Genomic DNA, 47,387 nt, shown 5'->3' on the forward strand with positions numbered 1-47,387 from the left:
TTTTGTTTTGTTGGATTAATTTTTTTAACAATGTCGATTTACCGCTGTTCGACGGACCAACAAGTAGGACAATTCCTGCGTATGGCAATGCAATGTTCATTTATTCACCTCTTTTCTTATAAACGTACACATTTGGGTAGGACATCCGTATTGCTCATGTTCCTCACCGATACCTGCAAAGATCAGTTCATACGGATAATGCTGACTTCGATCGTGACACCATGTTTGAAATTGTTCACGATTCCATTCAAACCGATGGTCATTATGACGAAGCGCTTCTTCCATTTCATACACAGCGTTATATTCTTTATTAGGCGTTGTTACAATTAACACAGCTGGCTTATAGTCACTAAAAATGGTATCCATAATTTTTGGAAGACGATCTTCATCAATATGCTCAATCACTTCACATAAAATGATAATATCTTTATTTTTAAACGTTTCATCATAATAAAAAAGCGATCCCCACATTGGTGTTGGCGACAAAAACCCTTCTTGATATTTCGCTTTTTCAAAACGCTTTAAAGCACGAATTGCGGCAATTTCTGAAGGCTCGACTGCTAGTATTTCTTTTACACCACTTATAAATCCTAAACGAGCTGAGAGCTTTCCTTCACCAGAACCAAAGTCCACAACACTTTCTCTAGGCTCTATTTTTTGTATTGTATCGATAATCTTTTCATATCGTAAATCATTTAAACGAACTTTAACGGCTGCTTCTTCATAATCTTGTTCGATTTCGTTCTTACTTTTTGTATCTTTTTGTGTGCTGTTATATACGTCTTTAAACCGAAGAGCCTGGCGCACGATGAATTCTTTTTGTGGATGATCTTCTAACCAGCCTTGTCCATATCGTTCAAGTTTTTCAATTTCTTTTTCATCAATATAATAATGCTTGTAGTTATCTAAAACAGGAATTAACACAAAAAGCTGTCGTAAGCCGGTTTGTAACGTTGTTTCTCCTTTTAAGGAAAGATATCTTGCCGTGCTTTTCGATTTAACAGAAAAACTGTAATCAGCTTCGCCCCGAGAAATCAATACTTCATATCCGAGCGGCTCAAAAAGGTTTTTTATTTGTCCATCAGAAAGCTTTGAAACAATTGGACCAAAACTAAATGTAAATGAAAAAACATGATTTACCCACTTTTCATATTCTTCTTTTGGCTGTCCATTTAATGCCGTGCCTAGAGCTGAACGAATAAGAGAACAAAAAATACTGCTTACTGCAAATTCTCGATCATTAATATAATGCGTAATATCGTATGTATTGGAATTTTTTTTTACCAACTCTAAAGAATCTGGGGTGACAAATATCGTTACTTTGAGCTCTGAATCGGTAAATTTATTATAAAAAAGTCTTATGAGATGGCCTTTATGGCTTCTCTCATAAAGGTTATTTGGATTTTTAGCCAACAAATAAGAAATCGCTTTGACATTGTTGCCAGAAGCACTAATTGTTAACTGCATACTATCCCTTCTTTCTTAGAAGAAATTAACAAAATGATTTAAACTAAATATATCATAAGAAGAAGCGATTGGTGAATTTTAAGAAAAGCTGAAAACTACAAAGAAAATAAAACAACAGCTGCTAGATTAGCTCGGCTAAAATAACAGCTGCTTTTTAATTTCTTAACATGCAAAAATGAGCAGTTCAATTTAAAAGCATTTTCTTAATTTAAGAGCGCTACTTTTCTGTTCTCGCTAAAACTTACTGCTTCAAATGTATCTCCTCCAGCGATCGTTCCAGTTTCAAAGCCTTTATAAAACCATTTCTTTCTCTGTTCCGAAGTGCCGTGTGTGAAGGTTTCCGGCACAACATATCCCTGCGCCTTTTTTTGGATAGTATCATCACCTACAGCGCTTGCGGCATTTAATGCTTCTTCAAGATCGCCTTCTTCAAGTACATTCATATTTTCGGCATGGTGCGCCCACACACCTGCATAATAGTCAGCCTGCAGTTCAAAACGGACAAGATATTTATTAAACTCTTCTTCACTAAGCTGCTGACGAAGCGGCATAGTCTCATCACTCGTGCCTAACAGTGTTTGCACATGATGTCCAACTTCATGGGCAATCACATAGGCCATCGCAAAGTCTCCTGGTGCTTGAAACTGATTCTGCAGTTCATTATAAAAGTTAAGATCAATATACAGCTTTTGATCGCCGGGGCAGTAAAACGGTCCTACAGCTGAACTTGATAATCCGCATGCAGACTGAACGCTATCTGTATACAACACAAGCGTTGGCTCTTTATAATCCAATCCATTTTCATTGAATATGTCTGTCCAAACGTCCTCTGTATCGGCAAGAACGACAGAAACAAATTCCGCAAGCTCACGATCCGCTTCTGTTTCTTCATAAGGAACGGCTGAGTCTGGATTTACATCTGCCGTATTGTTTAAAAGATCAGTTGGATCTCCGCCAAGAAGCATGACGATTACAACAATCACTAACCCGCCAATTCCACCGCCAACAAGCGTTTTTCCTCCTCGGCCTCTCCGATCTTCAACGTTTGTGCTTGCTCTTCTTCCTTTCCATTTCATGAACAAAGCCTCCCATTATAAACCGCTTCCTAAATTAGTTGTATTTCATTAGTGTATACCCTTTATTAGAAAAAATATTTAAAATTAAAGCGCGAATCTTAAACTTAAAAAATAAAAAGCACGCCAAGTTAGAATAAATTTCAACTTGACGTGCTCGATAAAAAAATTGAAAGTAAGTTAGATTTAGCTGCTAATGATTTAAGAACCAGTACTTCTTTTAATAAACGACCGCGTTCTTTAATAAAGAGAGCGCATTATTAATTTCTTCAATCGTTGTATCTCGTCCAAGGCTGAAGCGAACCGCTCCGCAGCCAATTTCTTCTTTTACATTCATCGCCTTTAAAACCGCAGAGAGTGTCACCTGTCCAGCATGACACGCAGATCCAGTTGAAGCAGCGATTTCTGGGATTTCCGTTAAAATATCTTGTCCTGTTTTATGATGAAAGTTAACGCTTAACGTATTTGGAAGGCGCTGTTCGGGATGACCGTTTAAAGAAAGGTTATCATGAAAGTGGTCCTTCAGTTCACCCCAAAAATAGTTTCGCAGCTTTTCTATCTTTTTGTTTTCCGCTAGCTTTTCAGCAGCGAGCTGGCACGCTTTTCCTAATCCGACGGCAAGCAAAACATTTTCTGTTCCTGCTCTTCTCCCGCCTTCATGGCCGGCTCCGTGCATAAATGGTTCGATATCTACTCCATCGCGCATATATAAAGCACCAATTCCCTTTGGCGCATACAATTTATGTCCGGCGATCGTTAGAAAATCAACCTGGAGTTTTTCTACATCAATCGGGACCTTTCCGACTGATTGAGCGGCATCGGTATGAAAATATACTTCGTGCTTTCTCGCAATCTCACCAATTTCAGCAATTGGCTGGATCGTTCCTACTTCATTGTTTGCGTGCATCACCGAAATTAAAATTGTCTCATCTGTAATCACTTCTTCAATATCAAGAGGGTTCACTCTACCAAAGCGATCAACCTCTACGTATGTAACCGCGGCGCCAAGCGTTTCTAAATATTTACATGGATTCATAATAGCAGGATGTTCAATTTTTGTTGTAATAATATGCTTTCCTTTATGCTGATGGCGCTGAAAAATTCCTTTTAACACATGGTTATTTGATTCTGTGCCGCCGCTTGTAAAAATAATTTCATGAGACTTTGCTCCAATTAAATCAGCAGCCTGAGTCCTTGCATCTTCTACCGCTTTTTTGGCAGGCACTCCCGCGAAATGCAGGGCAGAAGGATTGCCAAAATAATGATCTAAAAACGGTCTCATCGTCTCCTTTACTTCCGAAGCAATTGGTGTACTTGCATTATAATCAAGATAAATTTGCGTCAACCTCGTCACTCCATTCTCCTATTTCTTCCTAGTTTATACATTTATTCTTCTAGATTTATGTTAATAATTAAAGAAGGTGTTTAATTTCACTTTCAATTTCCTCAGGTGGAGTTTTTGGAGCAAATCGTTTTACAACTTCTCCTTCCTTACTAACTAAAAATTTCGTGAAGTTCCACTTAATTGCTTTTGAATGAAGCACTCCTCTTGCTTTTTCAGTTAAATAGGTAAAAAGCGGATGAGCATTCTCTCCTTTTACTTCTACTTTCGCAAACATAGGAAATGACACACCATAATTTAACTTACAAAATTGTTTAATGTCATCTTCTGTTCCAGGCTCTTGACTTCCAAATTGGTCACATGGAAATCCTAACACTACAAAGTTATCATGATGATATTTTTCATATAATGTTTGAAGCCCTTTATATTGGGATGTAAAACCGCATTTACTTGCTGTGTTTACAATAAGGATTGTTTTTCCTCTATATTGTTCAAGCGAAACGTTTTCTCCATTGATCGATTTTGCAGAAAATGAATAAATGCTCATCATGCTCTCTCCTTTATATACTTTTTCAATCTTATTGTTTTTCATTGTATCATTATCTGCAAGTTATAAAAGTTTTCCTGCTCGATCTCCTACTTTTTACATACCATTCCCACATAATTTTCTTTGGATAACAAACACTATACGAGAAAATTTGAATAAAAGGAGAATTGATATGGGAAACCAAACAGACGGTCGTCAAATTCGCTCAAAGTCTGAAAAAATGGCGATGGAAAAAGGCGAAGAAATTCGTCAAAAAGAATTCACTAGAGGAAATGGAAGCCAAAACAATCGAATTCCGAATAACAAAAATAATTAAATAAACTGATGAAAACGAAGAGTGGTAAGCACCTTTCTCTTCAAGGAGCTTACCACTCTTTAGTTTTCACAGCTGAAACACGCTCCTGCTTCCAAGCTTTTTCAATGGAGGTTTCCTACAAAGTATATAAAACGAATTCTATTTTTTGGTGTGCTTCAATTTTCAATTAAACTTTTATAACTTCTCTTGTTTGAAAAGCTTTTCAATTTAAGTTATATTGGAAATAGACCAAGCTTCTAATCATCTGCTTGGAGAACTTACATAAGCGTAAAGACTTTATAAAAGAAACTACAAACAAATCTACTAAACTGGGAGAGGATCATATTTTGAAAACGTTACCGATTAATCGTCACGGAGTTATGGCAAATCAACTTATTTTAGGATGCATGGGTCTTGGCGGCGGCTGGAACCGCAACCCAATTGAAGCTGAACATATTAAAGAAGCACACGAAGCGGTGGAAACAGCGCTCGCATCCGGCATTAATATGTTTGATCATGCCGACATTTACGCATTTGGAAAAGCTGAAACTGTTTTTGGCGAAGTCTTAAAGGAAAAACCTAGTCTGCGTGAAGAAATGATTATCCAATCAAAGCTTGGCATTCGTTTCGCAGATGAAAAAGCAGGCCTTCCAACTCGCTATGATTTTTCTGAAAGCTATATATTAGATAGTGTTGACGGTATTCTTTCAAGACTTGGAATTGACTATTTAGATACGCTCCTTCTTCACCGTCCTGACGCGCTTATGGACGCAGAGGAAGTGGGAGAAGCGATTCATAAACTAAAAGCGTCTGGGAAAGTTCGCTATTTTGGTGTTTCAAATATGAGTCACGGTCAAATCCGCCTACTACAGCAGCACTGCAGTGAAAAACTTATTATTAACCAATTAGAAATGAGTTTAAAACATACCGGCTGGCTTAATACAGGTGTTCATGTTAACCAAGCCGCTTCTCGTGAGAATATTTTCCCTGAAGGAACGTTAGAGTTTTGTCAATTAGAAAACGTTCAAATTCAAGCATGGGGTTCTCTAGCACAAGGCTTGTATTCTGGTAAAAACATTGAAAACGAAAGCGAAAGTGTTCAAAAAACAGCTGCACTTGTCGCAGAACTTGCAGAACAAAAGCAAACGTCAAGAGAAGCGATTGTACTCGCATGGCTGATGAAACATCCGGCAGCAATTCAACCGATTATCGGAACAACAAATTCTAAACGCATTAAAGCATGTGCGGAAGCTTCTGAAGTTACACTAAGCCGCGACGAGTGGTATACTTTATATGTGAGTTCTAGAGGTGTATCACTACCTTAATGGATTACTTTTTCATAAGACTGATAAAAAATCTAAAAGAAAATGGTAAGCATATCTTTCTCCAGTGTACTTACCATTTTTCGCTTTTTATAAAAAAACAGTTTTTCTAAATTTGATAATGTCCTTCCGCCTCTCTACTTCACTCTTTTCAAGGCGAATAATTTGAAATCGACTAAAAAGCAAGTTTATACTTTTAGCATGCATAACACTTAGCAAGATACTAAAGAACTTATTACTTACATAGGAGTGTTTGGTCATGAGTACATCACTTTTTTCTCCCTATACTTTAAAAGGTCTGCAGTTAAAAAATCGAGTTGTTATGGCTCCGATGTGTCAGTATTCTGTTACTGAAAAAGATGGCAAACCAAACGATTGGCATTATGTTCATTACCTCAGCCGGGCAATCGGCGGAACTGGACTTATTATTATGGAAATGACCGATGTAGATCCTGATGGTAGAATTAGCGATTTGGATTTAGGATTGTGGTCCGACGATCATATCCCATCCTTCGCTAGAATTATTGATGGCGTTCATTCTCACGGAGCAAAAATTGGCATTCAAATCGCTCATGCTGGAAGAAAAGCAGAAGACGCCCTAGAGCCTGTGGCCCCATCAGCGGTCAAGTACCCTGAGGACCGCTATAAAGTGCCACGCGCGCTTACAACGGAAGAGGTAAAAGAAATGATCCAACTCTTTGCCGATGCCGTTCGCCGCGCCGTACAGGCAGGAGTGGATATGATTGAGCTTCACGGCGCTCATGGCTATTTAATTCACCAGTTTCATTCTCCTCTTACAAATAAACGAGAAGATGAATATGGAAAAGACCTTTCAAAGTTTGGCGTTGACATCATTCAAGCTGTAAAAAAAGAAATGCCTGAAGATATGCCGCTTTTTTTCCGTATTTCAGCTGTTGAATATGTGGATGGTGGTTATGATATTGATCATACAATTGACTTATGTAAAGCCTATCAAGCAGCCGGTGTCGACCTCTTTCATGTAAGTTCTGGTGGGGAAGGACCAGCGGGCGAAAGAAAACCTGGCAATTATCCTGGCTACCAAGTACCGTTCGCACGCAGCATTCGTGAAGCACTGGATGTACCAGTTGCAGCTGTGGGAATTCTTGATGATCCCGCTCTCACTCAAGCTGTTATCGCAAATGAAGATGCAGACTTGGCAGCAATTGGACGAGGCATGCTTCGCGATCCATACTGGGCAGCTCATGCCGCGATAGCATTAAAAGAGAAAGAAACAACGTACGTGCCGAAACAGTACGAACTAGGCTATTCTTAATTCACCTTCCAAGTTCGTATAATACAATTCGTTAAAACAATAAAAAGCTGTCTTGTAATAGGATTCCTCTCCTAACGAGACAGCTTTTTCGCGTGTAAAATTAAAAATTCTCAAAGAATAAACGAATAATATCCGCCCCGCCGATTAACGTCCCAAGCGAACTTCCGATATTGGCAAGTAAAACGACGAGTAAAACGCGTGTTACTTTATTTCTCCAAAATCCTTTTACATTTGTTACATCATCAGCTAATGATTCAAAATCAGCAACACTCGGTCTGCGAAAATATGCTTGAGCAAACCCAGCAAACCAGCCCGCCGCAAGCAGAGGATTTAAAGACGTAATTGGCGCTGCCACAAATGCTGTTAAGATCGCGAGCGGATGAGCCATTGCCACTGCTGCCCCTATCGCAGATAACGAACCATTCCAAAGTACCCAGCTGATCGTCTGCTGTGCCCCCGCTTCCGGATTTGCGATAAACGTATAAGCAATGATTGAGATGATAATGAATGGAATTGTCCAACCAATAATTTTTGGTGTTTTTGATTTAGGCGGACGTTTTGTCAGCTTTTTAAGATCATGATCTTTCTTAATTTGCTCTTTAATCCCAGGAACGTGGGCAGCACCTAATACGGCGACGACTTTGTTTCCTGGTGCCTCTTTAATTTTCTGTGCTAAATATTGATCACGCTCATCAATTAGCGGCACTTTTAAACTTGGAAAATTCTCCGTCATATCTTTCAGCATACCGTCAATCATATCTTGTGATTTCAGTTTTTCTAATTCTTGTTCAGAAATACTTTCATTACTAAAGATACTGTACACAATCGACATTAACAGCTTTGCCTTACCGGTAAAACCGATGTTTCCCCAGATGCGCGAAAAGGTTGTTTGAATATTGCGGTCAGCAAGAACAAGCTTCGCGCCGATTTCCTCAGCTGACTGAATTCCTTGAATCATTTCTTGTCCCGCTTGAATGCCAAACTGTTTCGCCATCCGTTTTTGAAAAGAAGAGATCGCAAGGTTCATTAAAAGCAGCGAACCTTTCTTTTCCTTTAATACTTGAATAATATCCATGTCTCGCCATTGATTGCCGTTCTTAATAGATTGATAGCGCTGCTGATCTAATTCTATACAAACCGAATCAGGACGCTCCTCCTCAATAACCTGCTTCACCTGTTCAGCACTTTTTTTCGAGATGTGTGCTGTTCCGATAAGGATCAGTTCTTTTTCACCTAGCTGAATTCGTGTAATATTTGCTTCCTTTGTCAACATAAAAACAGTCCCTTACTAAAGTTACTTTTATTATATAAATCCGCATTCCCCTTGTCCAATTTTAACCTAAATTTCATCATAATAAGAAGTTAGTTAATTCTTTTACATATGATATTATTTTATAATAAAATACGGTACGTGAAAATTAAATTGTTTATTACGAGCTTCTAAACAAAACAAGCAAAAAATATACGAAGAAGTAGAGCTATGCTAAAGTATCAATGAATAAGCCAATAAAAACCCCATTAAAAGGAATGGTGAGAGAAGCTTTGGAAAATAAGTGGGCAAAACAAATAGCAGAATGGAAAAAACAAGGATTATCTCCGGCTGAAATCGAAACATCTCTTGATACATATATTGAGGATCTGCTTAGAAAGGCGCGCTTTTCACTCGCAGTCGATGGTTTCACAATTAAAGAACATCACACCAAACTTGTCAGAAAGAAGCTAAAAGGCGAGATTTCTGAGGCTGAGTTTTTAGAAGAAGCATTAAGACTGGCAAAAGAAAAAAATAATGAACGTTCATAACCTACTCACAATAAAAAAAGGCAGCGCTAAAGAAAGAAGGAAAACACAATGAACAGAGTTGGAATAGTTAGATTAGTAGATACGATGTATTTCCTGCTTCAATCTGAAGAGAATGAGGAAATAAAACAAGAGATCATCGATGTTGGGGACGCATTAGAATCAGGAGTTATTACGATTCATGATGCTCTCTTTTGGGATCATCAAGAAGCTAGGGCAATTATTAGAAAAGCATTCTCAGAAGCTAATTTTCTTCATTTTAGATATAAAATGGGAAATGATGATATATAATCTACAACTACATTGGAGAAGTTAGATATGAAACAACGAAAAAATACTACATACTTTTTAAAAAGCATCTCCTTTTTTGTAAAGTGAGATGCTTTTTAATATGGCGCTGCATCGGTCAGTCATTTAACTGCCCTTCCCTTACTTCCGTTCGTACGTTAAAAAGTAATAATCATATGGATTTCTTTCATCTTTTATTCCTTTTTTCTTAGAAATAAATTCCCACTCGTCTTCATTAAACTCCGGAAAAAACGTATCTCCTGCAAATTCCTCTTCAATAATAGTGATGTATAAACGATCTGCGATTGAAAAGGTTTGTTTAAATATTTCAGCGCCGCCTATTACGATTAATTCATTATCTGTTTGCTTTTCTATCTCTGCAACAGCAGAAATAGAATGAAGAATCGTACAGCCTTCAGCTTGATAATGTTCATCTCTAGTTAGCACAACATTTTCTCTACCAGGTAAAGGCCGGCCAATTGATTCATATGTTTTTCTTCCCATAATAATTGTGTGGCCCATGGTCACTTCTTTAAAAAACTTCAAATCGGCAGGCAAACGCCACGGCAAAGCATTGTCCTTACCAATAACGCGGTTTTGATCCATTGCAACGAGAAACGAAATCATTTGCAGCACCCTTTCATGAAGAATATATCTAAGCCTATTATTGGATATTGAATAAATTTTATCCTCTTTTTATAACCTTCACAAAATCTAAGCACCTCAAACCTTAAACAACTTCTACATATTCTAAAATCACTTGAATAAAGGAAGGATGTACCTGTATTTTTAATATTTATACATATTTTTAAAATACGGTATGTGAAATTTTTTATATTTGGAAAACATCATACAATCAAAAAAATAGGCTGATCACATTTCCATATGTCAGCCCTGTTTATCTTCTACTTCAACAAGTTCTGCAAAAACAACTAAGCGATCCGCTCGTTCAATTGTTTCCTCGTTATATTCAACGGACATAAAAAAGCTATCGAGAAGTTTCTCGATAGCTTTTTTATCTTAAAGATCTAATTTTATCGTCTCGTATATTGCTTTTGATTGTTACCTTCTTCCTCTAATACTTCTAAAATCGCACCAGTTAAACTATGAGGCCCTAAACTATCATGCCCGGCTTCCCACAGCATCATGCCGCCAAAGCCATGCTCAAGGGCAAGCTTTGTTTTCTTTTGAATTGTTGTCATTCCGTTATAATGATAAGTTGTTCCATTCATGTTAACCGTATCCCGCTCTGCATTTTCCGGGCTGCTGTTCACAATGGCCGCATAAGAAACCTGCTTGATTGACACATCTTCAGGCTGTGCATAAAAAGGAACGCCGAGTACAAGCTTTTCTTTAGAAAGACCGTGTGTCTCAAATAAGTTACTCCAGTAGTTCACAACATTTTCACTGAACGAATAAGGAGATAAATTTGCGGCATTATACTCCCCATCCCACTGACCATCATAGGCCATAATGTTAACATAATCCAAATGCTGAAACATGTTTGGTTCATATACAACTGCTGTAATCTCTGTTCCTGTCACACTATGAACTTTTGCATAAACAGCCGCAGATAGCTCTTTATCTTTAGCGTGAAGCTTTTCACTTAACGTTTTTGTGAAAGCCGCTAAATTTTCTGCATCTTCTTTTGAGCGCGGGTGTTCAAAATCAATATCGATTCCATCCAAACCTTCACGTTCAGTGATGTCGACGAGCTCATTAATAAGCGTTGTTCGAGAAGTTGGATTAGAAATCGCTGCTTTGAAATACTCATACGATTCCCCGCCCTGTATATGATACCAGCCGCCTACTGCCAGTATTGCTTTTTTGTTTTGTTGATGGGCTTTTTCTATCATGCCACGCAGATTCGTCATAGCGGTTTCACCATGAAACAGCAGACGACCGTCTTTTGTCGGATGCGCAAACGAAAAAATGACATGGGTAAGTTTCGAATAATCAACTGAATCAGGATCACGAAAATCCTGGACATAACCGATCAGCACGTTTTGCTGTGCTTGTTCGATCTTTGGTTTTTGTTTTGGCAGAGGTGCTCTCTCTAACTTTGGAGCAAATTTCGCTGTTTTAGAACGCTCCTCGTGTATATTAGAAAAGTATACTCTCGAAAAAAAGCCGCCTATAAAAATTAAAAATCCTACAGCAGCAAGGAGAAGGGTATGCTTTTTCATCTTTTGCCTCCCTTTAAACTTTTAGTCTTCTAAAATAGTAACAAAAAATGAAAGGGAGAGTAATGGTAATATAATCCTAACCACCAATAAAGAAGGTTATATGATCTTTTAAACGGGATTTCAAAAAACTTACAATAAAGGTAACTTGATCGTAAAGGTTGTTAACTTATCGTTTGACACGCAGCTGATTTCTCCATGTTGGTTTTCAATAATTTTTTTACAAACGTATAAACCGATTCCTGTCCCTAATTCCTTCGTTGTAAAGAATGGCTCGAAAATAACCTCTATAATCTCTTTTGGAATCATTGGACCATTATTTGAGATCATTATTTCAACATTTCCAGCTGCCATGCTGCAATCAATGTTTATTTTTCGCTTATAGTTTACCTGCTGTAAAGCATCAATTGAGTTTAAAAAAAGGTTTAGGAACACTTGTCTTAATTCCTCTTTATTAGCTAAAACTTGTATATCAGTATCAATATTCGTTTCAATTGTTACATCCCCATCGACGATGCTCGGGTAGAGAAATTCAAGCAGTTCATCAAACAATTCATATAAAGAAAGACTTATTTTTTCATCATTGATAAGCTCTTTCTTCGAGACATGAAGAAATTGAGTAATTCGAGCTTTTAATTGATGCAGTTCATGCTCCATAATATCTAAATATTTCAAATCAGGATATTCACTTTTCAAGAGTTTTGCAAAACCAAGAACAGTGGTCAACGGATTCCTAAATTCATGAACGAAACTAGATGACATTTGTCCTAAAATCGTCAGCCGCTCTTTATGAGTTTGATTAATAAATAAGGTTTTCTCTTGTAATTTCTCTTCCTTTATTTCGGTATACTTTCTTACCGCATAATAAGTAAATTGATCAAACACTGTATTAATTTCTTCGATAAGCGGCTGCAGGTCTTGAGTAGACAATTCCGAATTCATCATCCATTTAATAATTTCACTTCGTCCTAAATTCACATTATAAACAAACTCCCCAATATTAATATTGGCTTCCACTCTTTCAAAAGCAACGTGATAAGCTAATTTCCGGATATCGTCCTCATCCAATGAATTTTCAAGCGTGCGTTTCACTAATTCATACATTTTCAGCCCATTATTATTTACTTTCTCTTTATAGAGATCATTTTCAGAAATCAAAAGCTTTTCTCTCCAAGACGTTAAAAAAGAAGAAGCATTATTTTCTAAAAATAAAATTAGTTGCTTACGAATCGACGTCATTTAAATACCTCGTTTCACTCTCATTATCAAGGAAGGAGCCATTATATATATTTTTCTAAACATTGTTATAGCAATATTTTATCAGAAATATAGTGTAAATGAAATGAATGCTGCTGTTAAAGAGTCTTTTCGTACGGCCGCGTATTTAAATAGATGTTTACAACTCTTTTAGCATTTGATAAAATTTGTTGCGTAAAGGAAACATTTTCGATCATAAAGCATATGATTCATTAGTAAAAATACCTAGATAAATTTTTTTAACGAAAAAGTTTCCCTGAGGCAAAATAAATTACTTAAGGAAAATAAACAAAGGAGGAATTTTAAATGAAAATCATCAAAAATGGAAGGTTGTTTGCTGTGCTTATTGTTTTAATACGTTTTCTGTTTGGATTAGGTTGGTTATTAGCAGGTGTAACTAAAATTACTGAAAAGTTATGGTTTAAGGAACCAGGTGTGTTTTTAAACAATTATCTCCTACATTCACTACAAAGCTCCAATGTTCCAGCCTTCTATAAAACTTTCATAGAAACTATCGTTTTAGAGCATGTGCTTGTTTTAAACTACATGATTCCAATTGCCCAAATAATCCTTGGCCTATTTCTAATCACAGGTTTATTTATCCTTCCTTCTATTCTGATTTGTCTTTTTATGCATATCAACTTTATTCTTTCTGGAAACATGAATCTTATAAGTCTTATTCTTTATACAAATGCCTTTTCATTACTCATGTTTCGATCAAATATGTATTCCTTTAGTCTTGATAAATATTTTCATTTAGATACACTGTTCATTAACAAAAAGAGAAAAATAAAAACGTTCTCCATTTCAGCTAAAAAAGAAAAGCTATCTGTTCATTCTTAACTAATACTTTTAATTTGAAAATATCATGGTACTAATCCAGTACAGCAGCCCTAAAATATTTAACAATAAAAATGCGTATAACAATAGTTTGCTACTCTTTAATATGCCCTCTCCTTACTGCTCTGTTTTTATTCATTTCATGATCCATGCCTAAGCATGGATCCATTCATCAATACCGTCTTTATTCTTTAAAATAATATACTTAATTTCTTGATTCCACTTATATCCTTCAGTCGTTTTTATGATAATTTCCTCACCGTCACGATTAACTGCCGGCGCAAGTCTCAGGCGTAACCTTCTCATCATTTGGTATAAGAGAGCTTTTGAATCCTGGGCATTTTGTAAAAATAAAAAGCGTTTCACAATCTCATCAACATTCACAAATCTCCCGCTGATCATTAAAAATTGTAATAAATATGCATACTTTTTATTTAAATGAACCTCACCATAGATCGTATAAAAGGTAACATCATTTTCATGAACGAAATTTAAAATGGCGGTGTCTTTTTCAGGGATAGCTAAGTTTTCATATTCACGCAGCGTGATGTATCGTTTACTTTTATTAGAATCAATGAGTTGAAAAGGCTTCTCTTCTTCTTGATAGGAGGGAAACACCTGCTTCTTAAGCTCTTCAATCATAAGAATTGTTTCACCTTTCACCGCTTCATCTTTCTCTTCATTAAATAATTTCTGTGCTTCTAAAAGAGACTGCTGCGATTTAAAATGCAGGGCTTTTGCAATATAGGCGTTTGCTTTAATTTTTTGATCACTCGCTAAATGAAAACTGTGATGTTCTGAGGTAATCAACAGCGCTTTTTGCCAAAAGGAAATCGCCTTGTCCCAATTTTCTCCATAAAAATATAAAAAACCGAGACGATAACAAACACCAGGATGATCAGGTTTAAGTTTTAATACTTGCTGAAAGATTCGCTTTGCTTCTTTATATCGCTTCTTTTTTTCATCTTGTTGTACGGGAAGATCGTTAAGCTTTAACTCATTTTCTTCACATAAAAGAAGTTGAACAAGCTGGAGCTTATAACGTTCCTCATTTGGATTGCACTTACTTAATGCTTGATACAATGCCATTCCTTCATTTTGATGTTCTTCTTCTAACATCCCTGCAGGCGCTTCTTGAGATTCCCATGTTCGTTCTAATTCAAGCAGCTGCTCTTCACTGAGATTTTGGAATCGCCGCATCTCTCTCCCCCCTCAACGCTATGAATCTTATTTATATGTACGGCACGAAAAACAACTTTTCAAATTAATCTAGTTATTGTTAAGAAAACCACTTTTTGCTATTATATCGTATATATTTAGCGAAATGTTGAACATTATTGAAAAATCGAAGCTTGTGATAATAGATATTCATAGGAAAATAAACGATTTAATAAAGAAGAGACTGACTCTAACTGAGTCAGCCTCTTTTACGATCTCATTTATTTCGATGCTGGCGCTATCGTGGATTCAGGTGATGTTACCTTTTCATAAAAATCTACGAAATTGTCGCGCTCGTCGCTGGCACGGTAAGCCATCGCCACACGAGGATGTTCATTAAGAACGCCAGAGATCATGTAAGGAATAATATAGCCCCACTCCCACTTCTCACGCATTTCTAACATATGCTTCTCAATGACACCAAGAACCGGCTTCATTTCATAACTTGCTTTTTGGATATAGCTAACAAGAAGCTCAGTGTTGCAGTTTCCAGCTGCACGACCCATCCCGTAAACAGATGAATCAAGGAACGTCACGCCATTTCGCATCGCTGTTAATGTATTGGCAAACGCTAACTGCATGTTGTTATGTGTATGAATGCCAAGCTGTTTGTTTGGAAGCATGTCTTTGAACTTGTTTACTTGATGCTCAATATCCTTAGGATCTAAGCTGCCAAAGGAGTCAACGATATAAACCACATCAACAGGACTTTTCTTCACCATGTCAAATGCTTCAATAAGCTGATGTTCCGGTACACTTGATAACGCCATAATGTTAAGTGACGTCTCATAGCCCAAATCATGAAACATTTGTACAAGCTCTAAGCCCTTGTCCACTTCGCGAATATAGCACGCCACCCGAATCATGTCTAATACACTTTCTTCACGCGGTAACACGTCGTTTGGATCAACACGACCAATATCGACTAAAGCAGACAGCTTTGTAAACTTTTTCTCAGGAATAATTTCTTTTAAAAAATGGTCATCAAGAAATCTCCATGGATTCGGTTCTGTCGCATTCAAAAGTCTCGCTGAATTTTTGTAACCAATTTCCATATATTCTACACCAGCGGCACTTAAACCTTCATACAAATCCTGCACAAACTCAACGCTGAAATCCCAATTGTTTACTAATCCTCCATCACGAATCGTACAGTCTATAATGTTAGTGCTTTTTTCCATAATAGTAACTTCCCCCTATGTATCGTACTTTTAGTAACGTTATTTTTAATTTTTACATTTTTACGCTTTTCTATTATAAATGCAGTGAAAAGATATGCAATTTAAACCTGAATGGCCGTCCACAAATTAAATGGAAGATATACCATTTCGCACTTTTACGCTTTTATGCTTTTATGTATTAAAATAACTTATTATGTTTATATCATGATTTATTCAAAGCCGTCAATCTTTTTTCAAAGCTTCTTTTAAAACCCACGCCTTCAAACTATTATTATGTTGCATTATAATATAATTTTATAAATATTCCTATTTATTTTACAACAATGTTTCTAAAAAGATGATGATGACAATGAAAAAACACTTAAAACCGATTAGCGCAACATATGAAAGTTCTAGTGATGGTGATTTAGTTTATGTATACATACAAGAAAGTAATAATTATAAAGAACACCATCTTTAACAAAATCTTGAACAATAGATAAATATACTGAACAGATTTCCTCAAGAAGACAAGAGATGATAAGATTAAACATGTTAACAAAAATAGGTTTTTAACCCTATTTTTCCTTTTATCAATCATTCCTTTTTCCTGAGCCAATATCAATGATTCAAACCTATATATTTCACTAAGTTTTCGTTAAGCACTTAGTCACCTTGGTACAGTTAATGAATATCAACATGAAAGAGGCTCCATTCTTTAAAAGAGACTATATTACTTCATATTTTTTGTTTAACTAGGAGATTTAAAACTTTGAAAAAATTTTTATTCAATAGAAAATTAAAACTTACTACCCTATTAATCAGTCTTGTCTCAGCTTCTGTTATTTTCACAACCTTGATTTTATTATTCTCATCTTATCAGTCTGAGAAAGAATCTTTAACAAACACTTACCTTTCCCTAAATTATTCTAAGGCAGATAAGCTAAGCTGCTCAGTCGATTCCGTGTTTAGATCGATGAAAATGAGCTTAGAGGAAACTGCAAATTTTATTGCAGAGCAGGATGACATGACCGATGAAGATATCCAAGAACAGTTAGAACTTTTAAGAAATAACAGCAGGTACTTTAACTCCTTATCTTGGATTGATGAAACGGGCTTAGTGCGCAATATAGCGCCTCTTAGTGTTGGATTAAAAGGCGAAACGATTAAAAGTGGAGTGACAAAAGAAGTTCTTGATTTAAAAAGTCCAGCTTTAACAGCGCCGTATACTGCACCGACAGGCCGTCTAATTGTATTAATGAGTCAACCGCTTTATGACGGAGAAAATAATTATAAAGGAATAATCGGCGGAGCTGTCTATCTTCAAGAACGAAACATTCTTAACGAAATTCTTGGCAATGATATTGTTGATAACAGCGGCTCCTATTATTATGTGGTTGGACCAGGAGGAAAATTACTGTTTCACCCTGAGAGCACTCGAATCGGTGAAACTGTAACAGCTAATCCTGTTATTCGTAAGCTTATGCAGGGTGAAAGCGGAATGGAACGAGTGACAAATACAAAAGGAATACCGATGCTTGCAGCTTATAGTATGATTCCGGAAACAGGATGGGGAGTCGTCCAGCAAACCCCTGTTTCATACGTGGAAAAACTGCTTTCGAATCATATTCAACAACTTACTTTGTACATTCTCCCACCCTTTTTTATCTTATTAGTGATATCCATATACCTTGCTCGAAAGCTTGCTGAACCGTTCATTAATTTAGCAGAACATGTAAATCAGCTTGCCTCTGGACAAGTAGTCTCAGTGCCAATTATTCAATCTCATTGGAATCGAGAAGCGGATATTTTATCTAAAAGTGCTGCCATTGCCATTGAAGCGGTTCAGAAAAATAATTATAAATTAATTCATGCGGCTACAACTGATCCTCTTACTGAATTACCGAATCGCAGAAAGCTTAATGAAACAATGGAAAGTTGGCGAAGTGAAGGAATTGTATTTTCCATCATTGCATTTGATATTGATCGTTTTAAGTTAGTCAACGATACATACGGACATCAAGAGGGCGATAAAGTGTTAAAATATTTAGCTGACACCATCCAATCAATGGTTAGGAAAACAGATCTTTGTTTTCGCTATGGTGGAGAAGAATTTGTTCTATTACTTCCTCACACTACATCGCTAGAAGCCTACAATATCGCTGAAAAAATTCGCATAACACTAGAGATCACCAGCAGTCCTGTTGGAAAACCAATTACAATTTCTTTAGGAATTTCAGAATATCCGCTCCACTCAAGCTCGTTAGATGAATTGTTCAGACTCGCAGATAAAGCGTTGTATCAATCAAAATTAGAAGGAAGAAACCGGACAACAATCTGGTCTTAATAAGATGGCTATTAATGATATCTCAAAACAAGAAAAAATCTCGTCTAAAACATGGACGGGATTTTTTGCGATAAAATAAAAGCTTTCATTCCATTTCATAGCCAACTGCTTTTAATGCGGCAAGACAAATTGCTTCAGGAGCTGTTTTGCTTTTTATTTCTAACGATTCATTATTTGCTGAAGATACATACACAACATAATTTTCCGGCTGACAAACGATATCCATCTTAATTTGGTCTTCTCTTAATTTTTCAACAACCTTCCAAGCGTCCTCAATGCTTGCTGAAGGGATAAAGCTTCCTGCCCATGATTTTTCACCCATTTTCCATCCGTTCAACTCAAACTTTTCATTATAAACGAGTTCATATCCCATCACTTTCTCAGCAATCAAACGATTGATTTCCTGATTGTCCATCTTAAATCTCCTCACAAAAAAATTTATTTACCTTTATAAACCTTCTCTCTTTCATCCATATATTGAAGTATGTACCATTCCATTCAATTTCATTATTTATTTTATCCCCCTAAAATTTCCTTTTTGCTGCTTGATAGCAGCCATCATCACTGTCTTAAGATAGTTTGCTGTCCATTTTTGTTGTAAACCCACTTCCAAGCATCAAGAACGTTTTCTTTCGTTACTTTTAGAGCGGGTACTGCTACATAAGGCGGAGCTTGTTTGCCAAGTAAAGCACAGCCTGCAATAATCGCTTCAGCGACACCCTGCTGATAAGGAAGCTGAGCACCCACTCCTTTAATGAGACCATCTTGGGCAATTTCGAGCGCCGTATCCCTCCCTAAATCGATCGTTGTGATCACCAATTTTGTTCGTCCCGCTTTATGTGCGGCTTTCAAAGCTCCTTCAGCCGGTACATCCCAGACGACAAAGAGGCCGTTTAAGTCTCGATGTTTAGAGAACATAACAGCCGCCACTTTTTCTCCCTCATCTGGACCAGTAATCCCAATGCGATCAACAATTTGAATGTCTTTGTAATGTTCCTTGATCGTTTTTTCAAATGCTTCTGTTCTTTGTTTCGTTGCAAAAAAATCAGCTTCATGATAGATGATCCCGATTTTTCCTTTTCCGCCTAACTGTTCTGCCATAATATGAGCTGATTCAATACCATTCCCATAGTTGTCAGCGGAAATAACGCTCACATAATCTTTTCCGTACTGAAAACCTTTTGGTATGTTGTCCATAAACACAAGCTTCACACCAGCTTGAGCCGCTTTTTGATAAACACCTGCTGTCATGACTGGATCTACTGGAATACTTATGAGAATATCAGGCTTGTCCGCTAAAATCGATTCAATATCAGCGATCTGCTTTTCCCAGTTAAATCCGGCATCCGTTACCGCTGTTACTGTAATGCCCATTTTCTTAAATGTGTTTTTCAATCCTTCAATTTGAGATATTGACCAATCATTTCCAGTATAGTGCATTGCAATTGCTGCCTTATAATTATTTTCTTTAAGTGTTTTAAGTTCATGTAATGATAACTGCAGTGTTTTTGCCGACACAGCCTCTTCTCCATATGGCCCTGTGCTTAAAATTTTATAATCTGGAATATGATGTTCAATCGTGCTATTCAGTGTCTCTCCTACAACTGTGAGAAACTCTTTTACGTTAATAGGTTTTGTTATATAGTTATTAAACCCTTTATTTAATGTATGCTGAATATCTTCGGGCATCGCATTTGCGCTTACCGCAATGACGGCAGTATCTTTCGTTTTCTCATTTTCTTTTAAGAGATTAAACACTTCATAACCATCGAGATCGGGGAGGTTAAGGTCAAGCAAAATTAAATCCACTTTTTCTTTTGCGGCTAGTTCTAATCCTTCTTTCCCTGTATGAGCTGATAATAATGTATAAGAAGGCTGCGATTTCATAATGCTGCTTACTAAGTTTAAGTTAGACTCGTTATCTTCAATATATAGTAAGCAGTAGTGAGCTGCCCTCTCACCTTTTCCTGCAGGAGGTTCCACCTCTTCATCCCAGCGCATCACAGCCTGAAAGTCAGCGGCTAGAGGCAGAGTAAAGGAAAAGTCACTTCCTTTTCCTTTTGTGCTTGTAACACTAATTTCTCCATCCATTAAATGGACGAGCTGTTTTACTAAAGACAGCCCAATACCTGTTCCTTCCTCTTTTGTACTTTGAATGCGATAAAACGGAACAAATACTTTCTGATATTCTTCAACAGATATTCCAACACCTGTATCGATAATATGAACAAGCTGCTCATTTCCTTCTAAATGACAAAAGATTGTTACACTGCCGCCCTCTTTATTATATTTAATCGCATTATCTAAAAGATTAAGAAGAATTTGTTTCAGGCGAATTGGGTCTGCGAGCACTAATGTGTCTTGAGATTGACTTAATTGTTTGTGAATGCTGACTTTCTTCTTCGCTGCGAGCGGTTGGACGATATTGATGCATTCATCGATTAACGTTAGAAGGTGAACCTCATCAATCGAAACTTTTAACTTACCTGTTTCGATTCTCGATAAATCGAGAATTTCATTAATTAAGTTTAATAAATGACTTCCTCCCTTTAAAATTTCCTGCACAAAATCTCGCTGTGTTTCATTTAATGATTCTTCGAGTTCTAACAGCTGTGCAAAACCAAGAATGCCATTTAACGGTGTCCGAAGTTCATGACTCATCTTAGATAAAAAGTCTGATTTTGCCATGTTTGCTTTTTCAGCCTCTTCTCTTGCTTGAATCATGCCATTTTCCATTTTCTTCTGTTCTGTAATATCTGAAATTCGAACAAGGGCAGTCTTTTCATCATTTTTACTTAGTTTAAGAGGCGTGGAGTCGATTGAAACCCATTTCATTTCCTTCTTATAATTATTGATTCCCACGACAACATTGTGAAAAGAAGTACCGTGCTCTAATGTAAGAACTCCTGGCAGCTGAGAATGCGGTAAAGGAGAACCGTCCTCTCTTACATATTGTAATTCGGCAAAGCTCGATTCGTTTTCAATATTTGACGGAATACCAAGTATTTTTTCAAAATTATTGTTAAGGGCAGTCACTTCACCTGATTTTTTAAGAATAAAGACACATTCTGACATTGCCTGAAGTACTTCTTCATATAATCTTGCCTTTGAAATAGACATGAGTGGATCATTCCTTCCTTGCCTTTTCATTTTTTAAAATTATCATACAGCTTTGATATGCAATACTTATCATAGTTGGTCTAAGACAGAAATCAATTATATAAGCGGTCTATATTTTAATTTCGCATCTATTATAAACCTGTCAATCCAGTTAGTCGAACATCACTCTATAAGGCAATCTTCCGTATAAGTTCACTAATCCTATTCTGTTTTTTTCATTGATAAATAGTTATAAACAACTCTTTTTTTGATAACAATGATTGTATTAAGCTTACTTATTAGCAGTCTCGAGCCATTTTTTTATAAAAGGAAGAATCATTTTTAATGAGACGTATTAGCCGCTTTCAACTATTTACACTAATGATGCTTTTTGAAATTGGAAGTACTACTTTGTTTGCTTTAGGGATTGAGGCTAATCAAGATGCTTGGATAGCAACCTTGATCGGTATGTTGTGCAGTTTTGTATTGATTTGGGTATATACGAAAATTCAAAAATATAACCCTAACCATAACTTAGCCGATATCCTAAGTGCTGTATTAGGAAAATGGATTGGAGGTCCTTTAGTTTTTCTCTATGCGTTAAAATTCTTTTGGGTAGGTTTATTAAATTTTAGCGAGTTTGGCGAGCTTATTTCCATCACGCTGCTTCCTGTTACTCCAATGATTATTATTCTTAGTATTTTTATGTTGACAGTGATTTACGTTCTTTGCTCAGGATATGAAGTATTAGCTCGTTTAGGTGAACTTATGCTGCCCATTGTGTTGTTTTTTTTAATCTCAACCTATGTTTTAATTGCCCTATCAGGAAAAGTTGATTTAACTCGGTTACAGCCTGTTTTAGGAAATGGAATACTTCCTGTTTTAGATGCCTCTTTTCCCGCCCTAGTGAACTTTCCATTTGGCGAAGCGGTTGTCTTTTTGATGTACTGGCAATATGTCCATGCAGAAGAACAAATTTTTCGAATCGCCTCTTTGGCAATTGGCGTATCAGGTTTATTAGTTACATGTTCTGTGATCATTATTATTTCTGTATTGGGTGTTCAATACGCTGCTAACTCTGAAATACCCTTATTTGAAGTTATTAAGTATATTAACTTAGCGGATATCATTACAAATTTAGATTCAATCTCAGCGGTTATTCTGTTTATCGGAGGTTTTTTCAAAACGACCCTTCATTTTTACGGAGGAGTTTTAGCAATCAAATCCTTATTTCATCTCAAAAATGAGAAATGGCTCATTTTTGTTAGTGCGATATGTTTCACCTGGTTTTCTTTAACGTATTATAAAAATCTTGCTTTTCACAGATGGGTTGGATTTGAGTTATCGAACGCTTATATTTATAGTTTTTTTACTTTTTTTAATATAATGTGCCCTATTTTAATCCTGATCATCATCTGGTTAAAAAGCAAAAGGCTTAAATTAAAAAGACCCTGAACACAAACACGATTGATCCTAGAAGGAGGGTGGACAACCAACATGTTTCATTTCAATCTGTTAAAAATAGTAACGACCTTTAAAGAAATAGGCGTCCTGCCGAGCACCCTCTTCATTGGATCTGCTTTATATATGATCATTCTTGTCTTAGTCATTTTATGGAACGTGATTTTATATGCTGTTGCCTTATCGAAAAAAACAAAAAGCTAATCTTTCGATTGATAAGTTCCCTTCTTCAAATTTGTTTTAATAATCTTAGCAGTTACTTTTACTTCATAATCGATGTTTGGAAACAACTCCTCCCATTTTTCTTTGACCTCGTTCCACTTTTCGGGAGATTTTTTCTGTAAAGCCTGTCCGAAACCTAAAATATCTGCTTGAATATCTCCTTGTACTTTAGCCATCGCCAGTTTAATTTCTTCTTCAATTAACTCTTCGTTTTTTTCTTCTACTTTTCTTAGATAATCGACGATTTTTTTCGATTTCGCCTTAAGGTGGTTTACACTTTGCTGATCAACTAAAGCTCCTTCTTCTTCTACATGAATGATAAATGAAAGGTTGTCTCCTTCTAATCTAGGTTCAATTTGAGTGTTTGCCCTAATGACTTCGATCGAGATGAGCTTATCGTCTTTAAGCATAGAGTTCATTGTCAGTACCCTTCTTTTTACATCTCCAATGACCCAATTTAATCCTTGTGTTTCTTTTTCATTTAGGAATCCTGCTAACTTGTCATCTTTAAATGCTGCAACTCCCGCAAATTTCAACATTTTTACCAAGTCTATTTAACAATTAAGCGCTGAACTTACTTCAAAATTATTGCTAGTTTAGGCTCTTCCACAAATGCTGTTTGTAGAAGAGCCTTATTTAACACAAGAAATTCCTAATCTAACAATTTTTCTAGAAAATCCAGCTTATCTCTCGCATTATCCTGAGTTATGATATCAACACCACTATCAATCCTGTTTAAAACATTCTCTCCCTTTATTGCATTGAGAGCTTGTTTCACACTTAGATATCCCATATCATAAGGGTTCTGGGCTAAAGTAGCGCTCAGCGCTCCCTTTTCAATGTACTCTATCATTTTTGTAATGCCGTCAGTCCCAATAACGGGAATCTTCAGTTCTTTTTCCTCTATGATTTTTAATGCCTCTAGAGCCATTGTGTCGTCAGCGGCAAAAACACCTTTAACCTCAGGATAATCCTCCAAAATATTTGCCATTACGGATTTTGCATTTCCAAATTGATCATACCCTGACTGTTCCGTGACAACTTTAATTCCAGCAGCTTCTAACGTTTTTTTCGCTCCCTCGATTCGTTCAGTCTTCAACGTATCGACTACTGCTCCACTAATGAGGGCTGCTTGATCGCCAGGCTGCAGCATAGAGGCTAGTAATTTCCCAGCCATTTTGCCTAAGGCAGTGTTATCAGTCCCTATATAAGACGTTTGTTCTTCCCAGCCAGCATCTGTATCCGCGAGCAGGACTGGAATATTTTTCTCATTATATTCTATCAGTATAGGAATCGTGGCAGATGGATGAGTGGGTGCGACAATGAGCGCATCCGGATTTTGCTTTAAAACATCTTTTAACATATTCATCTGATCTTTGATTAAATACATAGAAGCTGGTGCAATCACTTTTCCATCAATCTGAAAATCATCAAACGCTTTTTCTGCTCCGGATTTAAATATTTTCCAATATTCGATGTTTAATGATTTTAAAACGACCACAACTTTAGGACGTTCCTCTTCTTGAAGAAATTTAAATGAACAGCTTATTAAAGAAGCAAGAAAAATCATAAAAACTACTAGAATCATCCAGCTCTTTTTCAATATTTGTTCTCCTTCCCATCTTCATATAAGAAGCCGCCTTCACTTGTTGATTAAAAAATGGCTATGTCATACGTCATGACACAACCACTTTTGAATGAATAATTCTGTTCACTTTATCACTTATTAAATGAAGAAACAGGTTTAACAAAAAAATAGCAATGATAAAATCCATCGCAAACGATGGATTTTATCTCTAGTTTATAATGAAAACTATGCCCACCACATTTCTCCTACTTGTTCTTTAAACAGAATCTTATGAAGAAGAGAAATGGCTTTTCCTAATCCTTCATCAACTGACGCAAGCATATCTTCATGCTCAATGGAAATCACATCATCATAGCCAACTGCTCTTAGCGCACTAATGATATCACGCCATTTTTTTTCATTTTGACCGTAGCCTACTGAACGAAATGTCCATGAACGATCTAAAATTTCACTATAGTGCTTCGTATCAAGCACACCATTCACTTTAATATTGCCTTCATCAAGATATGTGTCTTTCGCATGGAAATGATAAATCGCATTTTCGCGCCCTAATTTTTTGATCGCTTCTACAGGATCAATTCCCTGCCAGACGAGATGACTTGGATCAAAGTTAGCCCCGATACTTTCTCCCGCATGTTCTCTTAACTTTAGAAGAGTATCCGGATTGTAAACAACAAATCCCGGGTGCATCTCAAAAGCAATTTTATTGATACCGTGCGATTCTGCAAATGCTGCTTCTTCTTTCCAATATGGAATAACAACTTCATTCCACTGCCAATCAAGAATTTCTAAATATTCAGGCGGCCATGAACACGTTACCCAGTTCGGATTTTTTGCACCTTGATAGTCACCAGGGCAGCCGGAAAAACCGTTTACAACTGGAATTTCTAAGCGCTCTGCTAACAGCACTGTTTTACGCCATGCCTCATGAGATTGTTTCGCATATTCTTTGTTTGGATGAAGCGGATTACTGTGAAAGCTTAAACCGCTGATCGTTAATCCTCTTTTATCGATAGCTTGCTGAAAGTTTTTTAATTTCGAAGCATCCTCTAATAATTCATCCGGATTACAATGCTTTGTTCCTGGATAAGTTCCTGTTCCTAATTCGACTGCTTCTACTCCCATTTCTACTACTTTATCAAGCATTTGTTCAAAAGGCAGATCTTGATATAAAACCGTAAATACGCCTAGTTTCATGAAAGCACCTCTTCACCGACTGCAACTTTCACCCATTTTTGTGTTTCGTGACTTTCTAAAATAGCATCCGTAATACACATGGATAGATGGCCATCTTCAAATGTCGCAAAGTTTGCTTGATCTGTATGAGGATCTTTTCCATCGCGAACAAATGTGTAGAAATTTAACATCATATTTTTTAGAGCATCCGGCCAGCCTTCATTATGTCCACCTGGGTGATGGATCGATGCTTTTGCTTCATCTGAAAATAGGGCAGGATTTGCTAGAAGCACTTCATTTGCTTTGTCGCGGTGACCAATCCATAATTTTTCTGGTTCTTCTTGATTCCAATAAGCAGAGCTTTTGCTGCCGTTAATCTCAAAATCAAGTCTATTTTTTCTTCCGGCACTTACTTGCGAAACAGTGAAAACACCTTTTGTTCCATCATTAAAGCGGACAAGAACGGACGCATAATCTTCTGTATTGATCGCAACATCTTCATAACTTTCTTCAGCTGATGCTTGTCCGCCAAATGTTGCACTCGCTGCTGTTGGCTTTTTTCTTACCGGCACAACCGTTGCTAAATCAGCGAACACTTCAACAATTTTTTTACCTGTTACATACTGCACCGTATCACACCAGTGTGAGCCGATATCAGCAATAGCACGCGATTTTCCGCCAACTTCAGGAGCTAAACGCCAATTGTAATCTGTCTCAAATAGTAACCAATCTTGCAAATAGCTTCCGTGTACTAAGTTCACTTTACCAATTTCATTGTTTTTCACCATTGTTTCTAACTGTTTTAAAATCGGAAATTGGCGATAATTGAAGTTCACACCGTGCACAACGTTATGTTTCTTCGCAAGCTCTAACAGCTCAGCTGATTCTTCACTCGACATTGCGAGCGGTTTTTCAGAAACAACGTGCTTTCCTGCTAAAATAATTTCCTTATTAATCGCAAAGTGCAGATGATTTGGCGTACAGTTATGCACCACTTGAATTTCATCGTCTTTCAGCATGTCGCGGTAATCGCCGTATGCTTTTGGAATTCCAAGCTCAGCGGCTTTTTGCTCAGCCGCCTCCTGCGTACTTTCTGCTAATCCAACGACTTCCACAAAACCAAGTCTTCTAATCGCTTCAATATGTGTCGGTCCAATAAAACCTGTTCCGATAATTCCAACTTTGACTTTGTTCATTTTATCTCCACTCTCCTTTTCCAAAAACATTTTCTATTTATTAAGTGCTTTTCGACCAAATGCTACTGCTAGAATAATAATTAATCCTTTTACAACCATTTGCTGGCTGACATCAAGACCCATAATAATGAGACCATTATTAATTGTTCCAATTAATAGAGAACCGATCACCGTTCCAACTACTGTCCCTACTCCGCCAAAAAGGCTTGTACCACCAAGAATAACGGCTGCGATTACTGATAATTCATCACCTTCACCGAATGTGAAACGACCTGCTTGTAATCGTCCGGCATATAACATTCCGGCAAAACCAGCCAGCATACCAGATGCTGTTAACACTAGTAATTTAACTCTTGACGTATTAATCCCTGAGAATTTAGCTGCACTTTCATTACCACCTGTTGCAAGTATTCTCCGACCAAACGTTGTTTTTCGAAGAATAATATGTCCAGCAGCAGCAATTAGTAACGTCCAAATGAGTAGAATAGGAATAGCACCGATTGATCCTGAACCAAAGATAAAGTTATATGTTTCATTTAAAATTGGCACAGGCGCCGTAGCTGTAATCCACATCGCTAATCCTTTTGCAATTCCCATCATTCCTAATGTTACTAGAAACGAAGGAATCGCAATTTTTGTAACTAGTAAACCATTAATTAATCCAATCGCTGCTCCAGTGCCTAATCCTACAACGACACCGCCTAGTAATCCAAATGACTTTACTGCTAAAGCAGCAGTTAATGAAGCAAGGGCTGCAATTGATCCAACAGAAAGATCGATTTCGGCTGAAGAAATAACGAATGTCATCGCAACTGCCATAATAGAAATCATTGCTGTTTGACGTACAATATTTAAAATATTATTTACAGATAAGAACCCTTCATCATACAATGAAATCGAAAAAGCGATAAATACACCAACAAAAGCGATATATACAATATATTGTCTCCAATCAAATTTAAATAGTTTTGGAGATTCTACTAACTTAGATGCCTTGGACTGCATGTTCAAGTACCTCCTCAGATTGAATTTCTTTACGGTACATCTCTTTACTTATACTTCCATCTTTTAAAACTAGAATACGATCACAAACCGCTAACAGCTCTGGAAGTTCAGAAGAAATGACCAATACAGACTTACCACTATCCGCTAACTCACGAATGATATCAATAATTTCTGTTTTTGCGCCAATATCAACACCAGCTGTCGGTTCATCAAGCATTAAAATTGTCGGATCATTTGCTAACCATTTCGCTAATACAATTTTTTGCTGGTTACCACCTGAAAGTAATCTTGACGTTTTAAAAATACTATCTGTTTTAATATTTAGCTTTTTTACCAATTCCTCAGAAATTTTATTTGCTTTCTCTTTCTGCACAATGCTTCCATTTGATACTTTATTTAAAATCGGTAAAATAATATTTTCTTTTACACTATGATCTAACACCAGCCCCTGTAATCTGCGGTCTTCTGGCACTAATGCCATGCTCGCCCTGATTGCGTCTTCAGGGCTCTTAATCGATTGCTTTTTCCCATTAATCTGGATATCACCTTGTTCAACTGGATCAATTCCAAAAATAGTACGAACAATTTCCGACCTTCCGCTTCCCATTAATCCAGCAATTCCAAGAATTTCTCCTTCATATAAACGAAAGGAAACATTGTTTACTCGATTACCGGAATGCAAGTTTTTCACTTCTAAAACAGGCTGCTTATTTTCTGGAAGCTTTCTTTCTTTCCAAGCAAATGCACCTTCCATGTTCTTACCAACAATATTTTCAACGAGTTCATCCATTGATAATTCCGAGCAGGGAGAGGTAATCGCACGTTTTCCATCTCGTAATACAGTAATTCGATCAGAAACTTTATAAATTTCATCCATGCGGTGTGAAATATAAATAATTGAAATCCCTTTGCTTTTTAAGTTTTCAATGAGTTCGAATAATATTTCTGTTTCACTTTTTGTAAGAGCAGAACTTGGTTCATCCATAATTAAAATTTTTGCATTTTGCGAAATTGCCTTCGCAATTTCAGTCATTTGCCAGTAACCTGTATCAAGATCCCCAACTAATGTTTTAGGGCTAATATTCACATTTAATTCTTTTAAAATTTCCGCTGTTTTACGATTTAACTCTTTATCATCAATAAAGCCGCCGCTCTTTGATTGTTCACGATTTAAATAAACATTTTGAGCAACCGTCAATGTTGGAATGACGCTAAACTCTTGGAAAATCATCGCGACACCGTTTTTTAACGAATCTTGAGGTTCTTTAATACTAACTTCTTTTCCGTCTATCATAATTTGACCGCCGTCTTTTTCATAAACACCGGTTAATATTTTCATAAGCGTTGATTTACCTGCACCGTTACCGCCCATTAATGCATGGACTTCACCTTTTTTCAGTTCAAAATTAACACCTTTTAAAACACTGATTCCATTAAAGGATTTTGTAATATCCTTCATTTCAAGAATAGTTTCTGCTTCACGCATCTTATTCTCACCCCTATCATTTGTAAGGAATGGGGTCATCTGACCCCATTTCTTGTAACATTATTTACGGTGTTTGTACTAATACTTCATTTACTTTTACCCATTTTTCTTGTTCTGCTGATTGTAAGATTGCATCAGAGATAAGCGCAATTTGATAACCGTCTTCAAAGTTTGGTGATACCTCTGTATCTTCAACAATTGATTTTACGAAATCGTGAATTTCAATGATTTTCGTATCGCCGTAACCAATACCTAGAGCCGGGATTGGCCATAACGCGTCACCATATGGGTGAGCCGGTCCAGTATAAACTGTTCTAAAGCCTTTACGATCTGCTGGGTCATCAGCGAAATACACTTGAAGCTCGTCACGACGCTCATAGTTAAAGTATAGAGAACCTTTTTCACCATGAATTTCAAACGTTAAGAAGTTATTGCGTCCCCATGCATTACGTGTTGCTTCAATGCTTCCTACCGCACCATTTTCAAATCGCAGTAATGTAGAAAGCTCATCATCTACATCCACTTCGCCTTTTGGTACATCTGCTCCTGACTTAACTGTTCCTAATTTATCAACGCCGCCAGATTGGATCGGACGTTCTTTCACCCATGTTTGCGTTGTCGCCATAACTTCTGAAATTTCTCCAACTAAATAGCGGGCAAAATCAACAACGTGTGTACCGATGTCACCTAATGCACCAGAACCTGCAACATCTTTTTTAAATCTCCAAGACAGCGGAGAGTTAGGATCTGCTGACCAATCTTGTAAATACGTGCCGCGGAAGTTTAATACTTTTCCAATTGCACCTTCTTCAATATATTTCTTCGCTAGAGCAACCGCTGGAGTACGACGATAGTTGAAGGCAACCATATGCTTCACGCCAGCTTCTCTTACAGCATCTAACATTAATTTTGCTTCTGCTGCATTACGAGCAAGTGGTTTTTCAGAAATAATATGTTTCCCAGCTTTAGCAGCCGCAATCGCGATTTCAGCGTGTGAATCGTTTGGCGTTACAATGTCAACGATATCGATGTCTGGGTTTTCAACAAGCTCTTTCCAGTTTGCTGTATACTGCTCATAACCTAAACGTAATGCCGCATTTTTTGCAGATTCTTCATTAAGATCAGCTACCATTTTACGATTTGTTAACGCTGGTGCCGGCCAAAAGTACATTGGCATTCCTGCAATTGCTAGTGAGTGCGCCTTCGCCATAAATCCTGCTCCAATTAGTCCTACATTAAGTGTTTTCATAAGTTAAAATCCTCCTTGATAATTGTTTTTAAATAGTTAACGTTTTTATTTAGCGGCTTCTTGAATTTCCTCAGGAGCCTCAGAGTTATAAACCATCTTCCATGAATCGAGTATATTTTCTTGTGTTACTTTTAACGCAGGTACTGCCACATATGATGGTGTTTCTTTTCCAAGAAGAGCATGTGCCGCTAGAATTGCTTCAGCTACTCCTTGATCATATGGAAGCTGAGCTCCTAATCCTTTAATTAAACCGCCTTGGGCAATATTCAAGCCTACGTTTGTTCCTAAATCGATTGTTGTAATCACAAGATCTTCACGACCTGCTTGACGAGCAGCCGCTAAAATACCTTCTGATAGAACATCCCAAACTCCAAAAATCCCATCAAGATCTCCATGTTTTGTTAACATCGCAGCAGCTACTTTCAAACCATCGTTCGGTCCAGAAATACCGCCTCGTGCCACAATTTCAATATCAGGGTATTTCTCTTTCATTGTTTTTTCAAAAGCATCTGTTCGTTGTTTTGTAACAAAGAAATCTGCATCATGGTAAACAACACCTACTTTACCTTTTCCGCCTAGTTGTTCAGCCATAATTTCTGCAGCTTGAATACCATTTCCGTAGTTATCAGCTGAAACAACGCTTACATAATCTTCTTTATGTTCTAATCCGTTTGGTACATTGTCCATAAATACTAGCTTTACGCCTTGCTCTGCTGCCATTTTGTAAGCTTGTGCTGTTGATACTGGATCGACAGGAATACTTACAATAATATCTGGGTTTCTCGCAAGAATTGTTTCAATATCCGATACTTGCTTTTCAGATTTAAATTGTGCATCCGTTACTGACAATACTTCGATTCCCATTTTGCTGAATGCAGCTTTTAAACCATCAATTTGTGCTTGAGACCAGTCATTTCCTGCATAGTGCATCGCAATTGCTGCCTTATAATTACCTTCTTTAATTTTCGCAATTTCTTCTTCTGTTAATTCTAATGTTTTCGCTGAAACTGCCTCTTCTCCATTTGGACCTTTACTCTCAATTTTTTGGTCACTTGGAATGTCTTGGTTGATTGTAATTGGTCCAGAAGCAGGCAGTGCACTTGCTTCTTTTGCTTCACCTTCAGAACTGCTTTCATTTGAAGCACTTTGATTCCCGCACCCAACTAATGCAAGCACACTCGATAAAAGAATGACAAGGATTAAGGAAGACAATTTTTTCATACTTTTAAACCCCCTATTTTTTTGTTTATTTTTAGGCTTTGTTTGCCTTTTCAAATGCTGCTAAATAGCTGCGGCTGATCTCAGCGCCTTGTTTTGGATCAGGATAGCTGTCTAACTCAACCGTAATCCAGCCATCATACTGAAGCTCGTCCAACAATGAAATCATTTCATCAAACTTTTGATGCCCGTGACCTAACGGAAGAAATTCACCGTTTTCATAGTCTTTAAAGTGAATATATTTAATTCTGTCCGCGTATTTCTTAATAACCTCAACAGGATCACCGCCGCCTGCTTCGATATGAGCTGTATCTGGGCAAAGATTAATCGTTGTAAGAGGCATTAATTTATCTAATTGATCTGGCGCTTGTACATTTGTTCCTAAATGCGGATGATAGCTCGCAATTAAATTGTACTTTTCTGCGATTGCCACTACTTTATTAAGCGCGGCACCTAGATCATTGTAGTCGCTTTCTAAAATGCCTTTTGCGCGAACCGCTCCTCCTCCGACAACTAAATGCTGTGCACCTAATTCAGAAGCAAGTGCCGCAACTTCCTCAATTTTTAACAGCTCTTCTTCTAACACATCGGGATAAATAAAATTACCGCCTGTGTATACCCCGATAAATTCTTGAGAATTCTGCTTTAGAAGCTCTTTAAATTCATTTTTACGCTCTTTATACTGCATTAAGTTTCCATCAAAAAGTTCAATTCCGGCAAAGCCTGCAGCAGCAATATCTTTCACCGCTTCTTCTGTTGAACCATTTGCCAGATAATATAAATCTTTTATCGAAGTCACCCCGGCCGGATGTCCAACTACCCCGCCCCAAGTATTTGTTTGATAACCAAGTTTCATTGTTTCTCCCCCTTTATTTATTATGTTTCGTGGTGTACCTTAAACCTCGAATGGTTTTCCATCACCTCCTTAAAGTAATAACCTCATTAAGGATCGCTCTCGGTAAACGTTTACAGATAATGGACAATTTTTTCACCTGTTCAGTCTATCGAAACAGCTGCTGCATAAGTGTTTTGCTTTAAATAAATGATACACATCGTAAGCGTTTACATCGTACGTAAAAGTATAAGAGTCTTTTACTCTCTAAACATAGAATGATTGCTTATTAGATCCGTTACATCATTTACTAGAATCAGTAAACGTTTACATCACCTTTTTAAAAAATGAGCGGCTTAGCGGATACATTTATGACATGAATCTCTAAGCACAAGCTTATTTTCTAAAATGTACTGTGTTTTTCTAATTTCTTCTTTCTTCATTAAACCTATAAGCAGCTTCATCGCTCTCGTACCAATCTCAAAAGCTGGCTGTGAAATCGTTGTTAGTGCCGGTTTGAAAATCGACGCAAACTGAATATCGTCAAATCCGATTACCGATAGATCATCTGGGACGGTTAATCCTTTTTGCTCGATCGCATTAATTGCTCCAAACGCCATCTCATCATTCGCCGCAAATACAGCTGTCGGAACCGTGTTATATGCTAAAAATTTCAGCATCATATTATAGCCGCTTTCATACGAGAAGCTGCCTTCCTGGACTAAGTCAGGCTCAACTCTCAAATTGTACCGAGCCATTGCCTGGTAAAATCCTGTTAACCTGTCTCGTCCTAACACGCTGTTCATCGGGCCGGAAATAAAGCCGATTCTCTCGTGACCAAGCTTTATTAAATGCTCGGTCGCTTTCCTAGCACTGCTGATATTATCGATCGAAACGGTTGGAACATCGACTCCCTCTAAATATTCACAAGCGAGTACGACTGGATATTGAGCGGCGATTTCTTCAACAACACTTGCTTCAACACCGGCAGTTAGTAAAATCATTCCAGCTGCCTTTTTTTGCCGAAGGATGTTGATATAGCCATTTTCACGTTCAATACTGTTTCCCGCATCGCCAAGCAGTACTTGATAGCCGCTTTTAATCGCCACAGCCTCGATCCCTCTCAGCACTTTCGAAAAGAAGGTATTTGTAATATCCGGTACAACAACTAAAATCGTTGTTGTTTCAGACATTCGAAGCTGACGGGCTGCCGCATTTGGCTGATACTTTAAATCTTCTATTACTTCTAATACTTTTTTGATCGTTTCGTTTGCGACAGTTTCCGGCTTACTTAACACCCTTGATACCGTTGCGATTGAAACGTTTGCTTTTTGGGCCACCTCTTTAATTCCTGTCATATTGGAACTCTCTTTTCTTTTTTGTTTCTGTTTAGCTCTTGCTTAATTGAAGTATACTCATGATGAAAGCGATTGTCTAAGCGCTTTCAAACATAAAAATACACCATTCGACATACCGATTTTTTAGTTTCAAACTCGAAAATCGTCCATTCAGACAAAAAAACCACAAATTTTAAAAAAATAAAAAAACCCAGCAGCATGTGCTGAGTTCCTTTATTTATCGAGATTTATACTTCTGCAGCTCGTCTACTTTATGCTTCGAAATTCTCGCCGCTTCATTGTAATCTTTAAAATACGCTTTATACATTTGACCGGATGCTTCAATTCTCGTTAAGCGTTCGACATTAATAATATATGAACGGTGTGAAACCATAAACCGAGAATCAAGTGCCTCCTCTAAGCTCGTTAACGCCTCATTTGTTTCAAATGTATCCTTTATTGTATGAATGACAGATTTACGATCCAGTCTTTCAATAAAAATAATCTCTTCAAGCGGAATAAAAATCATGTTCTTCTGCTGCTTAATCATCAGCTCCTTTTTACCACGCTCTGCTTTGTCAGCTCGTGCATTTGAAGCTTGTGAGGCTCGTTCTAATGCGCTGTACAATCGATTTCGTTCAATCGGTTTTAAAATATAATCAACCGCCTTTACATCAAAAGCCTCAAGCGCATACTCATCATGACCAGTAATAAAAATAACCTGAAGCGCTGGAAACAGCTCCTTGCATGCTTTAACAGCTTCCATTCCATTCAATAAAGGCATCCCAATATCAACTAAAGCGATATCCGGCTTTTCTTTTGTGACAAACCCAATTAACTCTTCACCATCTTCCGCTTCTCCGACAATTGTATAATTCGGTATACTTGCAATAAAATGTCTTAACAATTTTCTTGATGATGCGTCATCTTCTGCGATTAAAATTCTCAAAACTAATCCCCCCTGCTGCCATAAAGCTTGCTTGTAGAACATATGTGGAATGTTTTATACGGTTTATTTTATAACTTTTTACCTATATTTTGTATGTTTTATTGTATCGTGAATGGCTGTGGGAAGACAACTTGGTGTTTTACGGCTTCATTAATTGGTAGAATAAAAAAATGATAAAATAAAGCAAACTGGTTAAGTTTTTGAGGAGTGAATCTGACATGTTATACGCAATCGTACTATTTATACTTGCAGGACTTGCCGAGATTGGCGGAGGATATCTAATCTGGCTGTGGTTAAGAGAAGGTAAACCATTTTATTGGGGAGTTTGCGGAGGCATAGCCTTGGCTCTATATGGTATTATTGCTACATTTCAAACGTTCCCGTCATTTGGTAGAGTGTATGCTGCATATGGAGGAGTCTTTATCGTTCTTTCTGTATTATGGGGCTGGGGAATTGATAAGAAAACACCCGATCTATATGACTGGATCGGTGCCGGCATATGCTTAGCCGGTGTCTCAGTGATGCTGTTTGCACCTCGAAATTAAATAATTTTATTCAAAACAGCAAGGCTTTAATGAAATAAACATCTTCCAAAAGAAACCGACTATATGCAGTTTGTATCCTGGATATAGGCGGTTTTCCTTATGCAAAAAATTAACCCCAAAATAGACGTTCCAGCATTTCATGATAAAATAGTCAGGAATACATACTCGAAAGGAGATACATCAATGAAAAAAGTAAACGTCGTCGGTGCGATCATCGAAAACGATAAAAATGAAATCCTCTGCGCTCTGCGCTCTCCAACCATGTCATTACCTAACCTCTGGGAGTTTCCAGGCGGCAAAATTGAAGAAGGTGAAAAACCAGAAGAAACGCTGGTTCGTGAAATTCAAGAAGAGCTTGGCTGTACGATTGAAGTTTTTGATTTAGTAGAAGATGTTGAACATGAATATCCAACAATCATTGTAAGATTAATGACATATAAAGCTAAAATTGTGGAAGGCACACCAGAAGCCAAAGAGCACGCCAAGTTAGAATGGGTTAAGCTTGATAATCTTTGTGAGCTTGAATGGGCACCGGCGGATATTCCGACGATTGATAAGCTAATTGAGGAGAAGGTTACTAAATAAAACACTTCCCTAACTGTTTTTAGGTTTCTTGTTACCATCATAAAAGCCTTGAAAATAATTCATTTCCATGGCTTTTATGATGATTCTTTTCTTTTAAAATAATGACCTGTTACTCACTTAATCATTCTTTAATCGTTTTCCCCGCTCTTAATATAATGATAAATCTTATTATCAATACTTCTCTCCATCACCATATTCATATGAACAACAGGAATATCCTTGTCATCTTTTCCTTTCATTACAGCTTGCTCCACAGAATTTTCATCTGGAGTAGCTTTCCCTACATAATAAAAATCACTACCTTCATCATCGTCTTTTTTAACGAAGATGTGAATTTCATTATGATTTTCCTTTGCTTCAATAATTTTTTGTACTTCTTCTGAGTGCAGCGTTCGATTACTACGTGTATACCACTTCAGTACTTCTGGACTTAAAAACTCATCACCATAAGCAACACTTGATTCTACCTCATCATGCTTATGATACGTAATAAAAATTGGTGTCGTGTTGTATTTTGTTTTGTAACCGTAAATGGTTGATCTTTCGTCATTCTCCCAGTTTAAAAGTCTACACGCATCTTTTCGTGTATATTTTTCATATAACGTAAAAGGCCTGTTACATTCATAGACTTTACTTTTTACATTAGCAGTACGAACAATATCAATCACTAATTTTTTAAAATGATCATTTGAAGCTATACTTCCTCTAATTTTTTCAGTAAATGTAAAATAGTTATCCTTACGTAAAATGATAGGCTCATTCCCATATTTCGTTTTATCTTGTTGAGTAAAAAATTCTAAACTAAATATGCGCTCAACCGAAGTAATAATTTCGTCATCTATTAAGCAATTCTCTTTCTTTAACTCGTTAAAATATTTTTGATATTCAACTCGCTCTTCTCGAAGTAACAAATCGAGCAAAAGAATTTCATGCTTTCGTTTTCCATTTAATACTTCTAATGAAAACATCATTAATACTTTATTTTCGTAATCTAATAGGGTAGGAATTTCTTCATTCATTTTAATTAAAAATTGCTGGTAATTAAAATATTTACTTACAATCACTAAAGGATCAATTGAATGATTTGCTATAAAATCATATAAATATGGCACTCTGCCAATGCGATTTTTCAGCTCGACATACGCTTCTTTTAATTTTTTCAATTCCGTTAAATTGCTGCTATTAATCGATTGAAAAATTTGCTTTTTAGCGATTTCTTCAAAGTTAACCGTTGAAATTCCTTTAATATAACTTGTATCTTTCATGCGCCTACGAATATTATCTTTGTTTTGCGATCTATCTCCTGAAAGGGCAATCGGAATTAAATAGTTGTTTTTATAATTCCCGATAAAATCAATAATCGTTACGAAGTCCTTTGATTCATGCTTACGAAGACCTCGTCCTAACTGCTGAATGAATATAATACTTGATTGTGTCTGACGTAACATTACGACTTGATTAACGCTTGGGATATCAATTCCTTCATTAAAAATATCAACAGTGATAATATAATCAAGATGACCTTTCTCTAACCGATTTACTTGCTCCACTCTTTCCTCTTGTGAATGACTACCTGTTAATGCAACGGTTTTATATCCTTTTTCATTCATCGCTACCGCAAGTTTCTCTGCTTCTTCTTTTCGACTGCAAAATATTAACCCTTTTACTTTTTTACCTGAAAAACCATAGTATTCTAGTTTTTCAATCATATGATTAACCCGTTCTTCTGTTACAAGTTTTGATAGTACTGTTGTATCATCAATCGTTTCTCCATTATATTCAAGGTCTGTCACGCCAAAATAATGAAAAGGACAAAGCATATCTTCTTCTAATGCTTCCTGAAGTCGTATTTCATAAGCAACGTTATAATCAAAGAGCTCATAAATATTAAAATCGTCCGTTCGCTCAGGTGTAGCCGTCATGCCCATAAAAAACCGAGGATGAAAATAATCAATCACTTTATGATAAGATTTCGCTCCAGCTTTATGTACTTCATCTATTAAAATGTAATCAAATGCTTCCTGATCAAATTGACACAGGTTTTCCTGTTTAGAAATTGTTTGGATTGTCGCAAATAAATACTTTGCGTTCGTTTGTTTATTTGAACCTGATAAAATCCCAAACTCTTCATCAATTCCACCGAACACTTTTTGGAAATCAGATTTTGCTTTTTGTAATATTTGCTCGCGGTGCACGATAAATAACATACGTCTTGGTTGAAAGCTTCTTACATCAAAAGCTGATAAGTAGGTTTTTCCTGTACCTGTTGCTGAAATAATTAACCCTTTATCTTTACCAGATTCACGAACCGCTTGAATTTCTTTCAATGCTGCTTGCTGCATTTTATTAGGGACAATTTTTAACGCTTCTTCAATTGGATTATTTGGATAAGGTGTTGGGAAATCAGCGATTTGCTCAGTTACTCTTCTATCAACAATCTGGGTATAGTTCTTTTCATAATGAGCAATCCAGTTTTCTGTTAAAGAACGTGCTCCTTCCCATACTTCTTCAAATTGATTTTTGAAGTGATGAACAATCTCCCCATTTTCATGAGAAGTTAACTTTACATTCCATTCATAATTTACCTTTAGCGCATGAGCAGTTAAATTTGAGCTCCCAACAATTAAGGAGTAATGTGTTTCATTATTAAAAATATACCCTTTTGAATGAAAACCTTCTAAGGTAGTTAATCTCACTTCTATATTCGTAATCTTTAAAAGCTCTCGAAATACTTTAGGTTGATTGAAATTTAAAAAAGTTGAAGTTAAAATTCGCCCTTTTACTCCCTTTCTTTTAAGATCAAGAAAGTGAGACTTCAGCGTGGCAAGGCCGCTTTCAGTAATAAAAGCAACAGAGAAAATAAAGTCCTGACAATGATCAAGCTCTTCTAACAGTGAATTCAGGACATTTTCATTTTGTTTATTGTTGTTGATTAACAGCTTAGGTTTATAACTGCCATATCGACTGAAATCTTTATTAATAAAACCTTTATGTAGAGAAGCTTCTAGATTTTGAAGAAAGTTTGTCATATACTCAACCTCCCCTTCCGTATCTCCTCAAAATACTCCGTATACTCAGAAATCCCCGAATACGAAATCGTCAAATATTCCTTCGCTCTTGTCATACCAATATACAATAACGATGCTTCCCGCTCTTTGTCTTCTTCAAGCGCAAACGGCATGTTGTCGGCGTTGACGATGAAGACGGCCTGGAAGTCGAGACCTTTACTGCTGTCGATGGTGCTGATTTTGATTGTTTCTTCTTCTCTATCAAACTGTCTTTTACTGTGTTCGTTTTTTGTGATCCAGTAGTAAGGAAAGTTAGCTCCTTTTAATGTGTACTCAATGATGTCCATCACCTGCAGTTTATGTGTTCGTTTGACACGGTAGAGAATTAAAATTTCAGAGTATGGGACGTTTTTCTTATGATGAAGAAAAGTGATAATTTGAGCGATTTTTGCCATTTCTTCTTTAAAGTTGTTTGCATAATAAAGCACTGGTTCTGGACCTTTTCGGCGCGTGCTTAACGGCGAAATAATCTCAACACCTTCTGCTTCACGTTTAACAACTTTATTTTTCAAGATGGAATGTGATTCATAAAAATCCCACGCAAACTTTACAATTTGTGATGTATTGCGGTAGTTGATATTTAAGATTTTCGAGCGGCCGCGAAAATCAAGACCTGTATCCTGCACATAGCTGCGTTTTCGTTTATAAATATTTTGCGCGCGGTCTTCTACAAGTAAAAGTGATTTTGTCTCTGGATTTAACAGCAGCCCTACTAGTTTTAACCAATCTGATGCAAAGTCTTGCCCTTCATCAATTAAAATTGCATCATATTTTGGTAAAATGGCTTCGTTATTTTCAAGTTTTTGAATAATGTCAGGAATTTGGTATTCACTAATTTTTAAACCGTGCTTAAGCCACGCGTGGAAATTACGAACTGTAATATGATGAACTTTCGCATTTTGTCCTGCTTCTTCATTACCGAAATCAAAGTCAAACAAGCTTTCAGGTCCATTCATCATATGATCGACCATGTTTTTAATATTTTGCGCAAGCGAAATGTTATAGCAAAGCACCAGTACTTTCCAGTCAGGGTGTTCTTTCGTGAGAAGCTTTGCCCTGCTTGCGAGAATAAGCGTTTTTCCACTTCCGGCAACACCGCGAACTAAACGATTTTTATCACCAAGCTGTTTCGCAAGATTTTCCTGATGTAAATCCATAATTTTAATATCATGAAAAGACAACAGAAGCTGATCTTGATATGGAACAGGCTCTATGAACCTCCCCTCCCTACCGCTTCGCACTTGAGGAAGGGGTTTCCTGTTTGAAGTTCGCAAGTCCAAAAGCCGTCCCAGCTGGAACAAGTGTCATCAACACTGCCTTTGTGCTTGGAACCAAACATCCCTTTTCAGGATAGTGGTCTTTCCGTTTCGTGTCTCCCAACAGAAAACTGCCACCGTAGGCAACTTGTGCGTTTCACAACGAACAAGGGGCGGTTCTGCCCGTCTACTACTTCCTTCCAGCAGAAAAAGGTCTTCTTAAGCTGAAACTGCAGGTCGTAGATACGTGGGTCTTACATACATGGGATCATGAAGCGGATAGTAGATCATCTTCCCATACAGCTGTGTGGTAAGAATGTTCCTTGCGCCATGAAGATCACGATGTTCTTTATAACCGCATGGACACTGGTATGTTCGATGGCTGACTTTTTTGCGGTTTCCACAAACAGGACATGTTTGGGAAGTAAAATGCTCGTCAACTTTTTCAATGGTCATGCCTCTTGCTTTTAGTTTATAGACGAGAAGGGCATAAAGCTTTCCAAACGACCAGTTGGACAGCTTTTGATTCGTCTTTTTGCTTTTTTTCTTTTTCGTTTTTCGCTGGACCCCTTCTACATCGCCGATTACCACGTGATTGACGTCATGGTGAAGGCACCAGTCTACAAACTGTTTCGTTGTTTTATGAACCGCGTCCTTTAGTTGTTCCTCACTTTTAGACAGCACATACTTTTTGGCGCGGTTGTATTTTCGCCATTGTCTGGATCCTTTTTTACAGCGGCTCATCAGTTTCTGCAGTTCTTTTAGCTTTTTATTTCGTAAACGGTGGATGCTTCTTAGATAGCGGCCGGTGATGACAAGGCTGTCACCATTTTCCGTTACACTGGCAATGGTGTGAATTTCTCCGGGGTCAATACTTGCGGTGATACCTTGTTGTTTTGGGGATTCTTCTTGGATGTTCGTTTCATACGAAAGACAAATCAACCATTTTCGATCATAGACTACTTCGACTTCTTTTACGTTTCCTGGAGGGACTTTAGGGAGTTTAAGTGTTAATTTCGGCTGACGTTTGCCATTCCATATTCCTAATGAAAGGGTGATGTTCTTTCCTTGGAGTGTAAACGATTGTCCGACCCACTTTGGATTGAATACAAATTTATGCTTCCAAGGATAACGGACATTGAACCCTGCTTTTCTCGCTTTTTGCGCCCCTTCTCTTGCTTGTAGGAATTTATGAGCAACAGCTTGAATCGTTTGGCTGTGAAGAGGATAAAGGCCTTTCACTTCTTTTTGAAGGTCGCTTTTGGTAATCCATCCACCGCCGAGCCGGTAATAATAACGAGCGATTTGAACACAGTCATTCCAAACAACGGCACAAAGACGGCGGATGTCAAACAACTTTTGAATGGTAGTAATAGAAGCAGAAAAAGAGACTTTCATTGTGCGATACATGGGTTTCACCTCCATACTTCTATTTTACTGCCAAGAACAAAAGTTCGCCTATAGGAAGATGTGATTATTTTTTATTTTCAAACACCAAAACAAAAACGCCATTCATCCCCCACCTAAAATGCCATTGAATTTTTGAGGAAGGGGACTTCTGGCTGAATTTCGTTAAATTCAAAAGATTGCCCTCTAAAATAAAAAAATAGCGGCACAGACCACGGCCATGGTTTGTGCTGCTATTTTTTTATAGTAGAAATGGAGTTATAGGTCGGGACAGCCCTCATTCACATTTCATCATCTAATCTACTAAACGACCGATTCTAAAATTTGCTTTTCGCTTAATTACCCGCTTTCTGCTCAACTTCACGACCAATAATCACAGGTGCAGCTTTTTTTCGTTCTTTTAATAAAAATGTAAATGGAAGAGCGATCACACATATAATAGTGGCCATGAAGAAAACATCGTTTATGCCCTGCGTCATTCCGTGTGCTTCAGCCAATTGGTTATTAGTCATTCCGCCGTTACTTAACTCTTCCTGATGTAAAATCGATCTTGCCGCCAGAACGGCACTAAAGATCCCGATTGATAACGCGCCTGTCGCCTGGCGGATCCAGTTCGTTACGGCAGAAGCATGACCTGAATTTTCCTTTGGAATAGCTGACATCCCAGCATTTGTGATCGGCATAAACGCCAAGGCAATCCCAACATAGCGAAGCGTCATCCATCCTGCCGCATAAAGGTGCGAAGAAGTCGGTGTTAAATGACTTAATTCCCATGTTGAGAGTATTAATAAAATCACCCCAGAAATCGCTAATGTAAAAGGACCAATCTTTCCATACAGTTTACCAACGACGGGTGAAAGAAATGCCATCACAATTGAACCAGGCAGCAGCACGATCGCCGTCTCTAATGCAGATGCGCCTTGAACATTTTGCATAAATACCGGGATTAACAGTGATCCGGCATAGATGGAAGCCGTAATGATGCAGTTTAAAATTAAGCTGTACGTAAATCTAGAAAACTGAAACACTCTTAAATTTAATAACGGCTGTTTAATAGATCGTTCTCTTTTAATAAAGACTCCTAAAAACACGATTCCTACACTTAATAACGTGAGCGTCTTCCAAGAAGTGATTCCCCACTGATTTCCTTGACTGAATACAAGTAAAAGTAATGTACTGCTTAAGATTACGGTCGTAAAACCAATAAAATCAAAGCCTTTTAATTTACTTAACTTATAGTAAGGAATACAGAAAAAGACAACGACAATCGCAATAATACCGATGGGAAGATTGAGAATAAATAATGACTTCCAGCCAAAATATTCAATTAACACACCGCCTAATGTTGGGCCAAACGCTGGAGCAAGCATTGAAGAAAGACTCCACAAGCTTAACGCAAATGCCTGTTTTTCTTTTTCGATGAGCTGATAAATTAATGTCATTGTTGTTGGAATAATTAAACCGCTGAATAAACCTTGTAAAATTCGAAACGCAATAAGTGATTCTATATTCCAAGCAAACACACATAAAAAAGACCAAAGCGTAAAGCCTGCTAATGCAAAAAGATATAGATATTTATAGCTCCATTTATCGCCTAAATAACCAACAATCGGCGCTGAGACACCCGTCGCTAATAAAAAACCAGCCATCAGCCACTGCACGGTATGGATCTCCGCATGAAAGACATCCATAAAAATCGGGAACGCGACATTAATGGTCGTCGTACTTAAAATCGCCATAAAGTTTCCAAAAAAGATCGCTAAAATAATTAACCAAAAGTTTGAGCTGCTGTTTTCAGTCAATCTATTTTCCTCCTCGTACCATTTCATTTTCCACTCATTTCACCAACAAACTAATAAAAAACGAAAGCACCTGTTTAAAAATTTATAAACTAGCCCGTTCCTTAATAAACCGCATCTTCCCTTACAAATCATAGACTCGGATGCTAGATATACCATCTAAATTCAAAAATATTGAACCTTCTTATTTTCTAAGCTAAAAACTTATAGTTTATTATTATGAACAAACGGTCACCATTGACTCAGTGTTTAATATTTTGTATGATTAGTCACAAAATGTCAAGAGAGGAGTTTTTTTATTTGGGTGCAACAGAACTAGAAATTGTCAGGTCCGCTACAAAGCTTTTTAAAGAGCATGGATATCCCGCAACTTCGATTCAAGATATTGCAGAAGACTGTCAAATCGCTAAGGGATCAGTCTATAAGTATTTTTCCTCTAAAGAAGACCTTTTTAACGCCGTATTTGATCAATGTCAGAACAATTTCTTCCAACAAATTGAACGAATGAGTATAGATTCAAGCTGCACGAACAAAGAGCGCTTTTTACAGCAAATTATTTTCCGGTTTCAATATTTTATTGAACATAAATATATTTTTATCGACCTGCAGGAAATACCAATTGAACAAAATCCGAAGCTGATGCCTTTACGCCTGCGTGTAAGAGCAAAGTTCATGAATTGGTATAAAGAGTGCCTCGTTCATGTATATGGTGCTTCTATTAAGCCAAATATCGGCGACTTAGTAACGATTTATAAAGCACTGCTTAGAGAATACTTATTTTGGATTCTTCATGACGAAAAGCCTGTTTCAATTGAAGATGCAGCAGCTTTCATTATTAAACAGATCGATATACTTGCACACCATTATCTTGAAAATGAACCAAAACCATTATTAACGGAAGCTGAAGTTGAAAAATATATGAATTGGGGCATGGCAGGAACAAATGAAACGAAAGCACAGGTTACAAAGCATTTAATTGAAAAACTAGCCGCCATGATAAGTGAACTTCCTGCCGGTAAAACGCGGCGTGAGGAAATGAATGAAGCGTTAACTTTATTAAAAGAAGAAACGGAAAAAGAGCAACCTAAGCGCACCTTACTAATGGCCCTTCTCACCTTTTTAGAAAAAGAAGAGAAACTGACAAGTACAGTTAAACAATTAAAAAATGTAATGATGCTTTAATAAAAACATATTGAAAAAGACTGCCTTTACTAAACTGTTTTTGTAAAGGTAGTCTTTTACTTTCTACATTAAACTAGATAATCTCAATCCACAAACAAAGAAGGTGTCTAAGCAGTATTCCGTCTCTCACTTAGGCACCTTGTCGTTGAAAAATGAAGTGATTTGTTATACCACTTGACCTACTAGTTCATTATTTATTGCTTCAAGAAATCTTAGAAAAAATGAGTTTCGCGGTAAAGAGAAAACGATAAAATTCAATCATAAACATTCAAAAAAATACAATAAACCATTTGAACATCTTGCTTTACAGCTTCTTGTCTAACATCAAAATGTTCTCTAAAAAAATGAATATCAAATGATGGATCATAAATAATCACCTGAAAATACTGACCATTTGGTTCAAATGTTACTGTAGCTTGTCTGATTTGATTAGGATGGCTGGTTGAACTAATATAAAACTCCACTTTATTATAAATAAGGTTATTTGATTGATCATAATAATAAGGGGAATGGATCAAAGCTTTTAATTCCTGAACAGTATCCATATTTACTGTTTACCTCCTTCACAAAAACTAAAAAAACAGGAAAATAAAATTATTTTCCTGTCTCCTTATAGTCAGTTATAATTTTTAAAGCCTCAATAAGGCCAGGAAGTTTTTCAAAATTTATTGTATCATTATTTTTTAAGATTTCGTTTACTCTTTTTTGGATGATCTCTTCAGCTTCCTCCATAGTAAACAGAACAAATTCCATATTTTCACCTCAAAAGAACTTTATTTATTATACGTTATCAATTTAGAGATGCTTGCACTTTTCGTTTACAATTGTGTTTCATTTTCTTTAAAATAGAAATTTTTTGTATAAATCGCCTTGAATTGGCAAAGTTTAATTAACGTTGAGTTTTATTTTAAATACTCAATAAAATTTATTATTCAGGAGGTCATATTTATGACACAACAAAATCAACAGCAACAACTGCAGCAAGCTATGAATTCTGCTCAACAAGCACAACAAGCGGTTCAAGCAGCTCAAGCAAGTGCAAACCCACAGCAAATGCAGCAAGCACAGCAGCAGCTTCAACAAGCTCAACAGCAAATTCAACAAGCTCAAAACCAAGCAGGAAGTCAAGCAAATCCACAACAAATGCAGCAATTACAACAAGCACAACAGCAGCTTCAACAGGCTCAGCAACAAATTCAACAAGCACAATCATCTATGTCCCAAGGACAGCAAAACAATTTGCAATAGACGAAATCACTTATTGAGAGGAAATTTGAATCAATTAACTTTCCCTTTTTCGTTTTTGTTTTATTTTTAAAGGATTATTTTTGTATACTCTATGCAAATTGAGTTTACATATTATAGTAATAAAAGAGTGTCTTGCTCCAATATTGGATCAAGACACTCTTTTAATTTAAAAATTAACCATTATGTTAACTTATAATCGTTTTCCTAGGTTGCCTATTTAAATAAAAAGTATAAAAGCGCTCTATTTTAAAGAACCCCCACGTTTAGTAAACCTCGCATTCCTGTTTAGGTATTTGTATTTTTGATATCCCATATTTTTCATCTAACTTATGTCGTTGATTGAGTCGAATACAGAAATAATAAAGGTCGTTTTCTGTCACTACATAATAATGAGACCCTTGATAACAAATCACTTTACTCACGATCATCTCCCTTTCATAAGAAACTTAAGGCGAACTGGAAAGATTTATATTACCCAGCAAGCTTGTAAGTATCATCAAGTAATTGACTCACTTGTTCTGAAGTTAGATTATCACCAGAAGTTAACCTTAAACATGGTAATTCAAGTGTTACTTCAATACCGAGAACAACAATTGTCAATGGAGACGGTATAGCAATACAAAGAAGTTCCCCTCCTGTACAGCATCCCTCCGGACATGTTGACTGATTTACATTTTGGTTATCTCTCGTGTTCTGGACTCATTCTAACTCCTCTCTTTAATAATTTTTACTACCTCCCCACTATATGAACAAATAATTTTATTCAGAATAAACTTTCATGTAGAAATAGTTCTCATGATAAAAACAGGAAAAAAGCATTAAATAAATAAGTACTTTTTCTATCTAATGAATCTCCCCTACTTACCTACGGTTGAAGTAGGGGTTTCTAATGTTTCTCAATGGCTCTTAAACATTTTAAGTGCCATCAAGCTTAACACTAGTGGAGTTGACACAGCGGCGTGCTGAAAACGCCCAACCCCTCTATACCGTTTGTCATGATTCCCATGCATTCGGTACTTCTTTTAGACAATTTTTGATTGTGGATGCCA

At 36.9% G+C, this 47,387-nt stretch carries 43 protein-coding genes (1 of these 43 only partly in view); 12 read left to right on the forward strand and 31 right to left on the reverse strand.

Annotated elements, in window-relative coordinates; translation table 11 throughout:
• The 5 genes from DS031_RS10605 to DS031_RS10625 form a co-directional block, all read right to left on the reverse strand.
• Positions 1-100, reverse strand: the start of a protein-coding gene (locus DS031_RS10605; RefSeq protein ID WP_113806049.1) for a polynucleotide kinase-phosphatase. 2,492 nt of this gene lie to the left of the window's left edge; the window shows 100 of its 2,592 coding nt (coding positions 1-100); its start codon is at positions 98-100; the stop codon falls past the left edge of the window.
• Positions 97-1,467: a 3' terminal RNA ribose 2'-O-methyltransferase Hen1 gene (locus tag DS031_RS10610; RefSeq protein WP_113806050.1), complete on the reverse strand. Its 1,371-nt coding sequence runs from the start codon at positions 1,465-1,467 to the stop codon at positions 97-99. The genes DS031_RS10605 and DS031_RS10610 overlap by 4 nt, the downstream gene beginning before the upstream one ends.
• A gap of 203 nt (positions 1,468-1,670) precedes the next feature.
• A complete protein-coding gene (ypfJ, locus tag DS031_RS10615; RefSeq protein ID WP_113806051.1) occupies positions 1,671-2,543 on the reverse strand; it encodes a KPN_02809 family neutral zinc metallopeptidase in 873 nt (290 codons plus the stop codon).
• Between the two features lie 217 nt (positions 2,544-2,760).
• Entirely contained in the window at positions 2,761-3,894 is a 1,134-nt protein-coding gene (locus DS031_RS10620; protein ID WP_342767240.1) for a cysteine desulfurase family protein, read from the reverse strand.
• 58 nt (positions 3,895-3,952) lie between these two features.
• The gene (locus DS031_RS10625) at positions 3,953-4,429 is read right to left on the reverse strand and encodes a glutathione peroxidase (RefSeq protein ID WP_113806053.1); all 477 of its coding nucleotides are present in this window, start codon (positions 4,427-4,429) and stop codon (positions 3,953-3,955) included.
• Between the two features lie 172 nt (positions 4,430-4,601).
• Between DS031_RS10625 and DS031_RS23630 the strand changes: the two genes are divergently transcribed.
• The 3 genes from DS031_RS23630 to DS031_RS10635 all read left to right on the forward strand — a co-directional run bounded on the left by DS031_RS23630 (position 4,602) and on the right by DS031_RS10635 (position 7,340).
• Positions 4,602-4,745 carry a hypothetical protein gene (locus DS031_RS23630; protein WP_181833102.1) on the forward strand — a complete coding sequence of 48 codons (144 nt, stop codon included), beginning with the start codon at positions 4,602-4,604 and terminating at the stop codon, positions 4,743-4,745.
• A 323-nt stretch (positions 4,746-5,068) separates the two neighbouring features.
• Positions 5,069-6,049: an aldo/keto reductase gene (locus DS031_RS10630; RefSeq protein WP_425451962.1), complete on the forward strand. Its 981-nt coding sequence runs from the start codon at positions 5,069-5,071 to the stop codon at positions 6,047-6,049.
• Between the two features lie 256 nt (positions 6,050-6,305).
• Positions 6,306-7,340, forward strand: coding sequence for an NADH:flavin oxidoreductase/NADH oxidase (locus DS031_RS10635; RefSeq protein ID WP_113806054.1), 1,035 nt, complete (start codon positions 6,306-6,308; stop codon positions 7,338-7,340).
• Between the two features lie 100 nt (positions 7,341-7,440).
• On the opposite strand, the gene DS031_RS10640 is transcribed toward DS031_RS10635, so the two are convergent.
• Positions 7,441-8,613 (reverse strand): TraB/GumN family protein, encoded by a 1,173-nt coding sequence (locus DS031_RS10640; protein ID WP_113806055.1) that lies wholly within the window; start codon positions 8,611-8,613, stop codon positions 7,441-7,443.
• A 269-nt stretch (positions 8,614-8,882) separates the two neighbouring features.
• Here DS031_RS10640 and DS031_RS10645 point away from each other — a divergent pair, with 269 nt between their 5' ends.
• On the forward strand, positions 8,883-9,140 hold the full coding sequence (locus DS031_RS10645) for a hypothetical protein (RefSeq protein ID WP_181833103.1): 258 nt from the start codon (positions 8,883-8,885) through the stop codon (positions 9,138-9,140).
• Positions 9,141-9,188: 48 nt separating this feature from the next.
• Entirely contained in the window at positions 9,189-9,428 is a 240-nt protein-coding gene (locus DS031_RS10650) for a hypothetical protein (RefSeq protein ID WP_113806057.1), read from the forward strand.
• Between the two features lie 138 nt (positions 9,429-9,566).
• On the opposite strand, the gene DS031_RS10655 is transcribed toward DS031_RS10650, so the two are convergent.
• From DS031_RS10655 to DS031_RS10665, 3 genes are all read right to left on the reverse strand, one after another.
• Entirely contained in the window at positions 9,567-10,052 is a 486-nt protein-coding gene (locus tag DS031_RS10655) for a dihydrofolate reductase (RefSeq protein WP_113806058.1), read from the reverse strand.
• A gap of 407 nt (positions 10,053-10,459) precedes the next feature.
• Entirely contained in the window at positions 10,460-11,611 is a 1,152-nt protein-coding gene (locus tag DS031_RS10660) for a glycoside hydrolase family 18 protein (protein ID WP_113806059.1), read from the reverse strand.
• Between the two features lie 129 nt (positions 11,612-11,740).
• Positions 11,741-12,847: a histidine kinase N-terminal domain-containing protein gene (locus DS031_RS10665; RefSeq protein ID WP_113806060.1), complete on the reverse strand. Its 1,107-nt coding sequence runs from the start codon at positions 12,845-12,847 to the stop codon at positions 11,741-11,743.
• 324 nt (positions 12,848-13,171) lie between these two features.
• Between DS031_RS10665 and DS031_RS10670 the strand changes: the two genes are divergently transcribed.
• On the forward strand, positions 13,172-13,708 hold the full coding sequence (locus DS031_RS10670) for a hypothetical protein (RefSeq protein ID WP_113806061.1): 537 nt from the start codon (positions 13,172-13,174) through the stop codon (positions 13,706-13,708).
• A gap of 150 nt (positions 13,709-13,858) precedes the next feature.
• On the opposite strand, the gene DS031_RS10675 is transcribed toward DS031_RS10670, so the two are convergent.
• Together DS031_RS10675 and DS031_RS10680 are read right to left on the reverse strand one after the other, a co-directional pair.
• Positions 13,859-14,905: a tetratricopeptide repeat protein gene (locus tag DS031_RS10675; protein ID WP_113806062.1), complete on the reverse strand. Its 1,047-nt coding sequence runs from the start codon at positions 14,903-14,905 to the stop codon at positions 13,859-13,861.
• A gap of 239 nt (positions 14,906-15,144) precedes the next feature.
• Entirely contained in the window at positions 15,145-16,104 is a 960-nt protein-coding gene (locus DS031_RS10680) for an aldolase catalytic domain-containing protein (protein WP_113806063.1), read from the reverse strand.
• Between the two features lie 751 nt (positions 16,105-16,855).
• Here DS031_RS10680 and DS031_RS10685 point away from each other — a divergent pair.
• Positions 16,856-18,430, forward strand: a complete 1,575-nt coding sequence (locus tag DS031_RS10685) for a sensor domain-containing diguanylate cyclase (protein WP_113806064.1) — start codon at positions 16,856-16,858, stop codon at positions 18,428-18,430.
• A gap of 85 nt (positions 18,431-18,515) precedes the next feature.
• Here the strand turns inward: DS031_RS10685 and DS031_RS10690 are convergent, their stop codons facing one another.
• Both DS031_RS10690 and DS031_RS10695 read right to left on the reverse strand, forming a co-directional pair.
• Entirely contained in the window at positions 18,516-18,845 is a 330-nt protein-coding gene (locus tag DS031_RS10690; protein WP_113806065.1) for a BC1872 family protein, read from the reverse strand.
• A gap of 146 nt (positions 18,846-18,991) precedes the next feature.
• Positions 18,992-21,550: a substrate-binding domain-containing protein gene (locus tag DS031_RS10695; protein ID WP_245947341.1), complete on the reverse strand. Its 2,559-nt coding sequence runs from the start codon at positions 21,548-21,550 to the stop codon at positions 18,992-18,994.
• Positions 21,551-21,874: 324 nt separating this feature from the next.
• Between DS031_RS10695 and DS031_RS10700 the strand changes: the two genes are divergently transcribed.
• Positions 21,875-22,984: a GerAB/ArcD/ProY family transporter gene (locus tag DS031_RS10700; RefSeq protein ID WP_113806067.1), complete on the forward strand. Its 1,110-nt coding sequence runs from the start codon at positions 21,875-21,877 to the stop codon at positions 22,982-22,984.
• A gap of 42 nt (positions 22,985-23,026) precedes the next feature.
• Positions 23,027-23,194, forward strand: coding sequence for a hypothetical protein (locus tag DS031_RS23635; RefSeq protein ID WP_181833105.1), 168 nt, complete (start codon positions 23,027-23,029; stop codon positions 23,192-23,194).
• Here DS031_RS23635 and DS031_RS10705 read toward each other — a convergent pair.
• The 11 genes from DS031_RS10705 to DS031_RS10755 form a co-directional block, all read right to left on the reverse strand.
• A complete protein-coding gene (locus DS031_RS10705; protein ID WP_113806068.1) occupies positions 23,191-23,751 on the reverse strand; it encodes a Ger(x)C family spore germination C-terminal domain-containing protein in 561 nt (186 codons plus the stop codon). The two genes, DS031_RS23635 and DS031_RS10705, sit on opposite strands and share 4 nt — an antisense overlap.
• A gap of 113 nt (positions 23,752-23,864) precedes the next feature.
• On the reverse strand, positions 23,865-24,815 hold the full coding sequence (locus DS031_RS10710) for a sugar ABC transporter substrate-binding protein (protein ID WP_113806069.1): 951 nt from the start codon (positions 24,813-24,815) through the stop codon (positions 23,865-23,867).
• A gap of 210 nt (positions 24,816-25,025) precedes the next feature.
• Complete coding sequence (locus DS031_RS10715) at positions 25,026-25,997, reverse strand: sugar phosphate isomerase/epimerase family protein (RefSeq protein WP_113806070.1); 972 nt, start codon at positions 25,995-25,997, stop codon at positions 25,026-25,028.
• Positions 25,994-27,172: a Gfo/Idh/MocA family protein gene (locus tag DS031_RS10720; RefSeq protein WP_113806071.1), complete on the reverse strand. Its 1,179-nt coding sequence runs from the start codon at positions 27,170-27,172 to the stop codon at positions 25,994-25,996. Before DS031_RS10720 ends, DS031_RS10715 begins: the two co-directional genes overlap by 4 nt.
• A gap of 33 nt (positions 27,173-27,205) precedes the next feature.
• A complete protein-coding gene (locus DS031_RS10725; protein ID WP_113806072.1) occupies positions 27,206-28,177 on the reverse strand; it encodes an ABC transporter permease in 972 nt (323 codons plus the stop codon).
• Entirely contained in the window at positions 28,158-29,663 is a 1,506-nt protein-coding gene (locus tag DS031_RS10730) for a sugar ABC transporter ATP-binding protein (RefSeq protein ID WP_113806073.1), read from the reverse strand. The genes DS031_RS10725 and DS031_RS10730 overlap by 20 nt, the downstream gene beginning before the upstream one ends.
• A 64-nt stretch (positions 29,664-29,727) precedes the next feature.
• Positions 29,728-30,912: a levoglucosan dehydrogenase gene (locus DS031_RS10735; RefSeq protein ID WP_113806074.1), complete on the reverse strand. Its 1,185-nt coding sequence runs from the start codon at positions 30,910-30,912 to the stop codon at positions 29,728-29,730.
• A gap of 45 nt (positions 30,913-30,957) precedes the next feature.
• Positions 30,958-32,133 (reverse strand): substrate-binding domain-containing protein, encoded by a 1,176-nt coding sequence (locus tag DS031_RS10740; protein WP_113806075.1) that lies wholly within the window; start codon positions 32,131-32,133, stop codon positions 30,958-30,960.
• A 31-nt stretch (positions 32,134-32,164) separates the two neighbouring features.
• Complete coding sequence (locus DS031_RS10745) at positions 32,165-32,986, reverse strand: sugar phosphate isomerase/epimerase family protein (protein WP_113806076.1); 822 nt, start codon at positions 32,984-32,986, stop codon at positions 32,165-32,167.
• 332 nt (positions 32,987-33,318) lie between these two features.
• The gene (locus DS031_RS10750; protein ID WP_113806077.1) at positions 33,319-34,320 is read right to left on the reverse strand and encodes a LacI family DNA-binding transcriptional regulator; all 1,002 of its coding nucleotides are present in this window, start codon (positions 34,318-34,320) and stop codon (positions 33,319-33,321) included.
• A gap of 217 nt (positions 34,321-34,537) precedes the next feature.
• Positions 34,538-35,248 carry a LytR/AlgR family response regulator transcription factor gene (locus DS031_RS10755; RefSeq protein WP_113806078.1) on the reverse strand — a complete coding sequence of 237 codons (711 nt, stop codon included), beginning with the start codon at positions 35,246-35,248 and terminating at the stop codon, positions 34,538-34,540.
• A 218-nt stretch (positions 35,249-35,466) separates the two neighbouring features.
• Between DS031_RS10755 and DS031_RS10760 the strand changes: the two genes are divergently transcribed.
• Complete coding sequence (locus DS031_RS10760) at positions 35,467-35,793, forward strand: YnfA family protein (RefSeq protein WP_113806079.1); 327 nt, start codon at positions 35,467-35,469, stop codon at positions 35,791-35,793.
• A 183-nt stretch (positions 35,794-35,976) separates the two neighbouring features.
• A complete protein-coding gene (mutT, locus tag DS031_RS10765) occupies positions 35,977-36,378 on the forward strand; it encodes an 8-oxo-dGTP diphosphatase MutT (protein ID WP_113806080.1) in 402 nt (133 codons plus the stop codon).
• A gap of 128 nt (positions 36,379-36,506) precedes the next feature.
• Here the strand turns inward: mutT and DS031_RS10770 are convergent, their stop codons facing one another.
• The 4 genes from DS031_RS10770 to DS031_RS10785 all read right to left on the reverse strand — a co-directional run bounded on the left by DS031_RS10770 (position 36,507) and on the right by DS031_RS10785 (position 43,911).
• Complete coding sequence (locus tag DS031_RS10770) at positions 36,507-39,407, reverse strand: DEAD/DEAH box helicase (protein ID WP_113806081.1); 2,901 nt, start codon at positions 39,405-39,407, stop codon at positions 36,507-36,509.
• Positions 39,404-40,687: a DEAD/DEAH box helicase gene (locus DS031_RS10775; RefSeq protein WP_342767241.1), complete on the reverse strand. Its 1,284-nt coding sequence runs from the start codon at positions 40,685-40,687 to the stop codon at positions 39,404-39,406. Before DS031_RS10775 ends, DS031_RS10770 begins: the two co-directional genes overlap by 4 nt.
• A 234-nt stretch (positions 40,688-40,921) precedes the next feature.
• A complete protein-coding gene (locus DS031_RS10780; protein WP_113806082.1) occupies positions 40,922-42,112 on the reverse strand; it encodes an RNA-guided endonuclease InsQ/TnpB family protein in 1,191 nt (396 codons plus the stop codon).
• A 332-nt stretch (positions 42,113-42,444) separates the two neighbouring features.
• Positions 42,445-43,911 carry an MDR family MFS transporter gene (locus tag DS031_RS10785; protein ID WP_245947346.1) on the reverse strand — a complete coding sequence of 489 codons (1,467 nt, stop codon included), beginning with the start codon at positions 43,909-43,911 and terminating at the stop codon, positions 42,445-42,447.
• Between the two features lie 297 nt (positions 43,912-44,208).
• Between DS031_RS10785 and DS031_RS10790 the strand changes: the two genes are divergently transcribed.
• Positions 44,209-45,090, forward strand: a complete 882-nt coding sequence (locus DS031_RS10790) for a TetR/AcrR family transcriptional regulator (protein WP_181833106.1) — start codon at positions 44,209-44,211, stop codon at positions 45,088-45,090.
• Between the two features lie 254 nt (positions 45,091-45,344).
• On the opposite strand, the gene DS031_RS10795 is transcribed toward DS031_RS10790, so the two are convergent.
• From DS031_RS10795 to DS031_RS23645, 3 genes are all read right to left on the reverse strand, one after another.
• Entirely contained in the window at positions 45,345-45,635 is a 291-nt protein-coding gene (locus DS031_RS10795; RefSeq protein ID WP_113806085.1) for a hypothetical protein, read from the reverse strand.
• A 49-nt stretch (positions 45,636-45,684) separates the two neighbouring features.
• Positions 45,685-45,843, reverse strand: a complete 159-nt coding sequence (locus DS031_RS23640) for a hypothetical protein (protein WP_181833107.1) — start codon at positions 45,841-45,843, stop codon at positions 45,685-45,687.
• 232 nt (positions 45,844-46,075) lie between these two features.
• Entirely contained in the window at positions 46,076-46,303 is a 228-nt protein-coding gene (locus DS031_RS23645; protein WP_181833108.1) for a hypothetical protein, read from the reverse strand.
• Positions 46,304-47,387: the final 1,084 nt, after the last annotated feature.

The sequence above is a fragment of the Bacillus taeanensis genome, assembly GCF_003318295.1.
GTDB classification, from domain to species: domain Bacteria; phylum Bacillota; class Bacilli; order Bacillales; family UBA6769; genus Maribacillus; species Maribacillus taeanensis.

Excerpts from the sequence above, each read along its gene's own strand:
- DS031_RS10660 (WP_113806059.1), bottom strand. The coding sequence starts at position 11,611 with ATGAAAAAGCATACCCTTCTCCTTGCTGCTGTAGGATTTTTAATTTTT.
- ypfJ (WP_113806051.1), bottom strand. The coding sequence starts at position 2,543 with ATGAAATGGAAAGGAAGAAGAGCAAGCACAAACGTTGAAGATCGGAGA.
- DS031_RS23635 (WP_181833105.1), top strand. The coding sequence starts at position 23,027 with ATGTTTCATTTCAATCTGTTAAAAATAGTAACGACCTTTAAAGAAATA.
- DS031_RS10635 (WP_113806054.1), top strand. The coding sequence starts at position 6,306 with ATGAGTACATCACTTTTTTCTCCCTATACTTTAAAAGGTCTGCAGTTA.
- DS031_RS23645 (WP_181833108.1), bottom strand. The coding sequence starts at position 46,303 with ATGATTGTGCTTGTTGAATTTGTTGCTGAGCCTGTTGAAGCTGCTGTT.
- DS031_RS10625 (WP_113806053.1), bottom strand. The coding sequence starts at position 4,429 with ATGAGCATTTATTCATTTTCTGCAAAATCGATCAATGGAGAAAACGTT.
- DS031_RS10770 (WP_113806081.1), bottom strand. The coding sequence starts at position 39,407 with ATGACAAACTTTCTTCAAAATCTAGAAGCTTCTCTACATAAAGGTTTT.
- DS031_RS10780 (WP_113806082.1), bottom strand. The coding sequence starts at position 42,112 with ATGTATCGCACAATGAAAGTCTCTTTTTCTGCTTCTATTACTACCATT.
- DS031_RS10690 (WP_113806065.1), bottom strand. The coding sequence starts at position 18,845 with ATGGACAATCAGGAAATCAATCGTTTGATTGCTGAGAAAGTGATGGGA.
- DS031_RS10725 (WP_113806072.1), bottom strand. The coding sequence starts at position 28,177 with ATGCAGTCCAAGGCATCTAAGTTAGTAGAATCTCCAAAACTATTTAAA.
- DS031_RS10745 (WP_113806076.1), bottom strand. The coding sequence starts at position 32,986 with ATGAAACTTGGTTATCAAACAAATACTTGGGGCGGGGTAGTTGGACAT.
- DS031_RS10760 (WP_113806079.1), top strand. The coding sequence starts at position 35,467 with ATGTTATACGCAATCGTACTATTTATACTTGCAGGACTTGCCGAGATT.
- DS031_RS10750 (WP_113806077.1), bottom strand. The coding sequence starts at position 34,320 with ATGACAGGAATTAAAGAGGTGGCCCAAAAAGCAAACGTTTCAATCGCA.
- DS031_RS10640 (WP_113806055.1), bottom strand. The coding sequence starts at position 8,613 with ATGTTGACAAAGGAAGCAAATATTACACGAATTCAGCTAGGTGAAAAA.
- DS031_RS10705 (WP_113806068.1), bottom strand. The coding sequence starts at position 23,751 with ATGTTGAAATTTGCGGGAGTTGCAGCATTTAAAGATGACAAGTTAGCA.
- DS031_RS10740 (WP_113806075.1), bottom strand. The coding sequence starts at position 32,133 with ATGAAAAAATTGTCTTCCTTAATCCTTGTCATTCTTTTATCGAGTGTG.
- DS031_RS23630 (WP_181833102.1), top strand. The coding sequence starts at position 4,602 with ATGGGAAACCAAACAGACGGTCGTCAAATTCGCTCAAAGTCTGAAAAA.
- DS031_RS10665 (WP_113806060.1), bottom strand. The coding sequence starts at position 12,847 with ATGACGTCGATTCGTAAGCAACTAATTTTATTTTTAGAAAATAATGCT.
- DS031_RS10675 (WP_113806062.1), bottom strand. The coding sequence starts at position 14,905 with ATGCGGCGATTCCAAAATCTCAGTGAAGAGCAGCTGCTTGAATTAGAA.
- DS031_RS10695 (WP_245947341.1), bottom strand. The coding sequence starts at position 21,550 with ATGTCTATTTCAAAGGCAAGATTATATGAAGAAGTACTTCAGGCAATG.
- DS031_RS23640 (WP_181833107.1), bottom strand. The coding sequence starts at position 45,843 with ATGGAATTTGTTCTGTTTACTATGGAGGAAGCTGAAGAGATCATCCAA.
- DS031_RS10700 (WP_113806067.1), top strand. The coding sequence starts at position 21,875 with ATGAGACGTATTAGCCGCTTTCAACTATTTACACTAATGATGCTTTTT.
- DS031_RS10715 (WP_113806070.1), bottom strand. The coding sequence starts at position 25,997 with ATGAAACTAGGCGTATTTACGGTTTTATATCAAGATCTGCCTTTTGAA.
- DS031_RS10730 (WP_113806073.1), bottom strand. The coding sequence starts at position 29,663 with ATGCGTGAAGCAGAAACTATTCTTGAAATGAAGGATATTACAAAATCC.
- mutT (WP_113806080.1), top strand. The coding sequence starts at position 35,977 with ATGAAAAAAGTAAACGTCGTCGGTGCGATCATCGAAAACGATAAAAAT.
- DS031_RS10655 (WP_113806058.1), bottom strand. The coding sequence starts at position 10,052 with ATGATTTCGTTTCTCGTTGCAATGGATCAAAACCGCGTTATTGGTAAG.
- DS031_RS10720 (WP_113806071.1), bottom strand. The coding sequence starts at position 27,172 with ATGAACAAAGTCAAAGTTGGAATTATCGGAACAGGTTTTATTGGACCG.
- DS031_RS10650 (WP_113806057.1), top strand. The coding sequence starts at position 9,189 with ATGAACAGAGTTGGAATAGTTAGATTAGTAGATACGATGTATTTCCTG.
- DS031_RS10610 (WP_113806050.1), bottom strand. The coding sequence starts at position 1,467 with ATGCAGTTAACAATTAGTGCTTCTGGCAACAATGTCAAAGCGATTTCT.
- DS031_RS10795 (WP_113806085.1), bottom strand. The coding sequence starts at position 45,635 with ATGGATACTGTTCAGGAATTAAAAGCTTTGATCCATTCCCCTTATTAT.
- DS031_RS10735 (WP_113806074.1), bottom strand. The coding sequence starts at position 30,912 with ATGAAAACACTTAATGTAGGACTAATTGGAGCAGGATTTATGGCGAAG.
- DS031_RS10680 (WP_113806063.1), bottom strand. The coding sequence starts at position 16,104 with ATGGAAAAAAGCACTAACATTATAGACTGTACGATTCGTGATGGAGGA.
- DS031_RS10670 (WP_113806061.1), top strand. The coding sequence starts at position 13,172 with ATGAAAATCATCAAAAATGGAAGGTTGTTTGCTGTGCTTATTGTTTTA.